The following is a 54,875-nucleotide window of genomic DNA, read 5'->3' as shown; positions in this document are numbered from 1 at the left end:
CTTGTGGTAACGATGCTACAGAAACGGTACGTGTCTCAAGAATGTACGACGAGACAGATCCAACGATAGCTGATATAGACGACTATATGTTAGACGGCTGTAACACAGCATGGCCAGAAAGTTTAGATACCACTTGGAGCGATAACTGTTCCGATGGCGGATCAATCACATCCGATGGCGGAGTAGACGATGGTTCCGACGGTTGTATGCAATATAGATTATACACCTTTAGTGTAACCGATGCTTGTGGTAACGATGCCACAGAAACGGTACGTGTCTCAAGAATGTACGACGAGACAGATCCAACGATAGCCGATATAGACGACTATATGTTAGACGGCTGTAACACAGCATGGCCAGAAAGTTTAGATACCACTTGGAGCGATAACTGTTCCGATGGCGGATCAATCACATCCGATGGTGGAGTAGACGATGGTTCCGACGGTTGTATCCAATATAGATTATACACCTTTAGTGTGACCGATGCCTGTGGTAACGATGCTACAGAAACGGTACGTGTCTCAAGAATGTACGACGAGACAGATCCAACGATTACTTGTACAGAACAAATACCAAATGTATGTAATGTGGAGTTCCCATCATTAACAGCAACCTGGTCTGATAATTGTTCTGATGGCGGAACATTAACTTTAGAAGGCCCTTCTCGTATTGAAATGTCAGAAGATGGTTGTAGTGAAATAGGTTATTATGATTTTGAAGTTACTGATGATTGTGGTAATTCAACAACTGAGACATGTACAGTGATTAGAGAGTTTGATACCGTGGATAATTGTGAAACTGCTTTTGCTAAAGCAGATGAAGGTGCTCAATGTTTTATCCCTGATTTTAATAGATGGGGTTGGACAAATTACTTACCATGTAAAGGAAAGTATGTTATGGATTTATGGGCTGGTGCAGCACATTGTAACATTGACAATGGTGAATTAGTTGGTACAGTTATAGTTAACTATACAAACGATTCTGTTCTTGTAACCTATAATATTAATGAAGGTTATATAATGAGTGAATCTCACGTTTTTGTAGATTGTGATCCATATCCTATTAAAGGGAATGGTAAACCAACAGTAGCACCTGGACAATATCCATTTAATGCATCATATAGTGGTTATGTGCAGAATTATACTGTAGAAATTCAGAATCCGGAAGCAGATAATCATGGTGGTATCTATGTTATAGCACACGCAGTTACTTGTGAAATAAGTTGTATATGTAGTTCAAGTATGATGGATATGTATTCTAGTGATAATGGAGATACAACAACATATATTGATGAATTCCATTGTGAGCCTGATGTTGATGGAGACTTAGTTGAAACAGCCTGCGATATTTGTCCAGAAGGAAATAACAACTATGATGCTGATGGCGATGGAACTCCAGATGCATGTGATGATACTCCTAACGGTGATACTGAATCAGGATTAATAGGCTTTACAGCTTATCCTGTACCATTCGATTATGAAGTAAACATTGCGTATAACTTTAATTATAATACTGATATTGTTATAGAAGTATTTGATACCAAAGGCGCATTAATACGTAAAGTTGAAAATCGTAATTATATCTCTGGAACTAAAGTTGTCACAACTATAGATATGTCTAGAACAGATAATCAATTATTCTTTGTAAGATTAAGAACCCATAAAGGGACATTTATTAAGAAGATATTATCTTCTAAAACGCAACCATAATTGAATAAAATCTGTAATTATAAAAGCCCAACAATGTATTTGTTGGGCTTTTACTTGTTATAAGTTAGTTGAAAGTGGGGAAAATTTAATTTTTAATAAATTTAAATGTATGTTGATAATCTTTAATTGTAGCTAAATAAATTCCATTTTTTAAGCTTTCAATATTTATTTTATTGTTATTTGGGGAAACTTCTTTAGTAATAACTTGTCTTCCTAAAGTATCATAAATAACAACTGTGATTTGGTTGGACGTTTTTATGTTAAGTGTACTATTTGCAGGATTAGGAAAAATAGAAAAATTAGTATTATAGAATGTTTCAGTAGTAAGTGTAGATTCGTAGGTGTTATTTTCAAACCAGTTTAAATGGTTTTCGCTAGAAGAGATAGTAGCCATATCAAGATCTCCATCGTTATCAAAATCACATAAGGTAAAACTAAAAATATCGTTTTGTGAATTATCAATAATAGTTTCATTATTAGGGTTTGAGTTTTCAAACCAAGTAACAGGATCGGTTGTGTTGCTACCTGAATATCCCAAAGCTACATCATTTAAAGAATTATCATCTAAATCTGAAATTTTAGCAGTTGCCGTATATGATGAAGAATTTGGAGTAGAGAAAACAGTTTCATTAAAAGTGCCGTCACTCTGTTTATCATAAATTGCAGTATTAGAGAAAATATCAACTTTTACAATTTCTAAATCACCATTGTTATCTATATCACCAAAAGATACATCTGTTATATAAAAATTGTTAGACGAAACATTGTTAGCTTCAACAGTAAATGTAGCAGCGCTTGTTTCTGATAAGTTATTATTAAATAATTTTACACTAGGAATTTCACGATAGCCTATAACAACATCTAAATCACCATCTTGATCGTAGTCGCCTAAATCTAGAGTACAAGGAGCCGAACTAGAAATGTTACTAATTATGTTTTGAGCCCCAAAACTTCCGTTTCCATTATTAGCATACCAAACAACTTGATCATTATCATACACAGAAACGGCAAGATCTATGGTACCGTCATTGTTAATATCACCAGCCTTTACAGTACCTGCTTTAGCCAAACCGTTGGCAATAAGTTGCTCTGAACTAAAATTACCATTTCCAGTATTTTCAAACCATACCAGTTTATTCATACTTTCTGATGTGGCAATAATATCTTGATCATTATCACCATCTAAGTCAGCCATAACTAAGCCATTAACACTCGTTAGGGTTGATGAAATTAATGGTTGCATTGTAAACGTGCCATTTCCATTATTTTTATACCACTCTATGGTATTGCCTAAAGATGTACCTATAACAATATCGGCAAACGAATCGTTATCAATATTGCCAGATGCAATTAGCTTTGGAAAGTTTCCTGTGTTTGTGGTTATTGTTTGTTTTGATCCAAATGGATTTTGTCCAAATACAACCGACAAACTTAATACGTAGGTTAAGAATAGTAGTGCTTTTTTCATAATTAATTTGAATTGTGTTGATGCCAAACATAGAAAAAATCACCACTTACGTCGATAAAAAATGCGTTTAACCGATGAAATACAGCAAAATGTAGTTTTAGACTTACTTAATAAAAAGTGTTTTCTTACAAAATTAAATTTGATTATCAGTAGGTTGTAAGAATTTACTTATAAGTAGAATAGGTTAAATAGTCTTTAACTTAAATAGTGTAAATTAAAAGTAATATTTTTACAAAATTAACTGTAATCAATGGCTATTTTTAAAAAAATAACTCCTTCTCATTCACCAAATCGTTTAGCTGTTAAACTCAACGCTAAAGGAGAACAATCTGTAGTAAAAGGGCACCCTTGGGTGTTTTCTAATAGTATTGTAAAGATAAATGATGATGCCAAAACAGGTGATTTGACAATTGTGTTTAGTAAGAATAAAAACAAACTTATTGGATTAGGATTGTACGATGCACAATCACCAATTCGTATTAAAATACTAACGAATCAGCCTAATACTATAGACGAAAGTTTTTTTAAATCACAAATAGAAAAGGCGTTTCAAAAACGGGAAGCATTATTAAAAACTAACACCAATAGTTACCGCTTGTTATTTGGCGAGAATGATGGTTTTCCAGGATTAATTGCCGATGTATATGCATCAGTTTTAGTCGTAAAGCTTTACTCTGAAATATGGTTGCCGTATTTGCATCAAATACTTCCGCATTTGCAAACTATTTCTAATGCTAAAACTGTTATTATTAGATTAAGTAGGCAATTACAACACTCTAATAGTCATAACTTAAAAGATGGAGACGTCATTTTTGGAACATTGGAAAATGAAGAAGTTCAGTTTATAGAACACGGTGTAAACTTTTCTGCTAATGTGATAAAAGGTCACAAAACGGGCTATTTTTTAGATCATCGAGCCAATAGAAAACAAGTAGGCGAGTGGAGTAAGCATAAAACTGTGTTAGATGTATTTTCGTATGCTGGTGGATTTTCTGTTCATGCTTTATATAATGAAGCTTCTGAAGTGACAAGTTTAGATATTAGTCAGCAAGCATTACACATTGCCATAGAAAATGGTAAACTCAACAATTATTCAGGAATACATAAAACCATTGTAGGAGATGCATTTCAAGAACTTCAAAAATTAATTAAGCGTAAAAAAACGTATGATGTTGTTGTTATAGATCCGCCTAGTTTTGCCAAACAAGCCTCAGAAATCGATTTAGCGAAGAAAAAGTATGCCCAATTGGCCGAATTAGGTGAGCAACTTACTACAAAAAATGGGTTGTTAGTTTTAGCATCGTGTTCATCAAGGGTATCTTCGCAAGCGTTTTTTGATATCAACACACGTGTTTTAAGTCAAACAAAGCGGTCGTTTAATGTTATTTTAAAAAATACTCATGATATAGATCATCCTATTTCTTTTGCAGAAGGTGCCTATTTAAAATGCGGTTATTATAGATTTCAGGATTAATTCACTTGTTTAAATGCTATGCATGCATAATAATTAACTATATTTGTAGCACAAGTTTTTTATTATGACACAAAATAAACTTACAGAAATGTTAGGGATTAAACATCCCATAATCATGGCACCTATGTTTTTGGTATCAAACGTAGCTATGGTAAAAGAAGCGATGAATAGTGGTATTGCTGGATGCATACCCGCATTAAATTACCGTACTTTAGAAGAATTACGCGAAGCTATTAGAGAATTAAAAGCTGCCAAACCTAAAGGTGGTTCATTTGGATTTAACTTGATTGTTAATCAATCCAACCCAAAATCGTCTAAACAGTTAGAGATGCTATGTGAAGAAGGTTGCGATTTTATTATCACATCACTTGGAAACCCTAAGGAAACCATTGAAAAAGCTCATGAAGTAGGAATAAAGGTATTTTGCGATATCACCGATTTAAAATATGCGCAAAAGGTTGAGAGTTTAGGTGCCGATGCAGTTATTGCTGTTAATAATAGAGCAGGAGGCCATCGTGGTAATTTATCACCAAAAGAATTAATAGGGCTAATTAATAAGAACTGTAATATTCCTGTAATTTCTGCAGGCGGTGTTGGTAATAAGGAAGAATTAGATAAAGTATTGTCTTATGGCGCCATAGGAGCTTCCGTTGGAAGTTTATTTATTGCATCGATTGAAGCAGGTGTTACCGATGAATATAAACAAGCCTGTGTAGACTACAATGCCAACGATATTGTAGTAACCGAGCGTATTTCTGGAACGCCTTGTACGGTTATAAACACGCCTTATCAGCAAAAAATAGGCACTAAGTCGCCTTGGTTAGAGCGTATGCTTAATAAAAATAAAAAGCTAAAAAAATGGGTGAAAATGTTTCGTTTTTATATTGGTATGAAAGCGACCGAAAAAGCCGCCAAAAAAGCGACTTATAAAACTGTTTGGGTAGCAGGACCAAGTATTGAACATACAAAGGAAATTTTACCTGTTAAAAAAATTGTATCTAAACTCATTTCTTGATTTTAGAAGTTATGTTAACAAAGCTGTTGATAAATCTAGAAACACTATTGTAAAAGAAGTTGCTTTATACTATCTTTGCAGTATTATAAAAAATAAGCCATGTTTGAATTTGATCAATATTTAGGATTTTTAGCATTTTTAACCATCTTAACCATAGGATTTTGGTTAATGATTTTTTTAGTAACTATTGTTGTTCCTTACTGGATTTTTGGTTCAGCTATCGAGCGTTTTAAAGAAATTCGTGAAGAGAAAAAAGCTAAAAGAGCTCAAAAATAAATATTGTTTATATAAAAAATTAAAGGAAGCCATTTGGCTTCCTTTTTTTATGCTTGTTTGTGAGTTTCTTATCCTTGAAACTCCATATCGTCATTCATTCCTCCGCCATTTCTATTACCTCTTTGACGTTGCTTTTGCTGATTAAACCTGTAAATAAACGATAGGTTTATTTGGCGTTGTCTCCATTGTGACTCTCTGTAACGTGAAAAGAATTCAGTAGTTGTTAACGAGTTTCTTTTTCTAGAATTAAGTAAATCTCTTACGTTTAAAGAAATAGTAGCGTTATTATTTAAAAACTCTTTACTAAAGGCTAAATCCATAGAGAAAATACCATCGGTATCAGATTGGGCATCTTGTCGTGCACCTCTGTAATGAGCATTTGTTTGCCAATCAATTTCCCATGGTAGGGTAACTTTAGAGCTAAATCTAGCAAACCAACTATTATTTTCTGTACTGTAATCTACGTTGTTAAATTCTCCATCTGTTTTAAATTGAAAAAAGTTAAAACTCGTGTTTAAACGTAACCATTTTTTAGGGTTATACATTACACCAAGTTCGGCACCAGTACGTTGGTTAGTAGCTAAATTAACAGGGATTGTTCTAATAATATCAATACCATCTGTGGTTTGCTGTCCTGTATTCTCTTCAACCCAGTCAAAAGAGTCTGTTTCGTGTTGATAGTAAACCGATGTTGTAAAAGTTAATTTATCCCAACGTTTTAAGTAACCTAAATCGAAAGCACTTGCAAATGCCGGTTGTAAATTGGGGTTTCCTTGGAACACATTAGTTCTACTAGAACGTGTAGGGAATGGGTTGATAAACCAACCACGAGGACGGTTAATACGTCTGTTATACCCAGCTGAAATACTTTCTTCAGTATCCGAATCTTCACCACTTAAATTATAAATAACATTTACTGTAGGGAATAGCCCTAGATAATTATTATCAAAATCGGTATCAATAGGAAATTCGTAAGCATCATTTAATTCTTGATCGGATAATCTAGAATCTATTTTTCCTTTTAATTGTGTGTGTTCTAAACGCAACCCTAGTAAGAATGAAAATTTACCAAATTTAGTTCCGTATTGCGAGTAAACAGCATTAACATTTTCATCGTAATCAAACACATTGGTGTATTGATCGTTAATAACCATTTCTCCTGTATCTGTATCTTCCTGTACTAAACGATAATCAGTTACTTCATTTTCGAAGTTACCACGATAACCCGCTTCAAATCTTGAGTTTTCGCTTAAAGGAAGCACATAATCGGCTTGAATTAAGTACTCTTTTTGATCTTCTTGAGTAAATTCTTGCTCAATTTGAAAGGGCTCTGGGGTGGCATTATTGGTGAAAATATAATCTTCGTTTAAGTAAGTAAACTGCTCTTCAGAATCGTTTTCATATTGAAAATCGACGGTTAACTTATGGTCGCGATCGTCACCAAATTGATTTTGATAGTTTAATGAGATTTGATAGCTATTATCTTCTTCATTTTGTTTTTCACGGCGTGTCGTTTTTTCTACAATAGTATTATTGTTAAAACGGTCACTGTTGTTGATAGATAAATCGGCATCTTCACCATATCGGTAAAAAATACTACCGGTTATAGAAGATTTATCGGTAAGGAAATATTCCATACCAATATTGGCATTGTAGTTTCGGTTAAGGCGTTCTACTTCTTGATCTTCACGAATACGTCTAAAATCTGGTGAAACCGTATTTCCACTTTCATCAAGTCTGTCAAAATAAGTAACATCGGTAAAATTTGTTCTAGGCGCATCAAAATAACGCCAACCTAAATTGGCAAAAAGGTTATATTTTTCTTTACGATAGTTTAAGTTAGCTGATAATCCCGCATTATCTGGATGCCCTAAGGTTAGGTTTACAGAGCCATTAAATCCTAAAGTTTCTTTTTGGCGTAGAATAATATTTAAAATACCGGCAGTTCCTTCGGCATCATACCTTGCTGATGGTGATGTAATAACCTCTACACGCTCAATAGCTTCGGCAGGTAATTGACTTAAAATATTAGTATCGCCAAAACCAGCCATGGCAGATGGTTTTCCGTTAATTAAAATACGAACATTTTCGTTACCACGAAGGCTAATCGCCCCTTCAATATCTACAGAAACTGATGGTACGTTATTTAGGGCGTCGCTCACTGTTCCTCCAGCTGTGGTAAGGTCTTTACCGATATTGTATACTTTTTTATCTAGTTTTATTTCAACGGTAGTACGTTCGGCTATAATTTCTACTTCATCTAATGCTTGTGCGCTTTCTTCTAAAACTATGGTGCCAAGATTAGTATCGGTAGTTAATTCTTTATTTTCAAAAGTTCTTTTTGTGAATGAAATAAATTCAACAGAGACATCGTAAGTACCGCTTTTAACAGGAATACTAAAGTTTCCATCGAGATCGGTAATACCACCAGTAACAATTTTGTTTTCAATTTTACTAAAAAATGCGACGGTAGCATATTCTAAAGGTTGTTTAGTAGCTTTGTCCACCACTTTACCAGTAATGGTGACTTCCTTTTTGTTTTGAGCGTGACCCGAAGTTAATGAAAGAATGGCAATTGCAATGCCAAAAAAGAATTTATTCATGGTTGTAGTTTTCTTTTTAGGACTGCAAAAGTAAATTATGGTTTAGTGGGCTTTGGTTAAATGTATGTTAAATAAAGTGCCCAACCAGTAGGGTTTTCGTTAAAACTAAATAATGGTTTTAATATTTTCTGGTGGACGACCAACAATGGCTTTGTCACCATTAATAACAATAGGCCTTTCTATTAATTTTGGGTTTGTAACCATGGCTTTAATTAAAGCGTCATCAGAAAGTTCTTTTCCTTTATATTCCGATTTCCAAATGGCTTCATTTTTCCTAATTAAATCGATAGGAGCGATGCCTAATTTTTTAATAATTTGGGTTAATTCTTCTGCTGTTGGAACATCATTTAAGTATTTAACAACTTGAAATTCTTTTCCTGAGTTTTCTAAAATACTTAAGCCTTGTCTAGACTTACTGCATCTTGGATTGTGATATATGGTAATCATTATTTTAAAGTTTTAATTAACGAGTTATAAGGTTTCTTGATCTTCGGTTTTTTGTCCCATCATCATAAGATAGGCTTTTAAAAATTCTTCAAGGTTACCATCCATAACAGCATCTACATTACCTGTTTCATGTCCAGTTCTAACATCTTTTACCAATTTATAAGGATGCATGACATAATTTCTTATTTGGCTTCCCCATTCAATTTTCATTTTGTCGGCTTCAATATCATCGCGTTGTTCCATACGTTTTTGTAACTCAATTTCGTATAATTGAGACTTTAGCATTTGCATGGCCCTAGCACGGTTATCGTGCTGCGAACGTGTTTCAGAACATGAAATTTGAATTCCGGTAGGTTTGTGTGTTAACTGCACTTTTGTTTCTACTTTGTTAACATTTTGGCCTCCAGCACCACTAGATCTAGCGGTTGTAATTTCTATATCTGCAGGATTGATGTCAATTTCTATACTGTCATCTACTAACGGATACACATAAACCGAAGCAAAACTAGTGTGGCGTTTGGCATTACTATCAAAAGGCGAAATACGCACTAAACGATGCACGCCGTTTTCACCTTTTAGCCAACCAAAAGCAAAGTCGCCTTCAATTTCTATAGTTACCGTTTTTATACCTGCAACATCGCCTTCTTGATGGTTAAGTTCTTTTACTTTAAATCCACTTTTTTCGGCATACATTAGGTACATACGCATTAACATACTTGCCCAATCGCAACTTTCTGTTCCTCCAGCACCGGCGGTTATTTGCAATACAGCACTTAAATCATCACCTTCATCAGAAAGCATGTTTTTAAACTCTAATTCCTCAATTAAAGTAATTGCTTTATCAAATCTAGATTGGACATTTTCGGCAGTGGCTTCCTCTTCTTTGTAAAACTCATAAATGACCTCTAAGTCTTCTACAAGTGTTTTAGATGAATTATAATCCTCGACCCATTTTTTCTTGGTTCGTAAGGATTTCATAATTTTTTCGGCAGCTTGCGAGTCGTTCCAGAAATTGGGATCGAAGGTTTGCTCTTCCTCGTTTTGGATTTCAATAAGTTTTTTATCTATGTCAAAGATAGTGCCTTAGTTTGTCAAGGCGGGTATTAAGATCTTTAATTTGATCTGAAGTAATCATATTGTAGTCATTTTTCACAAAAATAACATTAAAAGTATGACGATAAAATAAAATCTTCCTATTAATTTAGTGGCATAAAATTTAGACCATGATAGATTTACGAAGCGATACAGTTACCAAGCCAACAAAAGCTATGCTAGATGCCATGATGCGTGCCAATGTAGGCGATGATGTTTATAAAGAAGATGAGACCGTTAATGCTTTAGAAAACAAAATAGCAAGTATGTTTGGCAAGTCTAGTGCGTTGTTTTTTCCTACAGGAACTATGGCCAACCAAGCGGCCATAAAATTACATACCAATCCAGGAGAACAAGTTATTTGTGATAAATACGCGCATATTTATAATTATGAAGGCGGCGGTATGTCTTTTAATAGTGGTGTGTCTGCAAAGTTACTTGATGGCGATCGTGGTATGTTTACTGCAAAACAGGTAGAAGACGCTATAAATCCGCCAGATTTTTATCATAGCCCATTAACTACGTTAGTAGAATTAGAAAATACAACCAATAAAGGTGGTGGCGCTTGTTGGGATTTAGAAACCATTTCTGAAATAAAAGCAGTTTGTAGTAAACATAACTTAGGCTTTCATCTTGATGGCGCTAGATTATGGAATGCTTTAGTTGCTAAACAAGAAGATGCCAAAGTTTATGGGAAAATGTTTGACACTATTTCGGTTTGTTTAAGTAAAGGTTTAGGTTGCCCAATAGGCTCTGTGTTAATTGGCGATGATAACTTTATGCAACATGCTATTAGAATACGTAAAGTATTAGGTGGTGGTATGCGGCAAGTTGGTTATTTGGCTGCTGCAGGAATTTATGCTTTAGATAATCATTTAGATAGATTAGCTGAAGATCATACAAAAGCCAAAGAAATAGGAGAGGTGTTACAAACGCTATCTATTGTAAAAACCATTGAGCCTATAGAAACTAATATTGTTATTTTTCAAGTAGAACCTTCCGAAAACGAAAGATTTGCCTCAACATTAAAAGACAATAATATTTTAATAAGCGATATGGGAAGTGGTAAATTACGTATGGTAACACATTTGGATTATACCAATACTATGCATGATAAGCTATTAAGTATATTAAAAGCTATTTAAACATATCCATACCAGGAATATTTGGCATACCTTCTTTAGCAACAGCAGCAAGCTCATGTTCGTTAACTTTAGAGGCCTGTTCTATAGCTTTGTTTAATGTGAGTACTAAATAATCTTCTAGCATCTCTTTATCTTCTAGAAGGTCATCGTCTATGTCAATATTTTTAATAGTACGATTTGCCGTTATAGTCACTTTTAGTTTATTATCGTTACTAGACTCATCAATAAGTACGGTATCTAAGCGTTGTTTTGTGTCTTCTACTTTTTGTTGGGTTTCTTTAATTTTATTCATCATACCCATCATATCTCCAAACATAATCTTGTCTATTTTAAGTTAATCGATTACAAAGCTATTTAAATTTTATATTTTTGCGCCCTTAATGGTTTAAATTTCTGTATTTGAAAATTAATAGTAACATACCTCCAAAAGCAAAGAAAATACCTAAAAATCTTGAAATTCATAACGACGTAAGGGTTGATAATTATTATTGGCTTAATCAACGTGATAACCAAGAAGTTTTAGATTATTTAAATGCTGAAAACGATTACACTAAAAAGACGTTATCTCATACTGAAATATTTCAGAATACGCTTTTTGAAGAGATGAAGGCACGAATTAAAGAAGATGATTCGTCTGTGCCTTACAAACTTAATGGGTATTGGTATATTACACGTTTTGAAAAAGGAAATGATTATCCTATTTATACACGAAAAAAGGAACATTTAGATGCCGATGAGGAATTGCTTTTTAATTGTAACGACATGGCCAAAGGACATGCTTATTTTAAATTAGGAAGCATTTCGATAAGTCCAGATAATACTTTAGCCGCCTTTTCTGTAGACCTTGTAAGTCGTCGTCAATACATCATCAAAATAAAAAACTTAGTCACAGGAGAAGTTTTTGATACCAACATAAAAAACACAACTGGTAGTGTATCTTGGGCTAATGACAATAAAACTATTTTTTATGCCCGTAGAGATGAAAAAACGTTACGTTCGCATAAAATTTACAGGCATAATATAGAAAAAGATGTTAGCCAAGATGTTGAAGTGTATCATGAAAAAGACGACACGTTTAACACCTTTGTTTATAAAACCAAATCTAGAAAATACCTTGTTATTGGATCATCTAGCACATTAACTTCAGAATATAGAATATTAAATGCTAATCATCCAGAAGAAGAATTTAAGGTTTTTAGTGCTAGAGAAAGAATGTTAGAATATGCTATAGCTCATTACGATGATAGTTTTTATATTATTACAAATCGAGATGGAGCGAGTAACTTTAAACTTCAAAAAACCGATGAAGATCATACCGATAAGGCCTTTTGGGAAGATGTTATTCCGCATAGAAAAGAAGTGCTTTTAGAGGATATTGAGATATTTAAAAACTACTTTGTGCTTTCCGAAAGGAGTAATGGTTTAAACAAACTACGTGTTATTAGTTGGGATGGTACAGAAGATTATTACATTCCTTTTAAAAGTGAAACCTATACAGCTTATACGGGTAACAATCCCGATTTTAATAGCGATGTATTAAGGTATTCTTTTAACTCGTTAACAACACCAACATCAATTATCGACTATAATTTTAAAACAAAGTCTAAAACAATAAAAAAAGAACAAGCTGTTTTAGACCCTAGTTTTAATAAAGATAATTATGCTTCCGAGCGTATTTGGGTAACAGCTAGAGACGGCGTAAAAGTACCTGTGTCTTTGGTTTATAAAAAAGATTTAAAACGTCCAGAAGGTAATCCATTATTATTATATGGTTATGGCTCTTATGGAGCCACAGTAGACCCATATTTTTCAAGTATTAGATTAAGCCTTTTAAATCGTGGATTCATTTTTGCCATTGCCCATATAAGAGGTGGCGAGTATTTAGGTCGTGATTGGTACGAACAGGGAAAACTTCTTAAAAAGAAAAACACGTTTTTCGACTTTATAGATTGTTCAAAATTTCTAATAGAAAATAACTACACATCTAAAAAACATATGTATGCTTACGGAGGGTCTGCTGGTGGTTTGCTTATGGGAGCTGTTATCAATAAAAATCCAGGACTTTATAATGGTGTAATTGCTGCAGTACCTTTTGTAGATGTCGTTACCACTATGTTGGATGAATCTATACCATTAACAACAGGCGAGTTTGATGAATGGGGTAATCCAAAAGATAAGACCTATTACGAGTATATAAAATCCTATTCGCCATACGAAAATGTCATTGCTCAAGATTATCCTAATTTACTTGTTACAACAGGGTTACACGATTCTCAAGTGCAATATTGGGAACCTGCAAAATGGGTAGCTAAATTAAGAGACACAAAAACCGATACTAACTTATTATTACTGCATACCGATATGGATTCTGGGCATGGCGGTGCTTCAGGACGTTTTGAAAGCCTGAAAGAAGTCGCGCTGGAGTACGCATTCTTGTTAGATTTAGAAGGGATTTCGGAATAGTTAAAAAAAATATGTATTTTTGCGAGGTTTTGAGTTGCTTTTGCAGCTTCTAAATAAATTTTATGGGACAAAAAAATCGAGTTTTTGATAGCGTATTAGATTTAGTAGGCAACACACCCTTAATTAAGTTAAGGAAAGTTGCAGAAAACTTAAAAGGTAATTACTACGCCAAAGTAGAAGCCTTTAATCCAGGACACTCTTCAAAAGATAGGATTGCTTTACATATCATAGAACAAGCCGAAAAAAAAGGAGTGCTAAAACCAGGTAGCACAATAATAGAAACAACTTCAGGTAATACGGGCTTTAGTATAGCTATGGCAAGTATTATTAAAGGATACGATTGTATTCTTGCTGTTAGCTCAAAATCTTCACCAGATAAAATAGATATGTTAAAGTCTATGGGAGCTAAAGTATATGTATGTCCAGCGCATGTTAGTGCAGACGATCCAAGATCTTACTACGAAGTAGCAAAAAGATTGCATCAAGAAATGGAAGGATCGGTATATATTAACCAATATTTTAACGAGCTTAATATGGATGCGCATTACGCTTCTACTGGACCAGAAATATGGAAACAAACAGAAGGAAAAATTACGCATTTAGTAGCTTGTAGTGGAACAGGAGGTACAATCTCTGGAACAGCAAGATATTTAAAAGAACAAAACCCAAATATTAAAATTATAGGTGTAGATGCGTATGGTTCTGTTCTTAAAAAGTTTCATGAAACGAAAGAATTTGACAAAAATGAAATCTATCCTTATAGAATAGAAGGATTAGGAAAAAATTTAATACCAGGAGCAACAGACTTTGATATTATTGATGAGTTTGTTAAAGTAACCGATCAAGAAAGCGCTCATACAGCAAGAGAAATATCCAAAACAGAAGGTATTTTTGTAGGATATACTTCTGGAGCTGCCATGCAAGCTGTTAAGCAGCTTAATGAAGATGAGAAATTTAACGAAGACGATTTAATTGTAGTGATGTTTCCAGACCATGGATCACGCTATATGAGTAAAATATATAGTGATAAATGGATGAACGAACAAGGGTTTTTCGACACAGAAAATACCGAAGAAGCTGTAGGCGTTCAATACGTGAAATAACGTACAAAAAACAATAGCTAAGAAAGCTGACCATGGGTCGGCTTTTTTGTTGGTTGTTAACAATCGTGCATAAAATAATTATGTTAGGAATATATAAATGCCTAATTTTGCAAGAATGAACTGTGATTAATAGTTAATATGAAGGATTTATTCGATAAGATTTACAGAGACAAAGGACCACTAGGAAAATGGGCTTCACAGGCCGAAGGATATTTTGTTTTTCCAAAACTGGAAGGCCAAATATCAAACCGAATGAAGTTTCAAGGAAAAGATGTTATAACTTGGAGCATTAATGATTACTTGGGGCTGGCTAATCATCCAGAAGTAAGAAAAGTTGATGCTGCAGCAGGCGAAAAATATGGCTCTGCGTATCCTATGGGAGCAAGAATGATGTCTGGTCATACAGATCTTCACGAAAAGTTACAAAACGAATTAGCTTCTTTTGTAAGTAAAGAAGCAGCTTATCTTTTAAACTTTGGTTACCAAGGTATGTTATCTACTATAGATGCCTTAGTTTCTAAAGACGATATTATTGTTTACGATGTCGATTCTCATGCGTGTATTATAGATGGTGTGCGTTTACATATGGGAAAACGTTTCACTTACAAGCATAACGATGTAGAAAGCTTAGAAAAAAACTTAGAAAGAGCAACAAAACTTGCCGAGCAAACAGGCGGTGGAATTTTAGTGATTTCTGAAGGAGTTTTTGGTATGCGAGGCGAGCAAGGACGTTTAAAAGAGATTGTAGCCTTAAAAGAAAAATACAACTTCCGTTTCTTAGTAGATGATGCTCATGGTTTTGGAACTCTTGGAAAAACTGGAGCAGGAGCAGGAGAGGAACAAGGCGTACAAGATGGTATCGATGTTTATTTTGCCACTTTCGCAAAATCATTAGCTAGTACTGGAGCTTTTATAGCTGCTGATCAAGAAATTATTGATTATTTAAAATATAATTTACGTTCTCAAATGTTTGCAAAATCATTGCAAATGCAATTGGTAGAAGGTGCGTTAAAGCGTTTAGACATGTTGCGTACTATGCCAGAATTAAAAGCAAAACTTTGGGAAAATGTAAATGCTTTACAAAGTGGTTTAAAAGAACGTGGTTTCGATATTGGAACAACACAAAGTTGTGTTACACCAGTTTATTTAAAAGGAAGTATTCCAGAAGCCATGGCTTTAGTAAAAGATTTACGTGAAAACTATGGGATATTCTGTTCTATAGTTGTATATCCAGTAATACCAAAAGGATTAATCTTACTACGTATGATTCCTACGGCCACACATACTTTAGAAGATGTGAATGATACTTTAGAAGCTTTTTCAGCTATTAGAGATAGATTAGAAAATGGTACTTATAAACGTTTGTCAGCTTCGGTTGCTGCTGCAATGGATAAGTAGTCAAAAATAAAATTACACATATAAAAAATCCGATGAGTTATCATCGGATTTTTTTGTTTACAACATCTTTTTAAATGTTTTTCGTCGTTTTATAACTTCAGCATTAAACTCTTTCCAGATTTGTTGTGAAGCTGTATTATTAACAAGTTCTGGGGTCCGTATGCAAGTTTCAATATTATGCTTTTTAAAGGTTTTATTAAATTCATAAAAAATAACTGCTGTAACACCTTTATTTTGAAATTTAGGATCGACACCAATTAAGTAGAATAATAAGGTCTTACTTTCTTTTTTAGCTTTAAGTAGTTTTAAAAATCCAAAAGGGAACAACTTTCCATTTACTTTTTGTAATGCTTTAGAAAAGGATGGTAAAACAATAGCGAAAGCAATCATATTATCATCTTTGTCAAATACAAATTTAATATACTCTGGGTTGACAAAGTTTATAAATTTCTTTTTAAAATAATCTCTTTGCTTGTTAGATATAGGAACAAAAGTAGAAAGGTCTTTGTAGGAGTTGTTAAACAACTCAAACATCGTGTCTAGATACGGTATAAGTTCTTTGGTAGTTGTAAAGTTACCTGTTTTAAACCCGTAACGTTTCATGATAAGGTTATATGCTTTCATAAAACGTAAATCGCCCAGTTGGCTCATATAAAACCGGCTTTCTACATATTCTTTTTCTGGGGTAAAACCTAATTGTTCAAAGTGTTTTGCGTAATAAGGATGGTTGTACCATGTTACCATGGTACCTATTTGATTAAAACCTTCGGTAAGAGCACCAACTTTATCTAAATTGGAAAATCCAACCGGGCCTTCAGTAAATTCAAGATTATTTTCTCTACCTATTTCTTCAACTTTATCCAATAAGGTTTTGGTAACTTCAATGTCATCAATAGTATCAAACCAACCAAAGCGCATTTTTTTTAGCCCTTGATCTTCTGTTTCCGATTTATTGATTATGGCAGCAACGCGACCTACAATAGTTTTGTTTTTATACGCTAAAAAGTATCTTGCTTTGGCATGATCAAAAACAGGGTTTTTATCGCTGCTTAATGTTGCCATTTCATCGGCAATAATAGGTGGTACCCAATATTCTGAATCTTTATATAATTTAAAAGGGAATTTTACAAAGTCTTTAAGCTCGTTTTTGCTTTTAACTTCTTTTAAGGTAATATTACTCATAAAATAGCTTAGTTAGTATCAATCAAAATCAACATCAATGGACTTAGATCGTTTTTTACGTTTTTTACGATTGTTTCCTTTGGCGTTTTCTTGACGTTCTAGTTCATCTTCAACCGATGTTCCGTTATCTGTTTTCTTATCTTTATGGAAGTCTAATCTGTACGATGCTCCAAGGGTAACACCAAATACAGATGGGGTATCTTTAGTATTAAATGTTAAAGCGGTATCTAATTGGAAGTTTCTACTCCATAAATAAGCGCCACCAAAACGAATTAAATTATCGGCATAAAAATCGCTACTTATACCTTGGGTTTCGCCAAAAAGCACCCATTGATCTGAAATAGATTTTGTTAAGGTTAAAATATAACTAAAATCAGATTGGTCTGTACCTATTCTATCAAGCATAAAATTGGTAACAAACACCCAACCGCTAGCAAAGTTGTTTTGTGTTGCTACCATAACTTTTGGGCTAAAGCCTTCTATTCCTGGAGCCGTATAAGGGTTGTCTTTAGTATCGTAATTTGCTCCTGCATACACAGAAACGGCAGGAATTAAATCGCTCCATTTAAAACTATGATTGGCTTTCCAGCTGTAAATATTAGGTTTGTCTTCTCCGGCGTTTTTGTAGGGATCGTAAACCAAGTATTTTGCGCCTAAAGTCAGGGTTTTAAAATTACTATATTTCTCTTCAAAATCTGTAATACTATTGGTGTAAGTACGTTTGGTAGATTGAAAAGCACCTTCTAAGTTAATTTCTAGTTGTGGCCAAAGTAAGCCGTAACGTACAGAAAAATCAGCACCAAAGCTTCTGTCTTCAGTTTTTCTTAACGAGTGGTCTTCGTTTAGCATATATGGGCCGATTTCAAACTGAACCACGTTAGTTCCAACGGCAAAGGCACTTTTGGAAACACCTGGCCTGTTAGAGTTTATAACTTCGGTATATTGGGAAAAAGCACTTACGGTACATAAAAAAATACCAACAAACAAATAGGTTTTTAAAGCTTTCATGAGAGTTTCTTTGGTTTCAAATATATTGATTTTATATATTTTTTAAGTATTTAATATTTATTTTAAAGCAGAAGAATTCTATTTTTGTAAAAAAGAAGACTATGCTTCAATACGCATCAATAACCGGAGTTTTAAAGATTGTTTTAATTATTCTATTGGTTTATTATGGATTAAAAATTCTTTCTAGAATTTTTGCACCCGTATTAGTAAAGTATGTGGCTAAAAAAGCCGAAGAAAGATTTGGCGATATGAACTCTCAGTATCAAGGTACTAAGAAAGACCAGAAGGAAGGTGAAGTCACAATCGATAAGATGCCTAATGCTAAAACTTCTAATAAAAATGTTGGTGAATATGTAGATTACGAAGAAATTGATTAATTTTCGCAATCATATTCTAAAACTAATACATGCAACTTTCTTTTAAGAAATTACTTCCGCACATAGCAATAATTGTTGGCTTTATAGCCGTTTCCTTATTTTATTTTAGTCCTGTTTTACAAGGGAAATCTATTTTTCAGAGTGATATCATGCATTATATTGGCATGGCTAAACAGCAAAACGATTTTAGAGCAGAAACAGGTGAAGAAACCTATTGGACTAATAGTGCTTTTGGTGGTATGCCTACCTATCAATTAGGGGCGAAATATCCGCATAACTATATTAAAAAATTAGATTTAGCTCTGAGGTTTTTACCAAGACCAGCCGATTATTTATTCCTATATTTTATAGGGTTTTACATTTTACTATTATCGCTTAAAGTCGATTTTAGACTTTCAGCACTTGGGGCTTTAGCCTTTGGATTTTCAACTTACTTGATTATTATTCTTGGCGTAGGGCATAATGCCAAAGCTCATGCTATTGCTTATATGCCGTTAGTATTAAGTGGTATTATTCTCACGTTTAGAAAACGCTATTTAGCAGGGTTTTTACTTACAGTTGTGGCTATGGGATTAGAAATACAAGCTAATCATCCTCAAATGACCTATTATTTATTGTTTTTAGTTATTGTCTTAGGTATTGCTTATTTGGTTGATGCTTTTAGAAAGCAATTGCTCCCACAATTTTTTAAATCGGTTGGTATTTTAGTGCTTGCTGTTACCTTAGCATTAGGGCTAAATGCAACAAGTACATTAGCCACTTTAGAATATTCAAAAGCTAGTACAAGAGGACAAAGTGAATTAACCATTAATCCCGATGGTTCGCCAAAAGCGGTAACCTCAGGTTTAGATAGAGATAAAATTACCGAGTATAGTTATGGTTTTTTAGAATCACTTAACTTGTATATTCCTCGACTCATGGGAGGTGGAAGTCTTGAAGATGTTGGGAAAAACTCAGCTTCTTACGATTTCTTTTTACGTTTGGGTGCATCACCATTACAAGCAGCCGAACAAGTTAAACGTGTACCAACCTACTGGGGCGATCAGCCTATACTAGAAGCGCCTGCCTATGTTGGAGCCGTTAGTCTCTTCTTATTTGTTTTTGCCTTATTCTTGGTAAAAGGACGCTTAAAATGGTGGCTTGTTGGTGGTTCGCTGCTATCGTTATTACTATCTTATGGTTATAATTTGAGTTTTTTAACCAATTTTTTTATTGATTTTGTGCCACTTTACGACAAGTTTAGAGCGGTAACTTCCATACAAGTTATTCTGGAATTATGTATTCCTGTTTTAGGAGTTTTTGGTTTAGTTAGGCTGTTTAATGATTTTGAAGCTGATGAAAAGAAACTCAAAGCCCTAAAGTACACGGTGTTAATTACAGGAGGTTTAGCCTTGTTATTGCTCGTGTTTAAGGCGTCTTTTAGTTTTTCAGGGGGAAATGATGCGTTTTATCGTCAGAATTATGGTGAGCAATTTATTAATGCTATAAAAGAAGATAGAAAAGCATTTTTTACAGAAGATACATTAAGAACCTTAGTATTAGTTCTGCTATCTGCTGGATTAATTTTTATGTATTTAAAGAAAAAATTATCACAAAACTTAGTTATTGTAGGATTTGCGGTGTTAATTTTATTCGATCTTGTTATCGTAGATAAGCGTTATGTAAATAACGATAATTTTGTAGCATCAATTAAAGTGAAAAAACCTTACCAAGCTACAGAAATTGATAAAAAGATACAAGAAGACACGTCTAATTTTAGAGTATTAGACTTGTATTCCAGAGAACCGGCAAAAGCGTCTTATTTTCACAATTCTTTAAGCGGTTATCATGCTGCTAAATTAAAACGCTACGATGAGTTGTATGATTTTCACATAGCACGTAATAATATTGAAGTGCTTAACATGCTTAATGCTAAATATATTATTGCTGAAGGCGACAATCAACAGCCGGTTATTTATCCAAATCCAGAAACTAATGGAAATGCATGGTTTATAGAAAATTTAAAGCCTGTAGAAAGTGCTAACAAAGAGATCCTAGCGTTAGATAGCTTACATACCAAAAAAGAAGCCGTTTTTAATCTTATAGAATTTGGTAGTAGGTTTAAAGCTTCTGGAGCCCCGAGTTTTACTGTCGATTCTACAGCAACTATAAGTGTTAAAGAATACAAACCAAACTATATTAAATACGAGACTTCAAATTCTAATAATGGATTTGCGGTATTTTCAGAAGTTTACTATAATCATGGTTGGCAAGTATATTTAGATGGAAAAGAAGCATCGTATATACGTGTAAATTATGTATTGCGAGGTATGCAAATTCCTAAAGGAAACCATATTATTGAATTTAAGTTTGAGCCTTCGGTTGTAAAAACAGGGAGTCGTATTGCTTTGGCAAGTTCGTTGTTGTTTGGGCTTATTTTAATAGGCGGCATAGCGTATCAGTTTAAAAGAAAATCTAACTAAGTTGCAAAAAAAGGCACTTATTATAGCATATTATTGGCCACCAGCTGGCGGTCCTGGTGTGCAACGCTGGTTAAAGTTTGTAAAATACTTACAGGATTATAATGTAGAACCTATTGTTTATGTTCCTGAAAATGCACATTATCCTATAGTAGATGATAGTTTAATAGATGAGATTCCCGAATCAATAAAAGTCATTAAACATCCTATAAAAGAACCTTATGGTATAGCTAACGTGTTTTTTAAAAAGAAAACGCAAACCATGAGCAAAGGGATTATTACAACGGAACATAAACAAAGCTTTATAGAGAAATTATTGCTATTTATTCGTGGTAATTTTTTTATTCCTGATGCAAGAAAGTCTTGGGTTAAACCTTCTGTTGCTTTTTTAAAAGATGTGATAGTACGAGAAAACATAGAAACAATAATAACCACAGGGCCACCACATAGCATGCATCTAATAGGATTACATTTAAAACATAAGTTAGGAGTAAAGTGGTTAGCAGATTTTCGTGATCCTTGGACAAACATAGGTTACCATAAACAATTAAAACTGTTGCCTTTTGCTAAAAAGAAACATAAAAGGTTAGAACAGCATGTACTTGAAGAAGCTAATAGGGTAATTGTAACGAGTTTTGCGACCCAAAAGGAATTTTCTCAAAAAACCAAAGTGCCTATTTCTGTAATAACAAATGGGTATGATACAGAAATGTTTCAAGATAACGTGACATTAGATACAAAGTTTAGTATTTCGCATATTGGGTCATTATTATCTAAAAGAAATCCAGAAATATTATGGAAAGTTTTAGATGATTTACTAAAAAATATTGAAGGTTTTAAAGCCGATTTTCAGCTTACTTTAGTTGGTCATGTTGGTGAAGAAGTACTTAAATCAATCCAAAAAAATAATTTAACTAATTATTTGAATAGCGCAGGGTATGTTAAACATAATCAATCTATTACATATCAAAAAAAATCACAAGTATTGTTGCTTTTAGAGATTGATTCGGTTGAAACAGAAGCCATCATCCCAGGCAAGCTTTTTGAGTATTTAGCATCGCAACGTCCTATTGTTGCTATTGGGCCAAAACAGTCTGATGTAAAAACAATTCTTAACGACACCCAAGCAGGAAAATATTTTTCTTATAATGATTACAATGCGCTTAAAAAAACTATTTTAGAGCATTACAAAGCCTTTAAAGAAGATAGTTTACAAGTAAACTCTAAGCATATAGAAAAGTACAGTAGAAAGGCTTTAACAAAGGCGTTATCAGAATTAATATAAATGGGAGTTGTAGTTAATCAATCCGCAAAAAACACCATAACAACCTATTTGGGTTTTGCAATAGGCGCTATTAATGTATTGTTTTTGTACACGCAGTTCCTTAGCCCTGAATATTTTGGGTTGATTTCCTATATATTATCTACAGCCAATATTTTAATGCCTTTAATGGCTTTTGGTGTGCATAATACCATAATAAAATTTTACTCTTCTTTTAAAAGCCGACAATCTCAAAATAGCTTTTTAACACTCATGTTGCTTCTGCCGTTGGCTATTATTATTCCGTTTGGATTTATAGGTTGGCTTTGTTTTAATGAGATAGCGAATTGGATGTCTGCAGACAATATTATTGTTAAAGATTATGTATGGTTAATTTATGTAGCAGCTGTTTCGTTTGCGTATTTTGAAGTGTTTTATGCCTGGTCTCGCGTACAGTTTCAATCTGTTTTTGGCAATTTTATGAAAGAAGTTTTTCATAGATTAGGTATTATGGTTCTCTTATTATTATTGCACTTTGAACTTTTAGCCACCGATACATTAATTTATGGCATTGTTGGGATATATATAATTAGAATGATTATAATGAAATTGTATGCTTACAGCCTTCGTTTTCCTAAGTTACAGTTGACGAAACTGCCTAACATACGATCTATTTTAAAATATACAAGTTTAATTATTTTAGCAGGGTCGGTTGCTAATATTATCTTGGAAATAGATAAATTCATGATTAACCGATATGTAGAACTAGACGACATTGCTTATTATAGTGTGGCAACATTTATTGCTACAGTAATTAGTGTTCCAGCACGCTCAATGCATCAAATCGTAAGTCCTTTAACGGCAAAATTACTTAATGAAAAAAATAAAACCGAATTAGTCCTTTTGTACAAAAAAAGCTCCTTGAATTTATTTATAATTTGTAGCTATTTATTTTTATTAATTGTTTTAAATATTAATGAGCTTTACAAGTTGATAGACGAAAGATATGCCCATGGAATTGTGGTTGTATTTGCTATTGGGATTGCTAAACTTATGGAAGGTCTTTTAGGGAATAACAATGCCATTTTATTTAATAGCGATTACTATAGAAAGATATTGCTCTTTGGGGTGCTTCTTGTGTTTATAACTATAGTGTTAAATTTAATATTCATTCCCACCTTTGGTATTAATGGTGCAGCTTTTGCATCGTTAATAGCTTTTGTTATTTACAACGTTATAAAAATATGGTTTGTTTATAGTAAGTTTAAAATGATGCCTTTTACTGCAAATACAGGCAAAGTACTTGTCTTACTATTGGTTAGTTTAGGTATTTTTTACTATTGGGATTTTACTTGGCATCCAGCTGTTAGTATTCTAATTAAAAGTATATTAATTAGTTGTTTTTATGGGGTTGTTGTGTATACTTTAAATTTATCAGAAGATATTACAGTGCTTATAAACCGAATTATAAAGCGTTAAAAAAGGGAAAATCCCACGATGTTGCTTTGAGGCAAACTTAATCGCAGGACTTTCCAACTAACCAACCAAAAATCTTATTATCTTCTTCCTCTATTTTTATTACTGTTAGAGGCAACTAGTCTTTTATTTTGTGACCTTGTATTATACTTACGTGTATTTACACGATTTGGTTTTCGTACTTTAGAATTATTTCTCCCTTTTATATTATTAGACACACGTTGTCTTGATTTTGTCACATTTTTATTAGGATTTTTACTTCTAGATCTAGATGTTTTCCTAGATATAACGCTTGGTTTGCTTGATCGTGTAGTAATTCTATCAACCGATCTTGCAGAACGATTTCTATTAATATTTTTACGAGATCTAACCGAAGTATTATTAGGCTGTCTTGTTCTATTGTTAGCAACACGATGTCTCGTAGCCGATGTTCTGCTTCTTGTTATTGTTGTTCCACGTCTATTAGCAACAGCAGTTCTAGGTCTGTAATTATTTCTATACGGTGTTGTAAACCTATGACGTATTGGTCTGTAATGATTTCTATATGGTCTATTGTACACAACACAATGTGCTACTGGTGGAACCACATAAAACCTGTGCCATGGTCTATAAACATAACTTCTGTTATATCTATTTATAAATCCTGTATAATGTGTAAATACACGATTTCTATAATGAACATATAATCCGCCAACACGCGAAACATAGCCAAAACCATTATAGCTTATATGTATATTTCCTACACGGCTAATACGGCCATAATAATCATAATAAATAGGAATATGCTCTATTTGTATTACGGCTCCAAACTCATCGTATTGTACATAACCATTGTAGTTGTATCCTGAATTAAAACTAATATTTAATCCAGGTGTATTTATGGCTACATTTACATTAGGCCCATATTGTGGCATATAAAAATCAAACTGTCCATCTGGAAAAACCGAAAATTCAATACCACCTTCTACAAATATGAAAGAATTACCATAGCCTCTAAAGTTTGTAGCTTTAGCATTGTTTTCGTCTAAACTTGTGGTTGCATTAACAGTAAACCCTGTTAAAAGCAAAACTGTAAATAAGTGAATTAATTTTTTCATAATAATAGAATTTGTGATTCACTAGTAAAGAATCAAACAGCATGCCAAAAAATAGTTATCGTTGTTAAGTAGTTTAATTTCAGTAATTTAAATGTGTTTTTTGTCAACTTTAAATAGATGGCAATTATATTGTTTCTCTTTTTTTAAGAATATTTTTCTATTTTTAATCTGAATATTTTATTACCTATGCCAACCAACCTAAAGTCTTGCTCTAATTGTGAGCAACAGTTTTATGAATCGTATGCGTATTGCCCATATTGCGGGCAAAAGTCTAAAGAAGAACTTACTCTTGGTATTTTGTTCAACAATACCATAAGTAATTATTTCTCGGTAGATGCTAGATTTTTTAAAAGTTTTATCCCTTTAATGATAAAACCAGGTTATTTGGCTAAACGATTTATAGGTGGTAAACGGTTATTATATCTGCATCCAGCGCAAATGTATCTGTTTATTTCGGTGGTGTTTTTCTTTCTGTTTTCTTTTGTGGCTAATCAACAAGCAAGAGATATAGATACATCTTTAAAAGAGAATTTTGAGCATGCTAAAGTGGTTATGGATTCTATATCGCAAAAACCATTAGATTCTACGCAATTAGAAAACTATATAAAACCTTATACAGACAATAAGGAAGCATTAGGCTTAACAGATAAGGAGACCCAAGAATTAGATTCAATAATAAAAAACAAAAGCAATTCTAAACCCCTATTTAATTCAGGGTTTAATCAAATAAAAATAGACTCTTTAATAAACGCAGGCGCTTCAGATAAAATTATTTATAAAGAAATGGGGCTTGATGAGAATGCAAGTTGGGTGACACGAAAGTTTTATGAACAAGCCTTGAAGTTTTATAAAAGTAAAAGTGGTGGCTCTATTTTAAAGCGTTTTTACGATACTATTCCTATCGCCATGTTTTTCTTATTGCCAATTTTTGCATTATTATTAAAACTATTTTATTACAGAAAAGGAGCTTATGCTTATCATTTAGTATTTAGCTTCTACTTTTTTGCTTATTTATTTACAGTATTTAGTATTCTATTACTATGCAATTTTATATGGGCAAATTTTCCAGGTTGGCTAATGGGATTAATTATGTTATCCACATTTATTTACTTTTTTATTGCTGTAAAGCGTTTTTATGAGCAAGGTTGGATTTTGAGCTATATAAAAAGTAGTTTTATAGTTCTCTTCTTTTTCACATTATTAATACCTATAACGATATTTTTAGGCTTTTTTGCTTTTATGTATTACTAAACTCTTGCTTTAAGTATTTACCGGTTAACGATTTAGAATTCGAAATAATATCTTGTGGCATGCCATGCGCTACAAGTTCACCACCTTTATTACCGCCACTTGGCCCAAGATCTATAATATAATCGGCGCATTTAATAAGCTCTAAATTATGTTCTATTACAATAATAGAATGTCCTTTATCTATAAGCGCATTAAAGGATTTTAAAAGCTTTTTTATATCATGAAAATGAAGCCCTGTCGTTGGTTCATCAAAAATAAAAAGGGTGTTGTCGCTTTTGCTTCCTTTGCCTAAGAACGATGCTAACTTAATACGCTGTGCTTCTCCACCAGAAAGCGTAGAGGAGCTTTGCCCTAAGGTAACGTAACCTAAACCAACATCTTGAAGTGGTTGTAGCTTGTTAGTTATTTTACTTTGCTTGTGTAATTCAAAAAATGCAATAGCGTTATCTATAGTCATATTTAACACATCGTCTATAGATTTATCCATAAAAGTAACTTCAAGCACTTCTTTTTTGAATCGTTTACCACCACAAGTTTCACACGTTAAATGAACATCGGCCATAAACTGCATTTCAATAGTAACTTGGCCTTCGCCTTTACAAGTTTCGCATCGGCCACCATCAACATTAAACGAAAAATGTTTCGCTTTAAAGTTTCTTATGGTACTTAATTTTTGATTGGCAAAAAGTGCTCTAATATCATCGTAAGCTTTAATATAAGTAACTGGATTAGATCGCGAGGAGCGGCCTATGGGGTTTTGATCGACAAACTCAATGTGTTTTATGTTACTAAAATTTCCTTCAATTCTGGAAAATTGCCCTGGTTTATCACTAAAGTCGGTAAGTTGCTTTTGCAAAGCAGGGAACAGAATCTTTTTTACTAATGTACTTTTCCCGCTTCCTGAAACTCCAGTAACTACGGTAAGCATGTTTAAAGGAAAGGTAACATCAATATTTTTTAAATTGTTTTCACGCGCACCTAATATGTCGATATGATATTTTGAAGTTCTAGTTTTTTTAGCTGGTTCTATAGTTAAAGAACCATTTAAGTAACCAGCAGTTAGCGAGTCCGATTTTAAAATTGTGTTATAATCGCCTACAGCAACTACTTCGCCGCCAAATGTACCAGCTTCTGGTCCAACATCTATAATTTCGTCGGCTGCTTGCATGATATCTTTATCATGTTCGACAACAATAACTGTATTTCCTAAATCACGTAATGATTTTAAAACTTCTATTAAATTTTCGGTGTCTTTTGGGTGTAGTCCTATACTAGGTTCATCGAGGATATACATCGATCCAACTAAGCTGCTACCTAGAGAAGTTGCTAAATTTATACGTTGACTTTCGCCACCAGATAGTGTGTTTGACTTTCTGTTTAATGTTAAATAGTTTAAGCCAACTTTTTCAAGATAAGAAAGTCTATTATTTATTTCTGTTAATAAACGCTTAGCAATATCGTTATCATGTTTGCTTAACTCTAATTTCTTGAAGAATTTGGTAAGTTGATCTAATGGCATTTCTACTAAATCCGTAATACTTTTACTATTTATTTTTACATAATTAGCTTCTTTACGAAGTCTACGTCCATTACATGTTTTACAAGTAGTTTTGCCTCGATATCTGGAAAGCATAACACGATTTTGAATTTTATAAGCTTTAGCTTCTAGTTCTTCAAAAAAGGTATGAAGTCCTTCAAAGTACTTGTTTCCATTCCAAATAAGTTGTTTTTGGTCTTCTGTTAACTTAAAATAGGGTTTATGAATTGGAAAATCGAATTTATGCGAATTGTTTACGAGTTGATCTCTATACCAGCTCATACTTTCACCGCGCCATGGGAAAATGGCATTTTCATAAACAGATAGGGCAGTGTTTGGTATTACTAAATCTTCATCTATACCAATAATATCACCATAACCTTCGCATTTTGGACAAGCGCCATAAGGGTTGTTAAAACTAAATAAATGTACATTAGGTTCTAAAAAGTCAATACCATCCAATTCAAATTTATTACTAAATACGCGTTGATTTCCATCGGCTAAAGATTCTATAATACAGGATCCTTTACCTTCAAAAAAAGCAGTTTCAATAGCATCTGCTAATCTGTTATAAAAATCGTCATCATGTTTTGTAATAATTCTATCAACAACGAGAAAACTACTATCATCAACATTTTCGGGAGAAACATCGTGAAGACGTTTAACATCTCCTTTAGTTTTTATTCTAGCATACCCTTGTTGCTGTAAAACTTTAAGTTTATCTGTCATACTTCTACCTTCTTCTAAATGAATTGGAGCAAGGAGTAGGAGTTTTTCACGTTCATTAAAAGTTTTAATAAACTCAAGAACATCAGCAACGGTATCCTTTTTTACTTCGTTATGAGAAATAGGTGAGTAGGTTTTACCAATTCTAGCATATAGTAATTTAAGATAATCATAAATTTCTGTAGTTGTTCCAACGGTCGATCTAGGGTTGGTAGAGTTTACTTTTTGCTCGATAGCAATGGCGGGAGCAATACCTTTAATGTAATCTACTTTTGGCTTGTTTAATCGTCCTAAAAATTGTCTGGCGTAGCTAGATAAGCTTTCAACGTAGCGTCGTTGTCCTTCGGCATATAGTGTGTCGAAAGCTAGACTAGACTTTCCCGAACCAGAAAGTCCTGTAATAACAACAAGCTTATTTCTTGGTATAACAACATCTATATTTTTTAAGTTGTGGAGTTTTGCTCCTTTTATAATAATGTTTGTTTTTGGATTAACTTTTGAAATATCTGTTGCCATGTTTTATTGTAAAATAATTTTACAAAGATACAATTTGATTTTCAGGATTTGAAGTCTATTTCGGGTATCATAAATGTTAAAATAGCCTCTTTTTTTTGCATATTAAATATTATTGTTGTTATATTTGGGCATATTAACCTATAAATCACCGTAGTAGCCTATAGTATAATTTTACTTTTTTAAGAATTAACCCCAACACACATAGCCATTTATAGCTATGTTAAAAAGTAACGATTATGCGAAAAGAACTTATCACAGATGCTACTCTTGTAAGAAATTATATTCAAGGTAACGAAACAGCTTTAGAACAATTAATTTTAAGGCACAAAGAGCGTATTTATGGTTTTATATTTTCTAAAATATATGACCACGATATTGCTAACGATATTTTTCAAGATACTTTTATTAAGGTTATCAAAACAATTAAGAAAGGAAAGTATAACGAAGAAGGGAAGTTTTTACCTTGGGTTATGCGCATTGCCCATAATTTGGTAATTGATCACTTTAGAAAAAGCAATAGAATGCCAAAGTTTAACAATACGGGAGATTTTAATATTTTTTCGGTATTAAGTGATGATGCCTTAGATGCTGAAAAGAAAATAATAAAAAACCAAGTAGAAAGTGATGTTAGACGTTTAATAAACGAGCTTCCAGACGATCAAAAACAAGTCTTGGTTATGCGTATGTATAACGATATGAGCTTTAAAGAAATATCGGATAAAACAGGTGTTAGTATTAATACGGCATTAGGTAGAATGCGTTATGCTTTAATTAATATGAGAAAAATTATAGATAAGCATAATATTATTTTAACTAACTAAACAATAAAACATTAATAGCTTACGTTAAGTAAAGTAATTAACCCATAATAAATATTAAATGGCAAAACTTTACTCAAAGAAAAATCCTCAAAAAGAAGTTAAATTGAACCCTAAGGATGAAACCATAAAATTTATCCTAGATTATTCGAAGGCTTTAAGTGTTATAAATTGTAATAAAATGAAGTTTGAAGCGCTTCTAAACTAAACTTTGAAAGTCCTGATTAGTCATCAGGACTTTTTTGTTTTCATATATTCATTAATAACAGTTTTACGCCCAATAGTTTTTGTAATAATATCGTTTTCTAAATTCCAACCTCTGGCAGGCGAATATTCTCGTCCATACCAAATAATTTGTAAATGTAAATCGTTCCAAAGTTCTTTAGGAAATAATCGTTTAGCATCTTTTTCGGTTTGAACAACATTTTTACCATTACTTAATCCCCAACGATACATAAGCCTATGAATATGCGTATCTACAGGAAAAGCTGGAATGCCAAAAGCTTGCGATAAGACAACTGCCGCTGTTTTATGTCCAACAGCAGGTAACTCCTCTAGTTCCTCGTAAGTTTTAGGCACTTTGCCGTCATGTTTTTCAATAAGAATTTTTGATAAACCATGAATCCCTTTACTTTTCATAGGTGATAATCCAACAGGTTTAATAATGTCTCTAATGTCTTCAACCGTTAACTTTACCATATCATAAGGGTTATCGGCTTTCTCAAAAAGCAAAGGCGTAATTTGATTAACGCGAACATCGGTACTTTGCGCAGACATTAATACTGCAATAAGTAAGGTATAAGGATCTTTATGGTCTAATGGAATAGGAATAGTAGGATAGAGGTCTTTTAAGGTTTTTATAACAAAATCTACTTTTTCTTGTTTAGTCATAGTTGTATTTTTACAAAAACCAAAGTTAAGAATTATGACAGAATTAAAGCCAGGAGATCAAGCTCCAGATTTTACAGCAAAAGATGAGCAAGGTAACACGATCTCATTATCAGATTATAAAGGAAAAAAGTTAGTATTGTTTTTTTACCCTAAAGCCAGCACCCCAGGTTGCACGGCAGAGGCTTGTAATTTAAACGATAATTATAGCCGTTTTAAAGAAAAAGGATATGATATTTTAGGTGTAAGTGCCGATAGCCAAAGAAGACAAACAAATTTTAAGAATAAGTATAATTTTGCCTATCCATTATTAGCTGACGAGGATAAGTCTGTAATTAATGCTTATGGTGTTTGGGGCCCTAAAAAATTTATGGGAAAAGAGTACGATGGCATCCATAGAACAACATTTATAATAGATGAAAATGGTGTTATTGAGGATGTTATTAAAAAAGTAAAAACCAAAGCGCACACAAATCAAATTTTAGAATAAAAAAAGCGGCAATTAAGCCGCTTTTTTTATTACTCTTTTCTAAGAACTTCTTCAGCCTCAAAACCAAAAAGATTTTTCTCTTTAATGAGTTTTGAAACCCCTTCTGGGAGCATGTTTTCCCAGTTTTGTTCACCATCGGAAATCTTTTTTAAGACTTTTCTGGAGAAGACACTTAAATTTTTAGGGTCGTAGTCTGTAATATCAACCACTTTACCATTGTATTTAAAGAACTTGTATAGTTCTTTCATTCTTGGGTGTACTTTTAAGTTTTCACTATTAGTAAGCGAACCATCCTCGTTTTGCATAGGATATAAGTACACACGTAAATCTTTAAAGAATAATTTACCAAATGCTTCAAGAATGCCACCACTTAAATGGCGATAATATTTTTCATCAAAAATATCGACTAAATTGTTAACTCCCATACATAATCCCATACGGTTTTTTGTGTATTGCGAGAAGTATTCAACTAATTTGTAGTATTCTTTAAAGTTTGAAATTAACACGGTTTGACCTAATGAGCATAGTAGTTTGGCACGATCCATAAAATCTTGCTCGTCTATTTCTCCTTCGGCACGTAGGTTAGATAACGTAATTTCAAATAAAACTTGTGTGCGTTCTTTTTCTACTTTATTTTCTTTTATAAACATGTCGTAAGATTTTTTAAACATGTCCATATTTACTTTGGTTACAGGTCTAAAACTACCTCTTAACGCCAAAATATTCTTTTTATATAGTACAGCTGCAGGAAGTACATTATTGCCATCTGGAGCAAACATAACGGCATCAGTCATACCATTTTTAACTAGTTGTAAGCTCATTAAACGGTTATCCACATCTTTAAAAACTGGCCCAGCAAAGTTTATGGTATCAATTTCTAATTGATCTTTATCTAAATGATCGTAAAGATAACGCAGTAATTTTCTTGGCTCGTTATATTTATAAAAAGCACCGTAAATTAAATTGGTTCCTAAAATACCAAGTGTTTCTTGTTGTAATCGGGCATCATTTTCTTTAAAACGAATGTGAATAACAATTTCGTTATAATCCTGCTCAGGATCTATTTGATATTTAATACCTACCCAACCATGACCTTTGTATTTTTTTGCAAAGTCTATAGTAGCTACAGTGTTGGCGTAAGAAAAGAAAAGCTTATTAGGATGTTTGTCGCGTGGCAATCTTTTTTCAATAAGATTAACCTCATGATTTAACATTTTACGTAATCTAGCTTCGGTAACATAACGCTTATCGTCTTCTATGCCGTAAATAGCATCACTAAAGTCCTTATCGTAAGCCGACATTGCTTTTGCAATAGTTCCAGAAGCGCCACCAGCTCTAAAAAATTGTCTTACAGTTTCTTGTCCAGCACCAATTTCGGCAAACGTACCGTAAACGTTTTCGTTTAAATTTATACGAAGTGCTTTAGATTTTATTGATGGAATATCATCAAATTCTTTATCTCCTTTTAAGGTAATCTCCATGGTTTAATTCAGGATTAATCTTTAATACAAAGGTATTAAAAAGGTATACGAAACAAAAAAATAACCTTACTTTTGTTGTTAAAACCAAACGCTTTGAAAGTAACTTTTTTAGGTACGGGAACATCTCAAGGAATTCCTATTATTGGTAGCGATCATCCTGTTTGTTTAAGTGAAAACCCTAAAGATAAACGGCTTCGCGTGTCTGTGTTAATTGAATGGGACGATTACACGTATGTTATTGACTGTGGCCCAGATTTTAGACAACAAATGCTAAGAGCTAAATGTCATAAAATAGATGGTATTATTTTTACTCATGAGCACGCCGATCACACATCTGGACTTGACGATATACGCCCATTTTATTACCGTCAAGGGCCTATACCTATTTATGCTCAAGAACACGTTATTTCGCAACTCCGCCAACGCTTTTTTTACCTTTTTGATAGTAATAATGGATATTTAGACAAATCTGGAGTAAGCATAAATACTATAGAAAATGCGCCTTTTAACTTAGGAGATATTGAGGTTGTTCCTATTAAAGGAACACATTATAAAATTGATGTTCTTGGATTCCGATTTAATAAGTTTGCCTATTTAACTGATATGAAGTTTATTCCTGAAGAAGAAATTAAAAAGCTTAATGGTGTTGATGTTTTGGTTGTTAATGCTTTACGAGAAACACCACATCCAGCGCATTTTAATTTACAAGAAGCCATAGAACTAATAGAAAAGGTAAACCCTAAAAAAGCCTATTTAACGCATATTAGTCATTTATTAGGGTTTCATAATGAGGTAGAGGCTAATTTACCAGATTACATTTCGCTAGCTTATGATAATTTAAAAATCCAGATATGATGAAGCAAAGAATTTTTATGTACTTGTTTATTTTCACACTATTGTTTGTGGTATTTCAATATGTGAATTCTAAAAAAATACTAGAAGAATATGAAAGTAAGATTTCTACCTATGAAGAAAAGGTAAGTACGTTAGAACAAAACTTAGTAGATAATCAAGAGATGATAGCACAGCTAGAAGAAAGAACGTTTAATATGGCTCAGTTTTCTTTAGAAGATAGCGATGCTGCAATGACCTATTTTGAAGATCAGGGCTATAGAATAAGTGATTTGGTACCGTTTATAAAAGATCAACTTTACGAAACCAATTTTGCAGAAAGAGATAACCATCCTATTGTGCCTTATGCACCCATGACAGACGGTAAAATGATGATTGATGCCATTAGAATATTAAATCACAAATGGATTATTGCCAATTTTTCAGACGGTAAGTATTGGGGGGAATTGCTTATCTCTTATGAAATTACAGCGGAAAAAGAACTTAAGTTTGAATTGATAAAATCGTTTTTATATGTATCTAATATTTAATTAACTTCAAAAAAACACTTAGAAATAACTTCTCCATTTTTTGTATAACCCTCTAGTTTAATCTCAAATATACCTTTTACATCTGAAGTAAAGAATTGTATTTCATTACTTTCACCTTTTTCTTTTTGATTAACAGGAATCCATAAAAGCTGACTTCTAAAATCAGGTATGTTTTTCTTATTATTAAGACTATAATTTGGTTGATAATAAACTTTATTTTGTTGAGGCTTATAGATATTTATATTTTTCACTAAGCCCATATCATTTTTGATAGTATAATTATTACTAAATGTTTTAATAGAAACGATTCCATCATATATTTGCGATTCTTTTAAATATAATCCATTAACGATATCTATATACTTAATTTTACTTGTTTTAAAGTCAATTATACTATTTATATCCTGAATTAAGATACCATCAACCATAACTAATGGTTTTAGGTTAAGAATATCAGTATTATTATTTACATCATTTAAATCACGTACTTTAAAAAAGTATTCATTCTTTTCTTTAATTAAGGACGCAGATTGAATAATTTCTATAAAGGTTTCTTTTAAGGTAGGAAATCTTGTATAATCATCTAAAACGTACCTTTTAGCTATATTTTTATAAAATTCATCATGATTATTATAGTTTATAAGACTATCTTTTTTAACATTATAATAAGCATTTTCTATCTGATTGTAGATACTTTTTTGCTTCAATAAATTCTGAAGAGATCTATCAAGTTTTAATGGGTGAAATGTGAGATTTTCAAAATTTGAAATAAATTTCTCATTAATATTTATATTGTAGTTTTCTTTATTTTTATCTTGAATTTGAATTATTGCTTTTGATGAAGGCTGATTTTTATTTAAAAGAAACAAGAATTCGCCTTTAGAGTTGGTTTTTGCGATTTTAAAAATAAATGAATTACCAGGAAAGGATAGGGCTAAGCTTATATTATCTACTTTACTATTATCTTGAGAAATTACTTGCCCTGAAATAATTTCACCTCTTAATTCAGGTAAAAAATAATTTGTTTTTTTAAATGTTAACTTATTGCTATCTGTTTCAAGTGTTTTGTCATTAATCTTAATTGAATCTATTTTTTTTATACTTATTGTATAAAACCCTTTTTCAGGATAAGTAATTTTAAACATTCCCTTAGATCTAGTTTTTAATAAGTCATTTTTTAAATCAAGAATGCTATTATTGTTTGTAAATTTATAATTCTTAAAGAGAATGCTATCTTTATATATTACTATATTTTGGTTAGAATTACCTTTATCACTAGTAAACTGACTATTATTACTAAAAGTATTTATAATAAATATGTCTTGAATAGAATAGGGTTTTTCTAGGTTGTTTTTTGACCAATTAGTATAACCTATTAATTTATAGTGTCCTGTTTTAATAGTTGCAGGAATAAAAAAATCTCCGTAAGCAGCCCCCTTTTTAATTTTAAGTTTATGTTGAAAAATTGAGTTATTGTCTTTACCTATTAATGTAACGTACATGATTTTGCTTATGTCACTTAAAGCTTCATTATTAGTTGCTTTTTTACAATAGGCATAATAATTAAGATACTCTCCAGCTAATAATAATTGTGAGTTTATTTTTAAGTCTACAGTCTCACTAGGAATATTTGATTTTAAATAGTTAAATTGTTCTAACGATATTTGACTTTGTATATTTAAGTGAAAACTTAAATATAAAATGAACATATATTTTTTATACATAATTAATCTTCCCAAAAATCGGGTCTAATATTTGAAGCAAATGTTGAGCAATCACCACATTGCGGTTTAACAATTGTATATACACTACCTTCATGAGAGATGTAGTTATAATTTTCAGCCAAGATTTTTTGCCTTAATAATCCTCTTTCATTTGGATCACCATCCAAAGAAGTAGCGTCCTCATAATCGTAAGTCTCTAAATCACATGAATAAAAATATTCAGGTCTATTTATAGAGAAGTCATCATAACTAAAATAGATTCTTAAGGAAGAGTATGATGAAACATCAAAAAAACCAATAACTTTTTCGTTGGGATTGTTTATAGAAGAAATATTACCATATACATAACCTGGTTGATTTTGGGATAAAAAGTTGTCTAAGCTACCCAACTCATTAATTATTTCATAAAAATTATAGGCTTCCTGACTTTGTACGTATTGTTTAACTAGTATGCTATATCTTTCTCTTAATAAAGGACTATTGTTAGGTAAAAATCTTACAGGAAAATGTTCAAGTTCATTTTCTTCTATATCATTTAAAGAAGCTTGTAGAATGCCTGTTGATTTATTTGTTTTATAACAAGTACTAAGGCTTTCTTCTCTAGGTGTTAAAACAATTTCATACTCACCTGTACTTAAATCCTCAATTAAAGAGGCATCAAATACAATGGTTTCTGGAGTGATAATTTTTGCTGTTTCCTCGTATTCGTATCTAAATAAAGATGCTTCACCTGAAACACTAGTATTATTAATATATACTTGTATTCCTAAATTTCCATTATCATTAACGATTTCTTCTGCATAAACCGAAGTTATTTCGGAGGAAGGTGTTAATGTTTTTATTGTTGATTGATATTGATTGCCATTAGATGTTGTTATAAATAATCGATAAGTTTCATTTGTAGTAGCTTGAAAAATATCATTAGATAAATAGACACCATTATTTGTATGCTCAAAATTATATACTATTCCAGAGCTATTTTCCACCCATACATTGGCATTTATTACATAAGGTGATTCATTATTTTCTAACGAATAAGTTTTTGATAGTGTTACTTTTTGATGATTAGGTTCATTTGTAATTGTGCTTTCAACAACTAAGATGCTTTCAAAGGATATTGATTCGATTTCGTACGGATCCCTGCAATTCATTAATATGATCGTGAGAATTAGTAGTATAAATGTTGTTTTTTTCATTTTTTTAAAACTTAAAATTATAAGTTATTGTAGGTATAGGTATTGCAAATACAGATGTTTTGTAGGCTTTAATGCTACCACCTTCATTTACAAAATAAACAGAGTAGGGGTTACTTCTACCCAATACATTATATACAGAAATGTTCCAAAAGCTGTGAGCTAATTTTTTAATTTTGTGATTTCCCTCAATATTTATACCTAAATCTAAACGATAATAATCTGGAATCCTTAATTTATTCCTATCGCTATATACAACTTGTTGCTCTCCAGCAAAATTATATTTGCCTGTAGGGTAGGTAATTGGTCTGCCTGTTTGGTATGTAAAGTTTGCAGATATGCTATATCTATGTGTTAATTTATAATTAGCAACAACAGTAAAATCATGGGGTTTATCAAAATTTGAAGGAAAAAAATCGCCATTATTTACAATTTCTTCTTTAAAGGGGCTATCAAGTTTAATTAATGATTTAGAATAACTATAACCTAACCATCCATTAAGCTTTCCTTTTGTTTTTTTTATTAGAAATTCTATGCCATAAGCTTTACCTTCACCTTGTAATACTTCTTGTTCTATATTTTCGTTTAGATTTAAATCTGCACCTACTTTATAATCTAGAATATTATTCATGCTTTTGTAATACCCTTCCAAGCTTATTTCTAAATTGTTAGCTTGAAAGTTTTTGTACAAGCCTAAACTAAAAATATTTGCTTTTTGGGGCTCGATATTGTAATCTGATAGTTTCCAGGTGTCTGTTGGAGATTCTGTAGTATTATTAGATAGTAAATGAATATATTGTATAGTTTTATTATAGCTTCCTTTTAGGGATAAGTTTGGATTTAAAAAATATCTAAAAGAAATTCTTGCTTCTGGCCCACCGTAGGTTTTTGAAAACTCATTATTTCTAAATTCTTTAGTATCTGTAACGGTTGATGGTGATTTAATAGCATTTTCTTCATAAATATTTTCAGTGCTTTTTCCAAGTGCACCAAAGAAAGAATAACGTAAACCTACATCAATTAAAAGTTTGTCATTTATTTCAAATTCATCTGAAAGATATAAAGCAGCTTCCAAAGCCTTTTCATCATTAATTTTTCTAGCTATAATTTCAGATTCATTGCCTCTGGGTTTAATATTACCAGGATTGATGTTGTAAATTTTTCCATTTATACCATAGCTAAATTTATGTTTTTTACTATGTAAATATTTAAAATTTAATTTTAATTGAGTTTCGTTAATTTTATATCCAAAATCAAAATTTCTACTAGAGTTAGCGTCATATTCTATATCATATTTAAACTGACTATTAATAAGAATAGTTTCTAATTTATTTTTTTCATTAAAGGAGTGATTCCATTTTAAAGACATTAACTGATTATTGTATTTGAAAGTAGAGTCATTTGATATACTAAACTTATCTTTACTGTAGTAAAATGTACCTTGAATACTATTGTTTTTATTTAATTCGTGTTTGTATTTAATTATGGCATCTAGAAATGAGGCTTCACTATTTTTTAGTGATTCATCTTCAAGTAGGTTTAATACCCAATCGGAATACGTAGTTCTAAAACCAGTAACTAAAGAAGATTTTTCTTTTACAATTGGAACCTCTAAAGCTAAATTCGCTGTTACAGGACCAATAGAACCCTCTCCAGAAAACTTTTGAGTATTACCATTAATAGATTGTATATCAAAAACAGAGGACAGTCTGCCTCCAAATTCAGCAGGAATACTTGCTTTATAAATATCAAAACTACCAGTGGTAAATGGATTAAGAGCAGAAAAGAAGCCTAAAAAATGTGATGGATTATAAATTAAAGCATCGTCTAGCAATATTAAATTCTGGTCTGTCCTTCCTCCTCTTACATTAAAACCAGAAGCTCCTTCTCCTGCTGTTTTTACACCAGGCATAGTGGTTGCTACTTTAAGTATATCACGTTCTCCTAATACTAATGGTATGTTTTTTATTTCTTCAACATTTATTGTTGTTATACCAACTACAGCCGATTTAATATTTTTATCTCTACTAGCCTCTATAAGTACCTCAGAAAGTTGTTCAGCACTTTCAGATATATTAAAATTTAAATTACCATCGCTGTAAACAACAACGTTTTTAGAGACGCTATCATATCCTAAAAGATTTGTTTTAAAAGTGTTTAGTCCACTTGGTACTTCAATTTTATAATATCCATTATCATTTGTGGTAGTATACTTATCCCCTTCATTTATTAAAATTACTAAGTTCGAAATAGGTTCCTCTGTATTCGGGTCTGTAACTATTCCAGAAACCATATAAGTATCTTGACTAGAATTTGGGTTTTGTTTACCTATTGTGGTAAGGTTTATTTCAGGGCTTTTATTATATTCATTTAAAAAGACAGTAGTTTTGTTTACTAAATGTCTGTCTTCAGTATCAAAAAAACCAATGGGCAAAGATTTATGAATAATACTATTTTTTGTTAAAATAACTTTGTCTTCAAGAATGATAAAGTTAAGAGGTGTTTGAGAAAGGATTTCAGAAAGGATGTCACTTAGATTTGCATTTTTATAATCTTTAGTTATTGTTTTATCTTCAAACCAATTATGCTGATAAAAAAAAATTGAATTAGTATTTATCTCAAGTTTAATTATGGCTTGTTTTAAAGAGGTATTATTAAAGCTAATAGATATTTTTTGATTTGATTGCCCAAAAATTAGAGTAGAATAGGTTATTAAACCTAAAAAAAGAAATATTCTTTTAAACATGTTTATAAGTTAGTAGCTTTTAGATGAATAGGTGGCGGATAGTTTGTCTATACTGACAATTAATTTTTTTATAAAATCACCATAATTAATCACAGATAAATTTTTTAATCCTTCATAAGTTTTGTTAAAAACATTTTCGTTTATCAAGTTTAATTTTTTTAAATCTTTTTGAGATTTTATCTCATAGAATTTATTTGAGACCTCTACAAGATGAATACTATCTTTAATGAATAAATGTTCTACTCGATTATTTTTTATTTTATCTTTTTTCTTTTTTAAGTGTTTAATATAGTAAGATATAGTATCCCCTTTATAAATTAATTCAATATAACCTTCAACACCAATAGACTTTAGGCTAGTATTTTCAATAAAATTATAAAATGAATGATTTTTTAGTCTAAAAAAGCTTACTTTTTTGGAATCTAACTGTAAGTCAAAAAAGCTTTTGTTATTGTTTAATTTAACTACAAGAAGGTCTTTATATAAATCATATTTTAAATTTATGTTATAAAAAGGTTGGTTGTCAAAAATTAAATCTCCAATTTCAAAATGATAATACTTAAAAAATCTGAAATTACTTTTTGAGGTTCTATATTCATTTATAAACTTAGAGCCATTATAAAGTCCAGAGTTTTGAATTTTAGCTATAGAGTCGTAAGCAACATAATATTGCTTATTGTTTAATTCTGTTTGGGATTTTAGATTCTGTAGAAGAAAAAAAAGTAGAATTGAACAGGTGTATTTTAGGGTTTTAGTCATTTAGGAAATTAAACAAGAAATTTTAGCTAACATAATGAATTATTTAATGATAATCATCGTAAAAAAGTTAATTTATCACTTAACCATTCTTTAAACTCATAAAAGTTAGTTGGGGCAACACCGTGGCCAACAGGAAATTCAGAATATTGGTATTTAATGTGTAAACTGTCTAATATTTTTGGTGATTGTCTAGCCCATTCAACAGGGATTACTTGATCTACACTACCATGAGAACAGTAAAAATTTAAATGACTATAATCTTTATCGGTTATACTCTCTGGTATAATATTAGTATTTATGTAGCCACTTAACGCTATCACTTGCTTCACTTTTTCTGGATAGGTTAGGGCAACAGCATAACTTAAAATAGTACCTTGGCTAAATCCAAGTAAGGTGATATTGTTTTTATTAACGGGGTATTTATTACAAGCTTCATCAATAAAAGTTGCTATTAAATCTCTCGATTCTTTGGCTTGTTCATCATCACTCCATTTGCCCTTTTCGGCATCAAAATTTATAGCATACCAAGCGTTACCATAAGGTTGTAACGGATAAGGTGCTCTTACCGAAATGATAAAAAGCTCTTCTGGTAATTCTGAAGCAAAAGAAAATAAATCATTTTCATCGCTACCATAACCATGAAACATAATTAGTAATGGCGCATTTTCTTTTAATGCTGAAGGTCTTGTAATATGATGTAAACTCAAAAGTTAAGGTATTTTGTTATTGTACGTTTCTAAACCAATCTTGAAACATTTCTCCAAGTACAGGAATAGGTTTTGTTTCTCCTTTAAAAGCATGATATATTCCAAACAACCAGCATACAAAAGTAATAGTCCAACAGGCTGTTCCTAACCAGCTATTAACATATTTTTCAATAACATTAGAGCAAATTAACATGATAACTAACCCTAACATTTGTCTCATATGATAAGACGTAAAAGGGTTTTTCTTTTCCATATTCATAACAAAAGCAACAATAAGACCAACAAAGGTAAAATAACTTACTATGGCTAATGTTTTTCCTTCTTCTATGGTTGATTGGTTCATAAGTGAATTACGATTTTAATGCGATTTTATTATTTGAAATAATACCATAAACCTGTCCTTTTAAAGATTGACCATCAAAAATGCTGTTTTTTGATGTTGATACTATAGCATCTTTATCAAAAATGTATTTTTTATTAGGGTTAAATAGTGTGATACAAGCTTTATTCCCTAAATTAATACTGTTATTTTTAATATTAAATCGTTGTTTTCCTTTTGTAAGTACATCAATAGTCTTTTTAGTTGTAAATAGGGTGTTTAATGCACCAAATGCCGATTCTAAACCTATAGTTCCATATAAAGCGTGATCAAATTCTACTTTTTTATGTTCAATATCAATAGGCGTGTGGTCTGAGGTAACCATGTCTATAGTACCATCTTTAACCCCTTCAATTAAGGCATCAATATCGTTTTGAGTTCTTAACGGTGGCATGACTTTATGGTTGGTATTAAAATCCTTTAACGTGTTATCCGACAAGAATAGATTATGAATAGCAACACTACAAGTCACGTTTAATTTTTTCTTTTTAGCCTCACGTATTAAATCAACCGACTTTTTTGTTGAAATAGTAGGAATATGAAGCTTTCCTTCGGTGTATTCAAGAATAAATAAATCTCTGGCAATATGTAAATCTTCGGCTAAGTTGGGAATTCCTTTTAAACCAATAGATGTGCTCATGAAATTCTCATTCATAACACCTAATCCAGCAATGTTTTTTTCAAATGGAAACGAAAGCACTAGCCCATTAAAGCCTTGTGCATATTGTAGCGCTATTTTTAAAAGATTAGGGTTTGTAATTGGGCTTTTATAATCGCCAAAAGCAATAGCTCCAGCGTTTTTCATATCAAACAATTCGGCTAAATCTTTCCCATGACTTTGTTTTGTTAAAGCGCCAATAGGTAGCATGGTTACAGCATTATTATTAGATTTATCTCTTAAAAATGTAACATTAGATGCCGTATCGATAACTGGGTTTGTGTTGGAATTTAATGCGATATGTGTAAAGCCTGAGTAAGCTGCTGTTTTAAGGCCATTCTCGATGGTTTCTCGTTCTTCAAAACCAGGTTCTCCAAAAGAAACGCTACTATCAAACCAGCCTTGAGAAACATGTAAATTGTGTAAAGCGATTTCTTTGTAATTATTCGTGTTTTTTATGGATTTGGCAATATTTTTTATAGTGCCATTTTCAATAAGAATATCGACAGTTTCATTGTGAAAATCACTTTTAGTGTCAATTATAGTGGCAGATTTAATTAATGCGTTCATTTAAGATATTTTAGTAAGAGCATTTCTATTAATACGAAAACCATGGCAAAAATAACAAACCATTTCCATAGCTCGTTAATATTGGTCTCACTTTTTATGTCGCTTAAAACTTTTGGAACCGAATTATAGGTTTTTAATCCTTCAAAAATAGATAAATCTTGATAAGCTAACTGGCTTTCTTCTCGAAGGTAATTATAGCTAACTTGTTGTATAATTTTATTGTTGTGGATAATATTATAAATGCCAGCTGTAGTTAAATAATTGTTGGTTGTAAGGGTAACTTTATTTGCAAACGATTGTTGCTGCGGGATATACTTTTCGCTGTTTAATTCTAGAGTTAAAATGTCGTCTTGGTTAAGCGATATTGGAACATCAAACGATGTTGTAGTACCTAAATTATTATATAAACTTGGTGTTTTTAAGCTTTGCGCACCTATATTATATAGTGTAGGAACTATTAAAGGGGAGTTTTGAAATGTTGCATTCTCAAGGTTTATAGGCGATGTAAATACATACAAGGTACCATTTTGTGCCAAAAATGGACTTCCATCTTCATATTTTAAAATATTAGAATAACGGCTACCTGTCAAGTTATAAAAACTGTTAACTTTTGGATACTGAAAATTGTCTACCTTATTATTAAATACATTTTGAAATGTAGGATGGTCATAATTTATAGAAGTAATATTTTTCTCAGTATTTAAAAGCTGAGTAAACTTTAATCCATAGGCTGCTAATAAATTATTATATGTTGATAATGTTCCAGTTTTACTTGGAATAAATATAATGTGTCCACCATTTTTGGTAAAAGCATTTACCGAATTTATTAAAGGCGTTGGCAAATCTTTAATTTCATTAAGTATAATAAGATTTTTGGATTCTATATTGCTGTAATTAAGGTTGTTAGTGTTGTTTATGGTTAGGTCAAACTCATTATCAGAAAAAATACGTTTTAGGTAATTGCTATTTTCCTCTTCAATTACAAGCACTTTAATTTTTTTAGCCGAATTAATATTAAAATACAAATCGTTATCAAACTGCAAACTGTTATCGGTAATAGATATTTTACCTTGTATGCTATCTTGTTTATTAATTGTAAAAATGGCTTTGTTGCTATTGTTTAAATCGACCGCTGTTTTTGCAATTAATTTGTTGTTATTAAATAATGATACAGGAATGTTGTTGGTAAAATTTTGACTACTTTTTATACTTGCAGTTAACTCAAATAACGAAGCTGTTTCCTTAGAAATATAAAGCGAATCTATAGTTAAATTATTAACCGACTCTGGAATTAATTGCACTGGTTTAAGTACAATATTACTGTTTTGTTTAGGCTTAAAAGGAATATCTTTTTGTTGAAAATCTGAAATAAAAATAAAGTTTTTAATACTGTTTTTGGTACTAAATAGTTTTTCTCCTTTTAAGTAAGCTGCATCATAACTTAGTTGTTTATTAGTATAGTTTAATTGTAGTAATTCATTTTTTATGCCATTTATAGTTGTGTTTTTAAAAGTTGTATTATTTGTAAAAACAGACACTTGACTTGTACTAGAATATTGCGAAATTAAATCTTGTACAGCACGTTTAAACAATTCGCCTTGTTTTCCTTTAGCTTGCATACTAAAAGAATTATCTAGGTATATAACTGTTTCTAAAGGTTTATTTAAGGCATTAGATTTGGACGTGTACGGTTGCGCAAAAGCAATAATTAATGCCGTTAATAAGCAAAGTCTACATAGTAATACCAACCACTTTTTTAACTGGGAACTTTTTCTGGTTTGTAGTGTAACTTTTTTTAGAAAAGCAACATTGGTAAACGCTTGCTTTTTAAACTTACGTAATTGAAATAAATGAACAATAACAGGAATAATAAGTGCGAAAAGCGCATATAAAATTTCGGGGTGTTTAAATTGCATTCCAGTTAGGTTTAATACAAAAATAACGTTTACACTTAAAACAAAAACCTTTTAACAACAAATTAGTTTTAGCAGAAAAAAAAGTAATCGTGCATTGCTGTCATTTTTAAGTCATTAAAATAGTTTTTTATGATGGTTTGTTGTTTTGTATTGGCAACAGTAATAATACTTTGCGGATTATCTAATTGTTTAAGATACTCAAAAGGTAACATAGGTTGCTGATACACTTTTTTGTTGATTTTATTAGGATTGTTACATATCCAGAAAAAAGGCATGTTTTTATTAATTAAACTTTTAGCAATATGTTTTCCTTTAAATCCTGCGCCCCAAATAGCTAAAGGTCTCTTGTTATCGTAATCTATTTCTAAAAAATAGTTCAGCTTAATATCTAAAAAGTAATTTTGCGCATAATGTTTATGTGTTCTTGACGTACGTGAACCATAATCACGCCAATGGTGCAAAATAGTATCACAAGGAATACATGTTAAACCATACTTATAAAACCTGAAGGTTAAATCATAGTCTTCTGGATAGCGGTTTGGGTTAAATGCTTCACAGTGTAACAAATCGGTTTTATAAACCATCCAACAAGGGGAAGGAATAACACATTCTTTATAAATTTCAGAAAAGTTATTGCCTTTCATACTAAGTTTATTAAGCCATTTTTCATACTTTAAATAACCATTGCTAATACCTGTTTTATTAAAATACCTAACAAGTCCTATGGCTACATGATGTTTACCGTATTTTACTAGATTTTCTCTAAGCTTTTCAAGCTTATAATTAGGCATAATATCATCACTATCCATACGTGTAATAAACTCTCCATTGGCTTTAGACAAGGCAAAACGCAAGGCTTCAATAATACCAATACCATCCGATTTAAATAGTTTTATCCTATTGTCAAGTTTAGCATAAGCCTGTACAACTTCATAACTGTTATCTGTAGAACCATCATCAACAATAATAAGTTCCCAGTTTGTATACGTTTGCTTTAGAATAGATTCTATACATTCTGGAATATAATTAGCGGTGTTTTTAAAAGGCGTAAGAATACTAATAAGATCGTTCTGCATGTCACGAAGATAATAATTTACGCTTTTAACAAAATCTTAAGGATAATAAATGTAACACATAATATTTTTGAGCGTCAACTAAGCACATTTAAAACACAAAACATGAAAAAAACATTTGCTATTTTAGGCATTAGTACACTTTTAGTCGCTTGCGGCTCTTCTAATAAAGTTGCCGATGATCTAGCTGTAAGCACGCCAATTGCTTCAAAAATTGATTTAACAAAGGTTGAGAACGATCAAGTTCCAGTAACTATTAATCCAGGACGATTTACTACCGAAACAGTAACATATCGTTTACCAAAAGTAGTTCAAGGAACATATTCGGTAAGTGATTTTGGAAAATATATAGAAAACTTAAAAGCTTTTGACTATGATGGAAATGAGCTTACTGTTGAAAAAAACGACACCAATACATGGACTATTGCTAACGCAAAGAGTCTAGATTATATTACCTATTGGGCAAATGATACTTTCGATCAGGAAGTAACAGGTGGTATAGGAGGTGACGTGCCTTTTTCGCCAGCAGGTACAAATATAGAACCAGATAATTATGTATTGAACTTACATGGTTTTGTAGGGTATTTCGATTCGCTTAAAAACAATCAGTATAAATTAGATGTTGTATCACCAGCCGATTTTGTTAGAACTTCAGCATTACAAAATGTAGCTGAAACAACTTCTGCCGATGGTAACACAGTTACTACAAGTTATTTTGCACCGCGTTATTTCGATATTACAGATAACCCAATGATGTACGGAAAACTAGATGTTGAAGAATTTCAAGTCGGTGATATTAAAATTGTATTAAGCGTATATTCTCCTAACAAAACACATACGGCTGCTCAGATAAAAGAGACTATCTATAAAATGATGCAAGCACAGAAAACTTATTTAGGCGATATTAACAGTACACCACGTTACGATATTTATTTATACTTATCTCGTGGCGATGAAAAATCACCTAAAGGATTTGGTGCCTTAGAACATCATACATCAACAGTGGTAGTTATGCCAGAAGCGATGCCATTTAACGCACTTTCTGCAAGTATGACAGATGTGGTTTCTCATGAATTCTTTCATATTGTAACACCATTAAGTGTACATTCTGAAGATGTACATTATTTCGATTATAACAACCCAACATTTTCAAAGCATTTATGGATGTATGAAGGGGTTACCGAATATTTTGCAACACTTTTTCAGGTAGATCAAGGACTTGTTAGCAATGATGATTTTTACACTAAAATCATGGATAAAATTAAAACCTCAAGAGGTTTAGATGATACCATGAGCTTCACTATAATGAGTGAAAATATTTTAGATGAACCATACGCAAGTAACTATTACAATGTTTACCAAAAAGGAGCTTTAATTGGTATGTGTATCGATATTTTAATGCGTGAAGAAAGTAATGGTAATCGTGGTATTTTATCGTTAATGAAAGAACTTTCTATGAAATACGGTAAAAACAAACCATTTGAAGACGATAAAATTTTAGAAGAAATTATTGCTATGACTTATCCTTCAGTAGGACACTTTTTAAACACTCATGTTGTAGGAGATACGCCAATTAATTACAACGAGTTTTTCGAAAAAGTAGGATTAGAAATGGGAGAGAGCAGAGTAAAAACAAACTATATTCAAAATGCAGGAACCTTAATTGTTAGTGCTAATGCACAAGCAGGTACTATTTTCTTTACAGAAGCTGTAAAAGAAAATAGCTTTTGGAACGAGCATGGCGTACAACCAAACGATGTTATTAAAGCTATAGATGGTGAAGAAGTAACCTTGCAAAACGCCCAAACTATCTTCCAAAAGGTATTTATGTGGCAACCAGGAACCGATATGGAGATGACTCTTTTAAGAGATGGAAAAGAAGTGACTATAAAAGAAACTTTAGAGCAATCTTACACAACTGGAAGAACCCTTAAAGAAAAAGAAAATGCTACCGACGCACAAATTGCGTTACGTAAAGCATGGTTAAAAGGCTAATCTTTTTCTCAATAAATTAAATAAAAAACCACGCTTAAGGCGTGGTTTTTTATTCTTAATATTTAGCAGCTTTTCCTGTAGATGATGTTTTGGTAATAAACGCCCTTAAATCGTCGTTTGCTTTAATAAGGTCGTCATGTCTTAAATACATCATGTGGCCGCTTCTGTAGCCTTTAAACATAAAACGATCTTTCATTTTACCACTAGGATCTACTTGCCACATAGTATATTTGGCATTAAAATAGGTGGTTGCCCCATCGTAATAACCAGATTGTATAAGCACATTTAAGTAAGGGTTAGCTGCCATAGCTTGTCTTAAACGCTCTCTAGTGTTATCGTTTTGTCTATCCCATGGATGCACATTGCCAAACATATTGTATTTAGCATCGGTTTTAAAATTTAATTGCTCTTTAATGTAATAATTAATAGCTGGCGTAAACGAGTGTAACCACGACGATAATTCGGCATTATAATCGGGTGATGTACCTGCATCGGTTTTGTCTAAACCTAAATATCTAGAGTCTAATCTACCTATGGTATGTCCACTTTTATCACGTAATAAAGCTTTCCAGAAAAATGATGTTGGAACATCTAAATTATGTTGTAGAATATCATTTGTTGATAACCCTGAATAGTAGGCCATTTTATTGGCAATGGTTTGTTTTTCTTCTTGAGCAATAAACCCACCTTTTGATAACGCTGGTAATAAAGTACTAATACTATAATTTTCAACTTCTGGTAAAATATCAAGTAAGTCTTTTTGTTGTAATTCGCTAGGTAATGCTTTGTGGTACCATGCTGCAGCAGTATAATATGGTAAGTTTAATGCAGATGCTGTTGGATTACCACGATAAATAACTTTATAATCGGCAGGAGATACCATGATAACACCATTTAAGTACATCCATTGACTATTTTGTAATTCTTCAGAAAGTCCCATAACTCTAGTGCCTCCATAACTTTCACCAATGATATATTTAGGCGATTCCCAACGATTATAACGACTTACAAAGGTATTCATCCATTCGGCTAAATACTTGATATCGGCATTAATTCCAAAGAATTTGTCGCGGTCTGGATATTTTCCTTCTTTATTTTTTATCATACGTGAATACCCTGTATTTACAGGGTTTATAAAAACAATATCGGCCACATCTAAAATGGAATTTGGGTTATCTTTAACTCCATAAGGTTGAATAGGATAGCCTTCATCATCAATATTTAACACTTTTGGTCCTGTATAAGCTATATGCATCCAAACAGAAGCAGAGCCTGGTCCGCCATTAAATGAAAATATTAATGGACGTTGCGAGGCTTTATTCACATTATCTCTTTTGTAGTAAGTGTAGAATAGTGTAGCAATAGGATCTCCGTTGTTGTCCCAAACGGGTTGGGTGCCTGTTTTAGCTGTATAATTAATTTGTTTTCCGTTTACAGTAATACTATTTGATGTTGTTACTACAGTATCAACTGGTACTAATCTTGATTGTGCATGAGATATTACACCTATGAGTGTAATTAAAAGCAATAACGAATAACGTATCATAATAATGAGTTTTTGTAAAGATAAGCGAAGTTTTTAAAATCCTTCGAAAACGCCTAAGCCAAATAAAGCAAAATCATATTTTACGGGGTCTTTAGGATCTAGTTTTCTTAAGCTATTATCTAATTCTTGTAAGGCTTTAGCATCGTTTTGTTTTCTTTTAAGAAGTCCTAATTTTCTGGCAACATTTCCTGAATGAACATCTAGTGGACAGGATAATTGAGAAGGCGATAGACTTTTCCATAAGCCAAAATCTACACCAGAGTTATCGTTTCTTACCATCCATCTTAAAAACATATTAAGGCGTTTGGCTGCAGACTTTTTTAAAGGATCGCTAATGTGTTTTTGAGTTCGTGGTTGGTGCTCTATTTGAAAGAATGTTTGTTTAAATTTATGAATAGCAAATTGTAACGAATCTACTTGTGCATATGTTTTAAAAACATGTTCGAGCCCTTCATGATTGGTGTAAATATGCTGTAATCCTTTTATAAATGTTTGAAAATCTAGCCCATTAAATGTGCGATGTACAAAAGGTTGAAGCTGTTCTAAATCAGTTTCTGAATGGTTTAATACAAAATCGTATGGTGAATTCCCCATAAAATCCATCATTCTTTTGGCATTTTTTATAATGCTTTTTCGATTGCCCCATGCAATAGTGGCCGATAGAAATGCGGCTATTTCAATATCTTCTTTTTTACTGAATTGATGCGGGACTTGAATAGGATCGGTTGTAATAAACCTTGGGTTATTGTATTGATCAACTTTTTGATTGAGGAAGGTTTTTAAATCGTCTTTATTCATAACGCACTAAAATACTTTTTTTAGACGAGATATTAAGGAACGATTTTTTTAGAGATAAAACCGTCTTTTAAATTGTTTGTTCGCTGTTGTGGAATAGTTTTGAAGTATTTTTTAAAATAATCTAACTGTTGTTTATTTAATGCAGGTAATGGCGCATTATGTGTTCCCCAGAAAAAATCACTAGTTGCAGGAGAATAAAAAACAGTATTTCCTTCCTTTATTTTCTTGTAAGTTATTTGGTTTTCATTCGTGTTTTCATGAGGAATTATGATGGTTCTCCATGAAATGTTTTTTAAACTATTAGGTATTGGTAGTTGCTTTGTTACTGGTAACATGCTAAGACTTGTAAAGATAATACTAACAACTAAAAGTGTTATAATAGCTTTTTTATGTTTGAATAGTTTTGCCGCTAATAAACATGTAAAAAATAATACAAACCCGAGATAAAACCTAAGTTGCGGCGATGTTATTAAGAGTGTAAATAATTGTACTACCGCTACAATATAAATCAGGCTTAATGCTTGTTTTTGTTTTAATTTCCTATAAACTAGTGGTGTTAAAAGGAATATAGTTAATGCCATAAGATTTAATATACTATCTATACCATTATTGGTAAGCCAATGTATTATGTGTTGTAGACTATTTGAAGTATTGTATGTGTTTGGCGTAAGCCCATAACCATAGGATTTTAAATATTGAAACAAATAGCCTTCAACCGATGTTGGTAATGCCCAAGAGGTTTTTAGTGTTTTAATTGTAGTTAATGGGTAAATAGGATTTCCAGTGATGATTATATTCTTGACAATTAAAATACTACTAGTTATGATAAGTAATACCAACGCAAATTTCATTACTTTTTTAGTATGTATTTTACACTTAAATGTAAGCATCATTGGTATTAAAATATACCAGAATGTGGTAGCTTTTATAAGCCATAAGGTTGCTGTAAGTATCCAAAGTGATTTTAAGTTGTTCGTATTTGGTGAATTTTCGTATGATAGAGCAAGATATATGATTAAAATTCCTAAGGAATAAACAGGTAAATCGGTAGATGGCGAAGCAATAAGCATAAAACCTACTACATTGGTAATTGGCCATAAACCTATAATAAGATCGTAATAGTTTTTATTTTGATTGTTGATATACTTGTTAAGCTTTTCAAATGCAAAGAGATTTATTAAAATAAGTATTAATCCGTTTAAATCGTTAAGGTTATTAGTTACAAAACCAAATCCAAAAATACTTTGTAGGACATGCCAACCCGACGCTTGTCCTAAAAACGGATGCAAATTAATTAAGCCAGTTACCATACCATATTGTGTAAACCATTTTATGGATTGCACGTAGTAAGATTCGTTATCCGGAAGTGTTGGTGGTCCTGCACACTTTAATATTACAAGGATTGTAGTTATTAAAAAAAAGACTTTAAAAATAGTGTTCAGCTGAAAAAAACTAGTAAAAGCATTTTGATATAATGTGATAACCTCTTGCTTATATTTTATAGCAAGTAATATTGTAATAATAACTAATACAATATGTATTCCTATACTTAAAGGTGCCACCATAGCCCAAAGTAGTCCTAGTACGATAATACCAAAAATACCGTGTGTAATTGTTTGTACAGGATGATTGTTATGTATGCGAAACAGATGGTTTATACCTATACCAACAATGCCTAAAATTACAAGAATGTAACAATAGGATAGAAGTATAAGTAGCATATTTTTTATAGGTTAGTGTTAGGTACTAATGTAGGTATTTTAAGTAATATTTTTAATGTTTAAAATTACCATATTTCTTATCAACTTATAACTCAACTGGGGTAACAACAAAACCTAATGCTTGTAATCGTGATAAAACCCCACAATTACGCGTAAGATGAAGATAGCCTAAAGCGACAAAACAGTTTTTATTTTTTAAAAAGTTAGGTAAAACTTTCATCCAATTTTGGTTACGTTGTTTTATTAAAATGTTATCTGGGCAGTCTTCGGTTAGTTTATAGTCTAAATTAAAGTTCCGGTACTTTTCTGTAAAAAAACAATCACCCTTTTCAAGTTTATTACGACTTAATTTTTTTATAAAAAGATGAATCGTTTTTTTCTCATCTTTCCAACTAGGAAAATTATGTTCTTTTGCAATAAAATTTAGTTGCATACTATCGGTCTCAAGCCCTAAACACTCAATTTTATTCTGTTTTGCAATATGAATGAGATAATTGTCAAAATGATCCCATTTATCAGTAGGCTTAACGGTTTTGCATTTTATTTTTTGAAATTCTTGTTGTAGTTTCCAACTCAATTCTATAGGGTGAAGTTTATATAAATCGACTTTCCAATTAACACTTATTTGTTTTAATTTTTTTAAATCTCTTTTTTTAAGATAGTTTTCAATATCTAACGATCTATCTCTTTGCGCAATCATGTTTCGCGTATCTTGTGGATTGGCAGTCGATTCGAATATAGCAAGTTCTGAACGTAATAATACTTTTTTTAGTTCTGGTATATTATCAACGAAAGAATTCCCAAACTGATGAAAGGTCCCTACCACATAACTTGTTTTCTTATTAATGGTATCAGACACTTTCCAAAGAATAGTATTTTGCCCTAGTGCAAAGTAAGATAAAGTAAAAAAGACACAAAAGCTAATAACGAGTTTCATATAAATAAATGTACTATTTTTTATATGATGTTATTATGTAAATGTGTAATTATTTTGAAATATATTGAAATTGTAAATTACAACTCATCAACAATATTACCATCAACCATAGTTAATTTACGATCGGCCATGTTGGCAAGTTCTTCATTATGAGTAACAATAATAATGGTTTGCCCAAACTCGTCCCGAAGTTTAAAGAATAGATTGTGTAAGTTTTCGGCACTTTCGCTATCAAGGTTTCCAGACGGTTCGTCGGCAAAAACAACTTCGGGCTTGTTAATTAAAGCTCTAGCAACGGCAACACGCTGTTGTTCGCCACCCGAAAGCTCGTTAGGTTTGTGATTACAACGGTGCTTAAGCCCAAGAAACTCTAAGAGTTCCATAGCACGTTTTTCGGCTTTTACTTTAGATGTTCCTTTTATAAATGCTGGTAAACACACATTTTCTAAAGCCGTAAATTCGGGTAATAATTGGTGAAATTGAAAAATAAAACCAATATGCTCGTTTCTAAATTTAGCTAAAGCTTTATCTTTTAAGTTAAACACATTTGTATTATTAATAGTAAGGCTACTAGCTTCTTTTTTAGAGGCTATATCTAAAGTGCCTAAAATATGTAATAAGGTTGTTTTTCCTGCTCCAGAAGCTCCTACAATAGAGACAACTTCTCCTTTTTTTATGTTTAGGTTTACACCATTTAAAACATGTAAATCGCCGTAGTATTTATGAATATTTTTTGCTGTAATCACGTTGGTTGTAACTTTGCTGTGAAAATACCATTTTAATTTTAAAACACGACATTATGCTTTCTTTTTAAACTTGTTTTTTATAGTGTTAAAATCAATAAAATAGACTAATCTTAAAGAGAAAGTATGTTGAATAGGTTGCTGAAATAAGGTGTCTAAGCTTTCAAAATAGGCTTTCGAGGCTTCATTAGAATTTTCGAATAACTGATTACGATATAAAGCCGACAATAAACTACCAGGAGCAAATTGCCAAGTGTAAGAAAGATCTAAATTCCATGTATTAAAATTTACATCTGGGTTAGATATATCTGTTGTTGTAAAAGCTTCTTCTTGAGAAAGCCTTCCGTTTTCTTGTAAGGTATATAAATTGTCGTGATAAGTAACAGTAGACCAATAATTACGAAACGTGAGTGTAAGGGCATTTACAGCATTAAAATTGTAGTTCCCACTCAGGCTGTTTACTACAGTTCTACGGTCTCGCTGTCCAAAAATAATATGGTTGTCTTGCTTGGTGACAAAGCCGCGGTCACCATTATAGTTATCGAATTCGTAACTATACACCAAAATAAATTTTTCGCTAAATTTAATTCTAGGACTTATACTATACCAATAATTAAAAGCATCTCTATTGTTTTCTAAAATTTCTGCTGCTCCTAGGCTTGTGTCTAAAGCAAAGGTATTGTTGTAGTTTGATGATATCCATGTATTAACATTGTACTTGTTTTCGTAAATAAAATGATAGCCTTCTGTGCGAGGCTCAAAATAATCATATTGTTTACCAGGTTCAAAAGAAGCACTAGCACCAAAAGAATGAAGCTTTTTATTGGTGGCATTAAAACTAGATCCTATATTAGTTCCTGTGTATGTACTCGGCTTTAAAAGTCTGCTGTAATCTATCCACAAGTTTGCGTTGAATGTATTAAATGTTGTTGTTGGTTCGAAAATACGGTAAGAAACATCAGCAGAGAAGTTATTGTAGTTATTTCTAAATATAACGCCTAGGTCATTAATATCGTAATCATCATTAGCGAGGTTGTGGTAAATACCGTAACGATAGTTTCCGTTAATTTTACGTAAACCTAATTCCGAACTAAATCCTGTGCTCATACCATTGGGTGTATTAACGTTACTCGTTTTAAGCTGTCCAGTTACGTTAATAGTATTGCTTTTATTAGTAATGTCTGCAAGTACTCCTGTAACATTAGCATCTCTAAAGTGACCGTTTCTAGTCACGTTAGTATTAATTAAACTCACAGAGGAATTTCCGT

44 protein-coding genes (1 of these 44 running past the window's edge) are annotated in these 54,875 nt (G+C 31.9%); 18 read left to right on the top strand and 26 right to left on the bottom strand.

The genetic code is table 11. The features are described 5' to 3' along the window. A partial coding sequence (locus tag EJA19_RS12720) for a T9SS type A sorting domain-containing protein (protein ID WP_162604174.1) occupies nt 1–1,709 on the top strand: 1,709 nt, incomplete at its 5' end. 85 nt (nt 1,710–1,794) lie between these two features. Here EJA19_RS12720 and EJA19_RS11955 read toward each other — a convergent pair. After that, on the bottom strand, nt 1,795–3,177 hold the full coding sequence (locus EJA19_RS11955; protein ID WP_125468608.1) for an FG-GAP repeat domain-containing protein: 1,383 nt from the start codon (nt 3,175–3,177) through the stop codon (nt 1,795–1,797). Nucleotides 3,178–3,427: 250 nt separating this feature from the next. Here EJA19_RS11955 and EJA19_RS11950 point away from each other — a divergent pair, with 250 nt between their 5' ends. From EJA19_RS11950 to EJA19_RS12740, 3 genes are all read left to right on the top strand, one after another. Further along, complete coding sequence (locus EJA19_RS11950; protein WP_125468607.1) at nt 3,428–4,651, top strand: class I SAM-dependent rRNA methyltransferase; 1,224 nt, start codon at nt 3,428–3,430, stop codon at nt 4,649–4,651. 64 nt (nt 4,652–4,715) lie between these two features. Next, a complete protein-coding gene (locus EJA19_RS11945) occupies nt 4,716–5,666 on the top strand; it encodes an NAD(P)H-dependent flavin oxidoreductase (RefSeq protein WP_125468606.1) in 951 nt (316 codons plus the stop codon). A 99-nt stretch (nt 5,667–5,765) separates the two neighbouring features. Then, nucleotides 5,766–5,942: a hypothetical protein gene (locus EJA19_RS12740; protein ID WP_170160058.1), complete on the top strand. Its 177-nt coding sequence runs from the start codon at nt 5,766–5,768 to the stop codon at nt 5,940–5,942. A 68-nt stretch (nt 5,943–6,010) separates the two neighbouring features. Here EJA19_RS12740 and EJA19_RS11940 read toward each other — a convergent pair whose 3' ends face one another. From EJA19_RS11940 to prfB, 3 genes are all read right to left on the bottom strand, one after another. Further along, a complete protein-coding gene (locus EJA19_RS11940; protein WP_125468605.1) occupies nt 6,011–8,545 on the bottom strand; it encodes a TonB-dependent receptor domain-containing protein in 2,535 nt (844 codons plus the stop codon). 105 nt (nt 8,546–8,650) lie between these two features. Beyond that, nucleotides 8,651–8,992 carry an arsenate reductase (glutaredoxin) gene (gene arsC, locus EJA19_RS11935; protein ID WP_125468604.1) on the bottom strand — a complete coding sequence of 114 codons (342 nt, stop codon included), beginning with the start codon at nt 8,990–8,992 and terminating at the stop codon, nt 8,651–8,653. Nucleotides 8,993–9,016: 24 nt separating this feature from the next. Beyond that, a protein-coding gene (gene prfB, locus EJA19_RS11930; protein WP_125468603.1) for a peptide chain release factor 2 occupies nt 9,017–10,127 on the bottom strand; the annotation gives its coding sequence in 2 pieces (ribosomal slippage) (nt 9,017–10,063 and nt 10,065–10,127; 1,110 coding nt in all). An 88-nt stretch (nt 10,128–10,215) separates the two neighbouring features. Between prfB and EJA19_RS11925 the strand changes: the two genes are divergently transcribed. Continuing rightward, the gene (locus tag EJA19_RS11925) at nt 10,216–11,229 is read left to right on the top strand and encodes a threonine aldolase family protein (protein WP_125468602.1); all 1,014 of its coding nucleotides are present in this window, start codon (nt 10,216–10,218) and stop codon (nt 11,227–11,229) included. On the opposite strand, the gene EJA19_RS11920 is transcribed toward EJA19_RS11925, so the two are convergent. Continuing rightward, nucleotides 11,222–11,545: a YbaB/EbfC family nucleoid-associated protein gene (locus EJA19_RS11920; protein WP_125468601.1), complete on the bottom strand. Its 324-nt coding sequence runs from the start codon at nt 11,543–11,545 to the stop codon at nt 11,222–11,224. The two genes, EJA19_RS11925 and EJA19_RS11920, sit on opposite strands and share 8 nt — an antisense overlap. An 83-nt stretch (nt 11,546–11,628) precedes the next feature. Here EJA19_RS11920 and EJA19_RS11915 point away from each other — a divergent pair, with 83 nt between their 5' ends. The 3 genes from EJA19_RS11915 to EJA19_RS11905 all read left to right on the top strand — a co-directional run bounded on the left by EJA19_RS11915 (nt 11,629) and on the right by EJA19_RS11905 (nt 16,193). Further along, nucleotides 11,629–13,692, top strand: coding sequence for a S9 family peptidase (locus tag EJA19_RS11915; protein WP_125468600.1), 2,064 nt, complete (start codon nt 11,629–11,631; stop codon nt 13,690–13,692). A 62-nt stretch (nt 13,693–13,754) separates the two neighbouring features. Then, the gene (locus EJA19_RS11910) at nt 13,755–14,795 is read left to right on the top strand and encodes a PLP-dependent cysteine synthase family protein (RefSeq protein ID WP_125468599.1); all 1,041 of its coding nucleotides are present in this window, start codon (nt 13,755–13,757) and stop codon (nt 14,793–14,795) included. Between the two features lie 138 nt (nt 14,796–14,933). Next, nucleotides 14,934–16,193 (top strand): aminotransferase class I/II-fold pyridoxal phosphate-dependent enzyme, encoded by a 1,260-nt coding sequence (locus EJA19_RS11905; protein ID WP_125468598.1) that lies wholly within the window; start codon nt 14,934–14,936, stop codon nt 16,191–16,193. Nucleotides 16,194–16,250: 57 nt separating this feature from the next. Here the strand turns inward: EJA19_RS11905 and EJA19_RS11900 are convergent, their stop codons facing one another. Further along, nucleotides 16,251–17,375: a GTP cyclohydrolase gene (locus EJA19_RS11900; protein WP_125468597.1), complete on the bottom strand. Its 1,125-nt coding sequence runs from the start codon at nt 17,373–17,375 to the stop codon at nt 16,251–16,253. 18 nt (nt 17,376–17,393) lie between these two features. Continuing rightward, nucleotides 17,394–18,383, bottom strand: coding sequence for a transporter (locus EJA19_RS11895; RefSeq protein WP_125468596.1), 990 nt, complete (start codon nt 18,381–18,383; stop codon nt 17,394–17,396). 101 nt (nt 18,384–18,484) lie between these two features. Between EJA19_RS11895 and EJA19_RS11890 the strand changes: the two genes are divergently transcribed. Genes EJA19_RS11890 through EJA19_RS11875 form a run of 4 tightly spaced genes read left to right on the top strand, consistent with a single transcriptional unit; the run spans nt 18,485 to nt 23,959 of the window. Then, nucleotides 18,485–18,760, top strand: coding sequence for a DUF4834 family protein (locus EJA19_RS11890; RefSeq protein ID WP_125468595.1), 276 nt, complete (start codon nt 18,485–18,487; stop codon nt 18,758–18,760). A gap of 29 nt (nt 18,761–18,789) precedes the next feature. Next, entirely contained in the window at nt 18,790–21,222 is a 2,433-nt protein-coding gene (locus tag EJA19_RS11885) for a YfhO family protein (RefSeq protein ID WP_125468594.1), read from the top strand. Between the two features lies 1 nt (nt 21,223). Beyond that, nucleotides 21,224–22,504, top strand: a complete 1,281-nt coding sequence (locus tag EJA19_RS11880; RefSeq protein ID WP_125468593.1) for a glycosyltransferase family 4 protein — start codon at nt 21,224–21,226, stop codon at nt 22,502–22,504. Further along, nucleotides 22,505–23,959, top strand: coding sequence for an oligosaccharide flippase family protein (locus EJA19_RS11875; protein WP_125468592.1), 1,455 nt, complete (start codon nt 22,505–22,507; stop codon nt 23,957–23,959). Nucleotides 23,960–24,036: 77 nt separating this feature from the next. On the opposite strand, the gene EJA19_RS11870 is transcribed toward EJA19_RS11875, so the two are convergent. Next, complete coding sequence (locus EJA19_RS11870; protein WP_125468591.1) at nt 24,037–25,053, bottom strand: hypothetical protein; 1,017 nt, start codon at nt 25,051–25,053, stop codon at nt 24,037–24,039. A gap of 186 nt (nt 25,054–25,239) precedes the next feature. Here EJA19_RS11870 and EJA19_RS11865 point away from each other — a divergent pair, with 186 nt between their 5' ends. After that, complete coding sequence (locus tag EJA19_RS11865) at nt 25,240–26,304, top strand: DUF3667 domain-containing protein (RefSeq protein ID WP_125468590.1); 1,065 nt, start codon at nt 25,240–25,242, stop codon at nt 26,302–26,304. Here the strand turns inward: EJA19_RS11865 and uvrA are convergent. Beyond that, on the bottom strand, nt 26,291–29,083 hold the full coding sequence (uvrA, locus tag EJA19_RS11860) for an excinuclease ABC subunit UvrA (RefSeq protein ID WP_125468589.1): 2,793 nt from the start codon (nt 29,081–29,083) through the stop codon (nt 26,291–26,293). The genes EJA19_RS11865 and uvrA overlap by 14 nt on opposite strands. Nucleotides 29,084–29,319: 236 nt before the next feature. On the opposite strand from uvrA, the gene EJA19_RS11855 reads away from it, so the two are divergent. After that, the gene (locus EJA19_RS11855) at nt 29,320–29,904 is read left to right on the top strand and encodes an RNA polymerase sigma factor (RefSeq protein ID WP_125468588.1); all 585 of its coding nucleotides are present in this window, start codon (nt 29,320–29,322) and stop codon (nt 29,902–29,904) included. A gap of 228 nt (nt 29,905–30,132) precedes the next feature. Here EJA19_RS11855 and EJA19_RS11850 read toward each other — a convergent pair whose 3' ends face one another. Then, the gene (locus EJA19_RS11850; RefSeq protein WP_125468587.1) at nt 30,133–30,792 is read right to left on the bottom strand and encodes an endonuclease III domain-containing protein; all 660 of its coding nucleotides are present in this window, start codon (nt 30,790–30,792) and stop codon (nt 30,133–30,135) included. 34 nt (nt 30,793–30,826) lie between these two features. Between EJA19_RS11850 and bcp the strand changes: the two genes are divergently transcribed. Next, complete coding sequence (gene bcp, locus EJA19_RS11845) at nt 30,827–31,279, top strand: thioredoxin-dependent thiol peroxidase (protein ID WP_125468586.1); 453 nt, start codon at nt 30,827–30,829, stop codon at nt 31,277–31,279. A 29-nt stretch (nt 31,280–31,308) separates the two neighbouring features. On the opposite strand, the gene EJA19_RS11840 is transcribed toward bcp, so the two are convergent. Further along, on the bottom strand, nt 31,309–32,760 hold the full coding sequence (locus EJA19_RS11840) for a TonB-dependent receptor (RefSeq protein WP_125468585.1): 1,452 nt from the start codon (nt 32,758–32,760) through the stop codon (nt 31,309–31,311). 93 nt (nt 32,761–32,853) lie between these two features. Between EJA19_RS11840 and EJA19_RS11835 the strand changes: the two genes are divergently transcribed. Together EJA19_RS11835 and EJA19_RS11830 are read left to right on the top strand one after the other, a co-directional pair. Next, a complete protein-coding gene (locus EJA19_RS11835; protein ID WP_125468584.1) occupies nt 32,854–33,615 on the top strand; it encodes an MBL fold metallo-hydrolase in 762 nt (253 codons plus the stop codon). Beyond that, nucleotides 33,612–34,142, top strand: coding sequence for a hydrolase (locus EJA19_RS11830; protein ID WP_240640284.1), 531 nt, complete (start codon nt 33,612–33,614; stop codon nt 34,140–34,142). Before EJA19_RS11835 ends, EJA19_RS11830 begins: the two co-directional genes overlap by 4 nt. On the opposite strand, the gene EJA19_RS11825 is transcribed toward EJA19_RS11830, so the two are convergent. The 9 genes from EJA19_RS11825 to EJA19_RS11785 all read right to left on the bottom strand — a co-directional run bounded on the left by EJA19_RS11825 (nt 34,139) and on the right by EJA19_RS11785 (nt 45,870). Beyond that, on the bottom strand, nt 34,139–35,881 hold the full coding sequence (locus EJA19_RS11825) for a hypothetical protein (RefSeq protein ID WP_125468583.1): 1,743 nt from the start codon (nt 35,879–35,881) through the stop codon (nt 34,139–34,141). The genes EJA19_RS11830 and EJA19_RS11825 overlap by 4 nt on opposite strands. Further along, a complete protein-coding gene (locus EJA19_RS11820; RefSeq protein WP_158611380.1) occupies nt 35,869–37,017 on the bottom strand; it encodes a DUF4249 domain-containing protein in 1,149 nt (382 codons plus the stop codon). The genes EJA19_RS11825 and EJA19_RS11820 overlap by 13 nt, the downstream gene beginning before the upstream one ends. A gap of 49 nt (nt 37,018–37,066) precedes the next feature. Then, on the bottom strand, nt 37,067–39,805 hold the full coding sequence (locus EJA19_RS11815) for a TonB-dependent receptor (RefSeq protein WP_125468581.1): 2,739 nt from the start codon (nt 39,803–39,805) through the stop codon (nt 37,067–37,069). A 9-nt stretch (nt 39,806–39,814) separates the two neighbouring features. After that, nucleotides 39,815–40,564: a hypothetical protein gene (locus EJA19_RS11810; protein WP_125468580.1), complete on the bottom strand. Its 750-nt coding sequence runs from the start codon at nt 40,562–40,564 to the stop codon at nt 39,815–39,817. A gap of 53 nt (nt 40,565–40,617) precedes the next feature. Further along, nucleotides 40,618–41,271, bottom strand: a complete 654-nt coding sequence (locus EJA19_RS11805) for an alpha/beta hydrolase (RefSeq protein WP_125468579.1) — start codon at nt 41,269–41,271, stop codon at nt 40,618–40,620. A 16-nt stretch (nt 41,272–41,287) separates the two neighbouring features. After that, a complete protein-coding gene (locus tag EJA19_RS11800) occupies nt 41,288–41,614 on the bottom strand; it encodes a DUF4870 domain-containing protein (protein ID WP_125468578.1) in 327 nt (108 codons plus the stop codon). 7 nt (nt 41,615–41,621) lie between these two features. Further along, nucleotides 41,622–42,878: a dihydroorotase gene (locus EJA19_RS11795; protein WP_125468577.1), complete on the bottom strand. Its 1,257-nt coding sequence runs from the start codon at nt 42,876–42,878 to the stop codon at nt 41,622–41,624. After that, a complete protein-coding gene (locus EJA19_RS11790; RefSeq protein ID WP_125468576.1) occupies nt 42,875–44,794 on the bottom strand; it encodes a BatA domain-containing protein in 1,920 nt (639 codons plus the stop codon). Before EJA19_RS11790 ends, EJA19_RS11795 begins: the two co-directional genes overlap by 4 nt. A gap of 68 nt (nt 44,795–44,862) precedes the next feature. After that, a complete protein-coding gene (locus EJA19_RS11785; protein WP_125468575.1) occupies nt 44,863–45,870 on the bottom strand; it encodes a glycosyltransferase family 2 protein in 1,008 nt (335 codons plus the stop codon). Between the two features lie 102 nt (nt 45,871–45,972). Between EJA19_RS11785 and EJA19_RS11780 the strand changes: the two genes are divergently transcribed. Beyond that, entirely contained in the window at nt 45,973–47,862 is a 1,890-nt protein-coding gene (locus EJA19_RS11780) for a M61 family metallopeptidase (protein WP_125468574.1), read from the top strand. 55 nt (nt 47,863–47,917) lie between these two features. Here the strand turns inward: EJA19_RS11780 and EJA19_RS11775 are convergent, their stop codons facing one another. The 6 genes from EJA19_RS11775 to EJA19_RS11750 form a co-directional block, all read right to left on the bottom strand. Continuing rightward, nucleotides 47,918–49,408 (bottom strand): S10 family peptidase, encoded by a 1,491-nt coding sequence (locus EJA19_RS11775; RefSeq protein ID WP_125468573.1) that lies wholly within the window; start codon nt 49,406–49,408, stop codon nt 47,918–47,920. A gap of 33 nt (nt 49,409–49,441) precedes the next feature. Further along, the gene (locus EJA19_RS11770; RefSeq protein ID WP_125468572.1) at nt 49,442–50,206 is read right to left on the bottom strand and encodes a TIGR02757 family protein; all 765 of its coding nucleotides are present in this window, start codon (nt 50,204–50,206) and stop codon (nt 49,442–49,444) included. 32 nt (nt 50,207–50,238) lie between these two features. Beyond that, complete coding sequence (locus tag EJA19_RS11765; protein WP_125468571.1) at nt 50,239–51,927, bottom strand: LIC_10190 family membrane protein; 1,689 nt, start codon at nt 51,925–51,927, stop codon at nt 50,239–50,241. Between the two features lie 85 nt (nt 51,928–52,012). Next, nucleotides 52,013–52,864 carry a TraB/GumN family protein gene (locus EJA19_RS11760; protein ID WP_125468570.1) on the bottom strand — a complete coding sequence of 284 codons (852 nt, stop codon included), beginning with the start codon at nt 52,862–52,864 and terminating at the stop codon, nt 52,013–52,015. Between the two features lie 77 nt (nt 52,865–52,941). Next, nucleotides 52,942–53,610, bottom strand: a complete 669-nt coding sequence (locus EJA19_RS11755; protein WP_125468569.1) for an ABC transporter ATP-binding protein — start codon at nt 53,608–53,610, stop codon at nt 52,942–52,944. A 51-nt stretch (nt 53,611–53,661) separates the two neighbouring features. Further along, nucleotides 53,662–54,875, bottom strand: partial view of a DUF5916 domain-containing protein gene (locus EJA19_RS11750; protein ID WP_125468568.1) — the 3' portion only. It continues 1,213 nt past the right edge of the window; 1,214 of the gene's 2,427 nt are visible here — the last part of the coding sequence; its start codon lies off the right edge, out of view; its stop codon occupies nt 53,662–53,664.

The organism is Mangrovimonas spongiae (assembly GCF_003944795.1).
In the GTDB taxonomy this organism is placed as follows: Bacteria; Bacteroidota; Bacteroidia; order Flavobacteriales; family Flavobacteriaceae; genus Mangrovimonas; species Mangrovimonas spongiae.
The sequence above is the reverse complement of the archived record's forward strand: the minus strand, read 5'-3'. Positions and strand labels throughout refer to the sequence as shown.

What these genes read in the sequence shown, in the direction of transcription:
- EJA19_RS11945 (WP_125468606.1), top strand. Translation starts at nt 4,716, where the DNA reads ATGACACAAAATAAACTTACAGAAATGTTAGGGATTAAACATCCCATA.
- EJA19_RS11850 (WP_125468587.1), bottom strand. Translation starts at nt 30,792, where the DNA reads ATGACTAAACAAGAAAAAGTAGATTTTGTTATAAAAACCTTAAAAGAC.
- arsC (WP_125468604.1), bottom strand. Translation starts at nt 8,992, where the DNA reads ATGATTACCATATATCACAATCCAAGATGCAGTAAGTCTAGACAAGGC.
- EJA19_RS11780 (WP_125468574.1), top strand. Translation starts at nt 45,973, where the DNA reads ATGAAAAAAACATTTGCTATTTTAGGCATTAGTACACTTTTAGTCGCT.
- EJA19_RS11830 (WP_240640284.1), top strand. Translation starts at nt 33,612, where the DNA reads ATGATGAAGCAAAGAATTTTTATGTACTTGTTTATTTTCACACTATTG.
- EJA19_RS11925 (WP_125468602.1), top strand. Translation starts at nt 10,216, where the DNA reads ATGATAGATTTACGAAGCGATACAGTTACCAAGCCAACAAAAGCTATG.
- EJA19_RS11920 (WP_125468601.1), bottom strand. Translation starts at nt 11,545, where the DNA reads ATGTTTGGAGATATGATGGGTATGATGAATAAAATTAAAGAAACCCAA.
- EJA19_RS11885 (WP_125468594.1), top strand. Translation starts at nt 18,790, where the DNA reads ATGCAACTTTCTTTTAAGAAATTACTTCCGCACATAGCAATAATTGTT.
- EJA19_RS11800 (WP_125468578.1), bottom strand. Translation starts at nt 41,614, where the DNA reads ATGAACCAATCAACCATAGAAGAAGGAAAAACATTAGCCATAGTAAGT.
- EJA19_RS11785 (WP_125468575.1), bottom strand. Translation starts at nt 45,870, where the DNA reads ATGCAGAACGATCTTATTAGTATTCTTACGCCTTTTAAAAACACCGCT.
- bcp (WP_125468586.1), top strand. Translation starts at nt 30,827, where the DNA reads ATGACAGAATTAAAGCCAGGAGATCAAGCTCCAGATTTTACAGCAAAA.
- EJA19_RS11900 (WP_125468597.1), bottom strand. Translation starts at nt 17,375, where the DNA reads ATGAGTAATATTACCTTAAAAGAAGTTAAAAGCAAAAACGAGCTTAAA.
- EJA19_RS11955 (WP_125468608.1), bottom strand. Translation starts at nt 3,177, where the DNA reads ATGAAAAAAGCACTACTATTCTTAACCTACGTATTAAGTTTGTCGGTT.
- EJA19_RS11760 (WP_125468570.1), bottom strand. Translation starts at nt 52,864, where the DNA reads ATGAAACTCGTTATTAGCTTTTGTGTCTTTTTTACTTTATCTTACTTT.
- EJA19_RS11765 (WP_125468571.1), bottom strand. Translation starts at nt 51,927, where the DNA reads ATGCTACTTATACTTCTATCCTATTGTTACATTCTTGTAATTTTAGGC.
- EJA19_RS11875 (WP_125468592.1), top strand. Translation starts at nt 22,505, where the DNA reads ATGGGAGTTGTAGTTAATCAATCCGCAAAAAACACCATAACAACCTAT.
- EJA19_RS11815 (WP_125468581.1), bottom strand. Translation starts at nt 39,805, where the DNA reads ATGTTTAAAAGAATATTTCTTTTTTTAGGTTTAATAACCTATTCTACT.
- EJA19_RS11950 (WP_125468607.1), top strand. Translation starts at nt 3,428, where the DNA reads ATGGCTATTTTTAAAAAAATAACTCCTTCTCATTCACCAAATCGTTTA.
- EJA19_RS11820 (WP_158611380.1), bottom strand. Translation starts at nt 37,017, where the DNA reads ATGAATTGCAGGGATCCGTACGAAATCGAATCAATATCCTTTGAAAGC.
- EJA19_RS11790 (WP_125468576.1), bottom strand. Translation starts at nt 44,794, where the DNA reads ATGCAATTTAAACACCCCGAAATTTTATATGCGCTTTTCGCACTTATT.
- EJA19_RS11910 (WP_125468599.1), top strand. Translation starts at nt 13,755, where the DNA reads ATGGGACAAAAAAATCGAGTTTTTGATAGCGTATTAGATTTAGTAGGC.
- EJA19_RS12740 (WP_170160058.1), top strand. Translation starts at nt 5,766, where the DNA reads ATGTTTGAATTTGATCAATATTTAGGATTTTTAGCATTTTTAACCATC.
- EJA19_RS11775 (WP_125468573.1), bottom strand. Translation starts at nt 49,408, where the DNA reads ATGATACGTTATTCGTTATTGCTTTTAATTACACTCATAGGTGTAATA.
- EJA19_RS11905 (WP_125468598.1), top strand. Translation starts at nt 14,934, where the DNA reads ATGAAGGATTTATTCGATAAGATTTACAGAGACAAAGGACCACTAGGA.
- EJA19_RS11865 (WP_125468590.1), top strand. Translation starts at nt 25,240, where the DNA reads ATGCCAACCAACCTAAAGTCTTGCTCTAATTGTGAGCAACAGTTTTAT.
- EJA19_RS11810 (WP_125468580.1), bottom strand. Translation starts at nt 40,564, where the DNA reads ATGACTAAAACCCTAAAATACACCTGTTCAATTCTACTTTTTTTTCTT.
- EJA19_RS11870 (WP_125468591.1), bottom strand. Translation starts at nt 25,053, where the DNA reads ATGAAAAAATTAATTCACTTATTTACAGTTTTGCTTTTAACAGGGTTT.
- EJA19_RS11855 (WP_125468588.1), top strand. Translation starts at nt 29,320, where the DNA reads ATGCGAAAAGAACTTATCACAGATGCTACTCTTGTAAGAAATTATATT.
- EJA19_RS11940 (WP_125468605.1), bottom strand. Translation starts at nt 8,545, where the DNA reads ATGAATAAATTCTTTTTTGGCATTGCAATTGCCATTCTTTCATTAACT.
- EJA19_RS11795 (WP_125468577.1), bottom strand. Translation starts at nt 42,878, where the DNA reads ATGAACGCATTAATTAAATCTGCCACTATAATTGACACTAAAAGTGAT.
- uvrA (WP_125468589.1), bottom strand. Translation starts at nt 29,083, where the DNA reads ATGGCAACAGATATTTCAAAAGTTAATCCAAAAACAAACATTATTATA.
- EJA19_RS11770 (WP_125468572.1), bottom strand. Translation starts at nt 50,206, where the DNA reads ATGAATAAAGACGATTTAAAAACCTTCCTCAATCAAAAAGTTGATCAA.
- EJA19_RS11840 (WP_125468585.1), bottom strand. Translation starts at nt 32,760, where the DNA reads ATGGAGATTACCTTAAAAGGAGATAAAGAATTTGATGATATTCCATCA.
- EJA19_RS11895 (WP_125468596.1), bottom strand. Translation starts at nt 18,383, where the DNA reads ATGAAAGCTTTAAAAACCTATTTGTTTGTTGGTATTTTTTTATGTACC.
- EJA19_RS11890 (WP_125468595.1), top strand. Translation starts at nt 18,485, where the DNA reads ATGCTTCAATACGCATCAATAACCGGAGTTTTAAAGATTGTTTTAATT.